At 60.5% G+C, this 57671-nt stretch carries 49 protein-coding genes (1 of these 49 running past the window's edge); 35 read left to right on the top strand and 14 right to left on the bottom strand.

All coding sequences use genetic code 11. The features are described from left to right. Together dapE and HX805_RS30675 are read right to left on the bottom strand one after the other, a co-directional pair. Positions 1-914, bottom strand: partial view of a succinyl-diaminopimelate desuccinylase gene (dapE, locus tag HX805_RS30680; protein WP_008430488.1) — the 5' portion only. It extends 238 nt beyond the left edge of the window; 914 of the gene's 1152 nt are visible here — the first part of the coding sequence; it begins with the start codon at positions 912-914; its stop codon lies off the left edge, out of view. A gap of 236 nt (positions 915-1150) precedes the next feature. After that, positions 1151-3742 carry a glycosyltransferase gene (locus HX805_RS30675; protein WP_003219347.1) on the bottom strand — a complete coding sequence of 864 codons (2592 nt, stop codon included), beginning with the start codon at positions 3740-3742 and terminating at the stop codon, positions 1151-1153. A gap of 219 nt (positions 3743-3961) precedes the next feature. Here HX805_RS30675 and tcdA point away from each other — a divergent pair, with 219 nt between their 5' ends. Continuing rightward, a complete protein-coding gene (gene tcdA, locus HX805_RS30670; RefSeq protein WP_003219345.1) occupies positions 3962-4771 on the top strand; it encodes a tRNA cyclic N6-threonylcarbamoyladenosine(37) synthase TcdA in 810 nt (269 codons plus the stop codon). 117 nt (positions 4772-4888) lie between these two features. Here the strand turns inward: tcdA and HX805_RS30665 are convergent, their stop codons facing one another. From HX805_RS30665 to HX805_RS30650, 4 genes are all read right to left on the bottom strand, one after another. Continuing rightward, positions 4889-5302, bottom strand: coding sequence for a SufE family protein (locus tag HX805_RS30665; RefSeq protein WP_003219344.1), 414 nt, complete (start codon positions 5300-5302; stop codon positions 4889-4891). Beyond that, a complete protein-coding gene (locus HX805_RS30660; protein ID WP_008432246.1) occupies positions 5299-6504 on the bottom strand; it encodes an aminotransferase class V-fold PLP-dependent enzyme in 1206 nt (401 codons plus the stop codon). Before HX805_RS30660 ends, HX805_RS30665 begins: the two co-directional genes overlap by 4 nt. Positions 6505-6573: 69 nt before the next feature. Next, entirely contained in the window at positions 6574-7608 is a 1035-nt protein-coding gene (gene dapD, locus HX805_RS30655) for a 2,3,4,5-tetrahydropyridine-2,6-dicarboxylate N-succinyltransferase (protein WP_003219342.1), read from the bottom strand. 33 nt (positions 7609-7641) lie between these two features. Then, a complete protein-coding gene (locus tag HX805_RS30650) occupies positions 7642-8004 on the bottom strand; it encodes an ArsC family reductase (RefSeq protein ID WP_003219341.1) in 363 nt (120 codons plus the stop codon). 213 nt (positions 8005-8217) lie between these two features. On the opposite strand from HX805_RS30650, the gene HX805_RS30645 reads away from it, so the two are divergent. Continuing rightward, positions 8218-9861 (top strand): Na+/H+ antiporter, encoded by a 1644-nt coding sequence (locus HX805_RS30645; protein ID WP_003219338.1) that lies wholly within the window; start codon positions 8218-8220, stop codon positions 9859-9861. A gap of 138 nt (positions 9862-9999) precedes the next feature. On the opposite strand, the gene dapC is transcribed toward HX805_RS30645, so the two are convergent. From dapC to map, 3 genes are all read right to left on the bottom strand, one after another. Beyond that, complete coding sequence (gene dapC, locus HX805_RS30640; protein WP_177055374.1) at positions 10000-11199, bottom strand: succinyldiaminopimelate transaminase; 1200 nt, start codon at positions 11197-11199, stop codon at positions 10000-10002. 46 nt (positions 11200-11245) lie between these two features. After that, complete coding sequence (locus tag HX805_RS30635) at positions 11246-13948, bottom strand: [protein-PII] uridylyltransferase (RefSeq protein WP_177117595.1); 2703 nt, start codon at positions 13946-13948, stop codon at positions 11246-11248. Positions 13949-14009: 61 nt separating this feature from the next. After that, the gene (gene map / locus HX805_RS30630) at positions 14010-14792 is read right to left on the bottom strand and encodes a type I methionyl aminopeptidase (RefSeq protein WP_003219332.1); all 783 of its coding nucleotides are present in this window, start codon (positions 14790-14792) and stop codon (positions 14010-14012) included. A 385-nt stretch (positions 14793-15177) separates the two neighbouring features. On the opposite strand from map, the gene rpsB reads away from it, so the two are divergent. The 23 genes from rpsB to ispD all read left to right on the top strand — a co-directional run bounded on the left by rpsB (position 15178) and on the right by ispD (position 41355). Beyond that, positions 15178-15915 carry a 30S ribosomal protein S2 gene (rpsB, locus tag HX805_RS30625; RefSeq protein WP_003219330.1) on the top strand — a complete coding sequence of 246 codons (738 nt, stop codon included), beginning with the start codon at positions 15178-15180 and terminating at the stop codon, positions 15913-15915. A gap of 192 nt (positions 15916-16107) precedes the next feature. Then, positions 16108-16971, top strand: a complete 864-nt coding sequence (gene tsf / locus HX805_RS30620) for a translation elongation factor Ts (RefSeq protein WP_008432237.1) — start codon at positions 16108-16110, stop codon at positions 16969-16971. A gap of 211 nt (positions 16972-17182) precedes the next feature. After that, positions 17183-17926: a UMP kinase gene (gene pyrH, locus HX805_RS30615; protein WP_003219327.1), complete on the top strand. Its 744-nt coding sequence runs from the start codon at positions 17183-17185 to the stop codon at positions 17924-17926. Further along, positions 17923-18480, top strand: a complete 558-nt coding sequence (gene frr, locus HX805_RS30610; RefSeq protein WP_003219325.1) for a ribosome recycling factor — start codon at positions 17923-17925, stop codon at positions 18478-18480. The genes pyrH and frr overlap by 4 nt, the downstream gene beginning before the upstream one ends. 17 nt (positions 18481-18497) lie before the next feature. Beyond that, a complete protein-coding gene (gene uppS / locus HX805_RS30605; protein WP_003219323.1) occupies positions 18498-19253 on the top strand; it encodes a polyprenyl diphosphate synthase in 756 nt (251 codons plus the stop codon). Further along, entirely contained in the window at positions 19253-20059 is an 807-nt protein-coding gene (locus tag HX805_RS30600; protein WP_008432232.1) for a phosphatidate cytidylyltransferase, read from the top strand. Before uppS ends, HX805_RS30600 begins: the two co-directional genes overlap by 1 nt. Beyond that, positions 20056-21246 carry a 1-deoxy-D-xylulose-5-phosphate reductoisomerase gene (gene ispC / locus HX805_RS30595; protein ID WP_177117594.1) on the top strand — a complete coding sequence of 397 codons (1191 nt, stop codon included), beginning with the start codon at positions 20056-20058 and terminating at the stop codon, positions 21244-21246. The genes HX805_RS30600 and ispC overlap by 4 nt, the downstream gene beginning before the upstream one ends. Before the next feature lie 53 nt (positions 21247-21299). After that, complete coding sequence (gene rseP, locus HX805_RS30590) at positions 21300-22652, top strand: sigma E protease regulator RseP (RefSeq protein ID WP_177008894.1); 1353 nt, start codon at positions 21300-21302, stop codon at positions 22650-22652. 74 nt (positions 22653-22726) lie between these two features. Further along, positions 22727-25114, top strand: a complete 2388-nt coding sequence (bamA, locus tag HX805_RS30585; RefSeq protein WP_008432225.1) for an outer membrane protein assembly factor BamA — start codon at positions 22727-22729, stop codon at positions 25112-25114. A 45-nt stretch (positions 25115-25159) separates the two neighbouring features. Next, positions 25160-25663: an OmpH family outer membrane protein gene (locus HX805_RS30580; RefSeq protein WP_003219314.1), complete on the top strand. Its 504-nt coding sequence runs from the start codon at positions 25160-25162 to the stop codon at positions 25661-25663. Between the two features lie 3 nt (positions 25664-25666). Next, the gene (lpxD, locus tag HX805_RS30575; protein WP_102368229.1) at positions 25667-26722 is read left to right on the top strand and encodes a UDP-3-O-(3-hydroxymyristoyl)glucosamine N-acyltransferase; all 1056 of its coding nucleotides are present in this window, start codon (positions 25667-25669) and stop codon (positions 26720-26722) included. A gap of 110 nt (positions 26723-26832) precedes the next feature. Continuing rightward, entirely contained in the window at positions 26833-27273 is a 441-nt protein-coding gene (fabZ, locus tag HX805_RS30570) for a 3-hydroxyacyl-ACP dehydratase FabZ (RefSeq protein ID WP_003219309.1), read from the top strand. Beyond that, positions 27270-28046, top strand: a complete 777-nt coding sequence (gene lpxA, locus HX805_RS30565; protein WP_003219308.1) for an acyl-ACP--UDP-N-acetylglucosamine O-acyltransferase — start codon at positions 27270-27272, stop codon at positions 28044-28046. Before fabZ ends, lpxA begins: the two co-directional genes overlap by 4 nt. A 2-nt stretch (positions 28047-28048) precedes the next feature. Then, a complete protein-coding gene (lpxB, locus tag HX805_RS30560) occupies positions 28049-29188 on the top strand; it encodes a lipid-A-disaccharide synthase (protein ID WP_218167462.1) in 1140 nt (379 codons plus the stop codon). Continuing rightward, positions 29185-29817, top strand: coding sequence for a ribonuclease HII (gene rnhB, locus HX805_RS30555; RefSeq protein ID WP_003219305.1), 633 nt, complete (start codon positions 29185-29187; stop codon positions 29815-29817). Before lpxB ends, rnhB begins: the two co-directional genes overlap by 4 nt. Positions 29818-29892: 75 nt before the next feature. Then, positions 29893-33414 carry a DNA polymerase III subunit alpha gene (gene dnaE / locus HX805_RS30550; RefSeq protein WP_177117593.1) on the top strand — a complete coding sequence of 1174 codons (3522 nt, stop codon included), beginning with the start codon at positions 29893-29895 and terminating at the stop codon, positions 33412-33414. A gap of 139 nt (positions 33415-33553) precedes the next feature. Continuing rightward, entirely contained in the window at positions 33554-34501 is a 948-nt protein-coding gene (locus HX805_RS30545; protein ID WP_003219302.1) for an acetyl-CoA carboxylase carboxyltransferase subunit alpha, read from the top strand. Between the two features lie 175 nt (positions 34502-34676). Further along, entirely contained in the window at positions 34677-35996 is a 1320-nt protein-coding gene (gene tilS / locus HX805_RS30540) for a tRNA lysidine(34) synthetase TilS (protein ID WP_177117592.1), read from the top strand. Between the two features lie 273 nt (positions 35997-36269). Then, on the top strand, positions 36270-37901 hold the full coding sequence (locus HX805_RS30535) for a CTP synthase (protein WP_003219298.1): 1632 nt from the start codon (positions 36270-36272) through the stop codon (positions 37899-37901). A gap of 5 nt (positions 37902-37906) precedes the next feature. Next, positions 37907-38752 (top strand): 3-deoxy-8-phosphooctulonate synthase, encoded by an 846-nt coding sequence (gene kdsA / locus HX805_RS30530; RefSeq protein WP_003219295.1) that lies wholly within the window; start codon positions 37907-37909, stop codon positions 38750-38752. Between the two features lie 156 nt (positions 38753-38908). Beyond that, positions 38909-40198, top strand: a complete 1290-nt coding sequence (eno, locus tag HX805_RS30525) for a phosphopyruvate hydratase (protein WP_003219294.1) — start codon at positions 38909-38911, stop codon at positions 40196-40198. Between the two features lie 171 nt (positions 40199-40369). After that, positions 40370-40648, top strand: a complete 279-nt coding sequence (gene ftsB, locus HX805_RS30520; RefSeq protein WP_003219292.1) for a cell division protein FtsB — start codon at positions 40370-40372, stop codon at positions 40646-40648. Further along, entirely contained in the window at positions 40645-41355 is a 711-nt protein-coding gene (gene ispD, locus HX805_RS30515) for a 2-C-methyl-D-erythritol 4-phosphate cytidylyltransferase (RefSeq protein WP_003219291.1), read from the top strand. The genes ftsB and ispD overlap by 4 nt, the downstream gene beginning before the upstream one ends. A gap of 3 nt (positions 41356-41358) precedes the next feature. Here the strand turns inward: ispD and HX805_RS30510 are convergent, their stop codons facing one another. Further along, positions 41359-44397 carry a dermonecrotic toxin domain-containing protein gene (locus HX805_RS30510; RefSeq protein WP_177117591.1) on the bottom strand — a complete coding sequence of 1013 codons (3039 nt, stop codon included), beginning with the start codon at positions 44395-44397 and terminating at the stop codon, positions 41359-41361. A 69-nt stretch (positions 44398-44466) separates the two neighbouring features. After that, positions 44467-45363 (bottom strand): LysR substrate-binding domain-containing protein, encoded by an 897-nt coding sequence (locus tag HX805_RS30505; protein ID WP_003219287.1) that lies wholly within the window; start codon positions 45361-45363, stop codon positions 44467-44469. Positions 45364-45472: 109 nt separating this feature from the next. Here HX805_RS30505 and HX805_RS30500 point away from each other — a divergent pair, with 109 nt between their 5' ends. The 8 genes from HX805_RS30500 (at position 45473) to rpoS (ending at position 52593) form a co-directional block, all read left to right on the top strand. Then, on the top strand, positions 45473-46585 hold the full coding sequence (locus HX805_RS30500; protein ID WP_003219285.1) for an S-(hydroxymethyl)glutathione dehydrogenase/class III alcohol dehydrogenase: 1113 nt from the start codon (positions 45473-45475) through the stop codon (positions 46583-46585). 8 nt (positions 46586-46593) lie between these two features. Further along, the gene (gene fghA, locus HX805_RS30495) at positions 46594-47439 is read left to right on the top strand and encodes an S-formylglutathione hydrolase (RefSeq protein ID WP_003219284.1); all 846 of its coding nucleotides are present in this window, start codon (positions 46594-46596) and stop codon (positions 47437-47439) included. 54 nt (positions 47440-47493) lie between these two features. Further along, positions 47494-47967: a 2-C-methyl-D-erythritol 2,4-cyclodiphosphate synthase gene (gene ispF, locus HX805_RS30490; RefSeq protein ID WP_003219282.1), complete on the top strand. Its 474-nt coding sequence runs from the start codon at positions 47494-47496 to the stop codon at positions 47965-47967. Further along, entirely contained in the window at positions 47964-49022 is a 1059-nt protein-coding gene (gene truD, locus HX805_RS30485; RefSeq protein WP_003219280.1) for a tRNA pseudouridine(13) synthase TruD, read from the top strand. The genes ispF and truD overlap by 4 nt, the downstream gene beginning before the upstream one ends. After that, positions 49010-49759, top strand: a complete 750-nt coding sequence (surE, locus tag HX805_RS30480) for a 5'/3'-nucleotidase SurE (protein ID WP_003219278.1) — start codon at positions 49010-49012, stop codon at positions 49757-49759. Before truD ends, surE begins: the two co-directional genes overlap by 13 nt. Positions 49760-49800: 41 nt before the next feature. Then, a complete protein-coding gene (locus HX805_RS30475; RefSeq protein ID WP_008432211.1) occupies positions 49801-50436 on the top strand; it encodes a protein-L-isoaspartate(D-aspartate) O-methyltransferase in 636 nt (211 codons plus the stop codon). Positions 50437-50646: 210 nt separating this feature from the next. Beyond that, positions 50647-51483 (top strand): peptidoglycan DD-metalloendopeptidase family protein, encoded by an 837-nt coding sequence (locus HX805_RS30470; RefSeq protein WP_032898924.1) that lies wholly within the window; start codon positions 50647-50649, stop codon positions 51481-51483. Between the two features lie 105 nt (positions 51484-51588). Beyond that, positions 51589-52593 carry an RNA polymerase sigma factor RpoS gene (gene rpoS / locus HX805_RS30465; RefSeq protein ID WP_003219274.1) on the top strand — a complete coding sequence of 335 codons (1005 nt, stop codon included), beginning with the start codon at positions 51589-51591 and terminating at the stop codon, positions 52591-52593. 205 nt (positions 52594-52798) lie between these two features. Here the strand turns inward: rpoS and HX805_RS30460 are convergent, their stop codons facing one another. Then, positions 52799-53008 (bottom strand): cold-shock protein, encoded by a 210-nt coding sequence (locus tag HX805_RS30460; protein WP_002554837.1) that lies wholly within the window; start codon positions 53006-53008, stop codon positions 52799-52801. Positions 53009-53386: 378 nt separating this feature from the next. Between HX805_RS30460 and dcd the strand changes: the two genes are divergently transcribed. After that, positions 53387-53953, top strand: coding sequence for a dCTP deaminase (gene dcd / locus HX805_RS30455; protein ID WP_003219273.1), 567 nt, complete (start codon positions 53387-53389; stop codon positions 53951-53953). Positions 53954-54060: 107 nt separating this feature from the next. After that, the gene (locus HX805_RS30450; RefSeq protein WP_003219272.1) at positions 54061-54264 is read left to right on the top strand and encodes a hypothetical protein; all 204 of its coding nucleotides are present in this window, start codon (positions 54061-54063) and stop codon (positions 54262-54264) included. A 31-nt stretch (positions 54265-54295) separates the two neighbouring features. Here the strand turns inward: HX805_RS30450 and pdeM are convergent, their stop codons facing one another. Continuing rightward, entirely contained in the window at positions 54296-54952 is a 657-nt protein-coding gene (gene pdeM, locus HX805_RS30445; protein ID WP_003219271.1) for a ligase-associated DNA damage response endonuclease PdeM, read from the bottom strand. Continuing rightward, positions 54952-57429: a ligase-associated DNA damage response DEXH box helicase gene (locus tag HX805_RS30440; protein ID WP_177117590.1), complete on the bottom strand. Its 2478-nt coding sequence runs from the start codon at positions 57427-57429 to the stop codon at positions 54952-54954. Before HX805_RS30440 ends, pdeM begins: the two co-directional genes overlap by 1 nt. Positions 57430-57671 lie beyond the last annotated feature (242 nt).

Genomic DNA, 57671 nt, shown 5'->3' with positions numbered 1-57671 from the left:
GGTTCGGTGAGGAACGGCAGGCCCGACAGCGCCCACTCCACATGCCAGTCCAGGCCATGCTTGTCGAGAATCGCCGCGACCCGCTGCTGCAGGCCTTCGACGGTGGACTCGGTGGAGAAGCGGAAGTTGAACACCGCCGTCAGGTCGCCCGGGATCACGTTGGTGGCGCCGGTGCCGGAGTTGAGGTTGGAAATCTGGAAGCTGGTAGGCGGGAAGAAGGTGTTGCCATCGTCCCAGTGCTCGGCGGCCAGTTCGGCCAGGGCCGGAGCCGCCAGGTGGATCGGGTTCTTCGCCAGGTGCGGGTAGGCCACATGGCCTTGCACGCCGCGCACGGTCAGGGTGGCGCCGAGGGAGCCGCGACGGCCGTTCTTGACCACGTCGCCCACCAGGGTGGTGCTCGACGGTTCGCCGACGATGCACCAGTCCAGGCGCTCCTTGCGGGCTGCCAGGCGTTCGATCACGGCCTTGGTGCCGTGGTGCGCCGGGCCTTCTTCGTCACTCGTGATCAGGAATGCGACCGAACCCTTGTGGTCCGGGTAGTCGGTCACAAATCGCTCGGAAGCGACCAGCATCGCCGCCAGGCTGCCTTTCATGTCGGCCGCGCCACGGCCGCAGAGCATGCCGTTTTCATCGATCAGCGCGTCGAACGGGTCGTTCTGCCAGGCCTTGACCGGGCCGGTCGGCACCACGTCGGTGTGGCCGGCGAAGCACAATACCGGGCCTTCGTGTTTGCCGTGGGTGGCCCAGAAGTTATCGACATCCTCGATGCGCATCGGCTCAAGCGCAAAACCGGCGTCGCCCAGGCGCTGCATCATCAGCTTCTGGCAATCGGCGTCGACCGGCGTCACCGACGGGCGGCGGATCAGGTCGATAGCGAGTTGGAGGGTCGGCGAAAGGTCGGCGTGGGCCGTCATGTAAAAACTCCAGAAGCATGTCAGGGCGCAAGGCTTATGTGGGAGGGGGCTTGTGTGGGAGCGGGCTTGCTCGCGAATACGGAGTGTCAGTCAACAATGTATGAACTGACCCGGCGCATTCGCGAGCAAGCCCGCTCCCACACAAAGCAATGGCCTGGGCCAAGTCTCACAAAATGGCCGTTATCTTATAGCAAAACGGCGGCCAGAGGCCGCCGTTTAGTGCATTGCGCAGGATTTTAAGCAGCGGCCACAGGCTCTTGCTTCGGTGCCGGTTTCGGCAGCGACGACAGGAACGCCATGATCAGCGCCGCCACATACGGCAGCGACTGCACCAGCAACATCACCACCCAGAAGCGCATGTCATTGCTCGGCAGGCCCTGCACCAGGTAAATCCCCAGTGCCGCACCCCACAACAGCAGCATGATGAACATCTCTTCCCGGGCTTCGGAGATCGCCACCCAGAAACCGTGGTTATCGGCGTTCTTCGGTGTACGGAAGAACGGAATGCTGGTGGTGAAGAACCCGTACAGCACCGCCTTGGCGATGGTGTGCGACAACGCCAGCCCGGCCAGTGCCGCGCAGAACGCATCTTTCAGGTTCACACCCACCGCACGACGGTAGAGGAAGATGATCTTGCCGACCTTGAACACGAACAACGCCAGTGGCGGGATCGCGAAAATCAGCAGCGGCGGGTCAACCCGCGTCGGCACGATAATCATCGCCGCCGACCACAACAAGGCGCCCACGGTGAAGAAGATGTTCATGCCGTCGGCCACCCACGGCAACCACCCCGCGAGGAAGTGGTAGCGCTGGCCACGGGTCAGCTCGGTGTCCTTGCCGCGCAAGAGGCTCGCAGTGTGGCGCTTGATGATCTGGATCGCGCCGTAGGCCCAGCGGAAACGCTGTTTCTTGAAGTCGATAAAGGTATCGGGCATCAGGCCCTTGCCGTAGCTGTCGTGGTAGTACGCCGCCGACAGGCCCTTCTCGAAGACCCGCAGGCCCAGCTCGGCATCCTCACAGATGCACCAGTCGGCCCAGCCCAGCTCTTCCAGCACCGAGCGACGGGTCATGGTCATGGTGCCGTGCTGGATGATCGCGTCACGGTCGTTGCGGGTGACCATGCCGATATGGAAGAAGCCTTTGTATTCCGCGTAGCAGAGCTTCTTGAAGGTGCTTTCGTTCTGGTCGCGATAATCCTGTGGCGACTGCACCACGGCGATTTTCGGGTCGGCGAAGTGCGGCACCATGTGCTTGAGCCAGTTTGGCGACACGCAGTAATCGGAGTCGATCACCGCGATCACTTCGGCATCCTTGGCGGTGTGCGGGATCAGGTAGTTCAGTGCGCCGCCCTTGAAACCGGCCAGGGGCGAGACGTGGAAGAACTTGAAGCGCGGGCCGAGGGTTTCGCAGTAGTCGCGCACCGGCTCCCACACGGCCGGGTCCTTGGTGTTGTTGTCGATGATCAGGACTTCGTAGTCCGGATAATCGAGGGCGGCCAGGGCGTCGAGGGTCTGTTTGACCATCTCCGGCGGCTCGTTGTAGCACGGCACGTGGATCGAGACTTTCGGGCGGTAGTCCGAATCCCCTTCAACCGGCAGGAATTCACGCCGGCGTTTGTGGGTCCAGACTGCTTCGGCCAGCTCATGGGCTTCGGTCAGCAACACGATAAATACGCCCAGGGCGCCGAGTGCCAGCAGGAAGCCCACCGTCAAGCTGAACCAGGTGCTGTATTGCTGGCTGTAGTCATAACCGATCCACACCAATACCGACCCGCACAGGAACGCGATAAAGGTCAGGAACGTACGGCCGCGCTGGCGCAGGGCCGAGCCGTCGATCATCAGCAGGGTCAGGGACAGCAGCGCAAGCACCACCGAGCCGATCGCCAGCACTCGCCATTGCGGAATCGCGACCACCGGGCCATCAAAGTTGAATTTCTGCTGGCGTGCGGCGTTGAACACGCCCCAATAGGCGCCTACAGAGCCTTCGTCGCTGGCTTTCCATGGCTGGTCAAACGCTTCGATCACGAAGTAGTTGTAGCCCTGGCGGTTCAGCGTGTTAACCAGCGTGCGCAGGTAAATCGCCTGGTCGGCGGGGGAGGCGTCAGCACCGCCACGCATCCGGCCGTTGCTCGGCCAGCCAACCTCCGACAGCAACAGCGGCTTTTTCGGGAAGGTCTTCTTCAGGTCCCGTGCGCGATCGAGGACGAACTGGCCGGCCTTGTCCACCGGGATATGTTCCCAGTACGGCAGGATGTGCGCGGCGATCAGGTCGACGTGCTTGGCCAGTTGCGGGTTGTGTTCCCAGATGTGCCATTGCTCGGAGGTGGTCACGGGCACCTTGACGGCGGCCCGTACCCGATCCAGCAGCACGATCAGCGCTTCCGGAGTGATTTCCTCACGGAACAGCGCCTCGTTGCCCACCACTACCCGCACTACGCTGCGGGAGCTGTTGGCGATTTCGATGGCGCGCTGGATCTCGCGCTCGTTGCGCTCGAGGTCCGGACTGATCCAGATCCCCAGGGTCACCCGCAGGCCGAATTCTTCCGCCAGCTTGGGGATATCCCCCAGGGTGCCGTCGACCGAGTAGGTACGGATGTTGTCCGTCAGCTTGCTCATGATCGCAAGGTCCTGACGCATTTGATCGTCGGTCGGATACTGGTCTTTCTGTGGGTACTGGCCTTGCTGGAACGGCGAGTACGAAAAACCGGAGATCTGCTCGGGCCAGTTAGGGGCATTGACCGGGCGGTTGATCAGCGCCCAGAAGCCGGTGAACAGCGCGGCAATTGCCAGCACCACCACCAGGTTGAGTCCAAATTTACGCGATGACATGGCTATTTCGGGTTCCAAAGGGTGTGGAACGAAAAGAGGTGTCGGCCTGCGCCGAACGGCGCGCATCCTACACTGGCCTTTCACCGACCGTACAGCAAGCCGGGAAAAACCGGACATTGGGCAGTGCAACTCGTCGTAAGTTCTCTTACTTGTAGCTTGTAGTTTAAAACTTGTCGCTGTGTAGCCCTATAATGCGCGCCGGTTTTTGGGGTAATGGTCATGAGTACAGAAGATCCACGGTTTGCCGGCGTCGCCCGCTTGTATGGCATTGAAGGCCTGGAGCGCCTGAAGGCGGCCCATGTGGCCATCGTCGGCGTGGGCGGGGTGGGTTCGTGGGCGGCGGAAGCCATCGCTCGCTGCGGCGTGGGCGAGATTTCGCTGTTTGACCTCGATGATGTATGCGTCAGCAACAGCAACCGCCAGCTGCATGCGCTGGACAGCACCGTGGGCAAGGCCAAGGTCGAGGTCATGGCCGAGCGCCTGAAAGGCATCAACCCGGATTGCACCGTGCACGCTGTGGCGGACTTCGTGACCCGCGAGACGATGGCCGAGTACATCACGCCCAATATCGATTGCGTGATCGACTGCATCGACAGTGTGAACGCCAAGGCCGCACTGATTGCCTGGTGCAAGCGGCGCAAGATCCAGATCATCACCACCGGCGGCGCGGGCGGGCAGATTGATCCGACGTTGATTCAGGTGTGTGACTTGAACCGTACGTTCAATGACCCGCTGGCGTCGAAGGTGCGCTCCACGTTGCGTCGTGACTATGGCTTCTCCCGCACTGTGACCCGCCACTACAGCGTGCCCTGCGTGTTCTCCACCGAACAGCTGCGTTACCCGAAGCCGGACGGCAGCATCTGTTTGCAGAAGAGTTTTGTCGGGGATGGCGTGAAGCTGGACTGTGCCGGCGGGTTTGGCGCGGTGATGATGGTGACTGCGACCTTCGGCATGGTGGCCGCGACCAAGGCGGTGGACAAGATAGTGGCCGGGGTGCGCCGGCCTGCTGACAGGGTCAAGGCCCCTTAGATCTCAGTCTGGAATGAAGATCAAAATGTGGGAGCGGGCTTGCTCGCGAAAGCGGTGTATCAGTCGACATCTCCGGTGACTGACACGCCGCCTTCGCGAGCAAGCCCGCTCCCACATTTAGTTTTGTATAAGGCTCAACTCCCGCATCCGCTGAAGTACGGCATTCAACCCATTGCTGCGCGACGGCGATAACTGCCGCGACAGGCCCAGTTGCTCAAACCAGCCGGGCAAGTCGACGGCTTGCAGTTCGGCGGCAGACACACCGTTGACCCGCGCCAGCAACAACGCCACCAGCCCGCGTATCAGCCGTGCATCGCTGCTGGCGGCAAACTGCCAATGCCCATCCTGCAAGCGCCCCACCAGCCACACCAGGCTTTCACAGCCCTGCACCAGGTTGACGTCTACCTTGTCTTCGTCCGGCAAGGCGGGCAGCCGCTCGCCCCATTGCATCAGCAGGCGGGCTCGTTGCTCCCAACTGCCGACTGCCTGGAACGCTTCCAGCGCGACAACGGCCTCAGTCGGCAAGCTCATCGCAACATATCCAGGGCTTGATCCAGCGCTTCAAAAAAGCGCTCCAGGTCATCGGAGTCGTTGTACAGCGCCAATGACACCCGAATCGCCCCCGACAATCCCATCTGCTTGAGCAGCGGCATCGCACAATGATGGCCGGCGCGCACCGCAATCCCTTGTTCGGTCAGCAAGTGGGCGAGGTCGGCGTTGTGCACGCCTTCCACCACGAAGCTGGCCAGGGCGACGTGCGGCGACCCCAGCAAGCGCACGCCATTGCGCGCTTGCAAGCCACGCAACAGGTAGTCGTGCAGGGCGGCTTCGTGAGCCGTCACCGCCTGCTGGTCCAGGGAACTCAGGTAATCCAGGGTTGCCCCCAGGCCGATCACGCTGGCGATCGGCGGAGTCCCGGCTTCGAAACCGAGGGGCGCCGGGCGGAAACTGGCGCTTTGATAATCAGCCTGCTGCACCATCTCGCCCCCAAACTGCCAGTGGCGCAGGTGATGCAGGGCTTCGGTGCGGCCATACAGCACGCCGACGCCGTCCGGCCCATAGAGTTTATGGCTGGAAAACACGTAGAAGTCGCAGCCCAGGGCCTGCATATCATGGCGACCATGCACGATGCCCTGGGCGCCATCGACCACCGTCAGTGCATCGTGGGCCTTGGCCAGCGCCAGCAGTTGCGGCAACGGCTGCCAGGCGCCAAGTACGTTGGACAGTTGGCTCACCGCCAGCAGGCGGGTGCGCGGGCCGATCAGTTGGGCGGCGGCTTGCAGGTCGATCAAGCCGCCAGCGTCAAGCGGCAGTACCACCAGCGCCAGCTCGCGACGCTTGGCCAGTTGCTGCCACGGCAGCAGGTTGGCGTGGTGCTCCAGGGCGCTGATGACAATCTCGTCGCCCGGGTTGAATAGGTGCTCAAGGCCATAAGCCAGGAGGTTCAGCGCCGATGTCGCGCCGTGGGTGAAGATGATTTGCCCCTCGTCACCGACGTTCAGCCACTGTGCCACCTTGCTGCGACTGTCCTCGAAAGCCTGGGTCGCGTGGGCGCCCGGCAAATGCTGGGCACGGTGCACATTGGCTGCGCCATTGGCGTAGTAATGGCTGATGGCGTCCAGCAGGGCTTGAGGTTTTTGCGTGGTGGCGGCGTTGTCCAGATAGGTCTGGTCTTGCCGTTGCAGGGTGGCGATGGCCGGAAAATCGGCGCGCCAGGGAGAGGGCACAAGCATGGTGATCAAGACTCGTATAAACGGCCCGCACCGGTCAGGCGCGGGCCGTTAGTGGCATCGAGTCGCTGCTTAGTTGTGAGCGTGCAGCGCTGCGTTCAGTTCGATGGCCGATTTGTGGGTTTTGCACTCCACGGCACCGGTCTCGGAGTTGCGGCGGAACAGCAGGTCCGGTTGGCCGGCCAGCTCGCGGGCCTTGACCACCTTGACCAGCTGGTTCTGCTCGTCCAGCAGCGCAACCTTGGTGCCGGCGGTCACGTACAGGCCCGACTCCACGGTGTTGCGGTCGCCCAACGGGATACCGATACCGGCGTTGGCGCCGATCAGGCAGCCTTCGCCGACCTTGATCACGATGTTGCCGCCACCCGACAGGGTGCCCATGGTGGAGCAACCGCCGCCCAGGTCCGAGCCCTTGCCGACGAACACGCCAGCCGACACGCGGCCTTCGATCATGCCCGGGCCTTCGGTACCGGCGTTGAAGTTGACGAAACCTTCGTGCATCACGGTGGTGCCTTCGCCTACGTAGGCGCCCAGGCGGATCCGCGCGGCATCAGCGATACGCACGCCGCTCGGCACCACGTAGTCGGTCATCTTCGGGAACTTGTCCACCGAGAACACTTCCAGCAGGTCGCCACGCAGGCGCGCTTCCAGTTGACGCTCGGCCAGCTCATTGATGTCGATTGCGCCCTGGCTGGTCCAGGCCACGTTCGGCAACTGCGGGAACACACCGGCCAGGCTCAGGCCGTGAGGCTTGACCAGGCGATGGGACAGCAGGTGCAGCTTGAGGTAGGCCTCAGGCGTGGAGGTCAGTGCGGCGTCTTCGGCCAGCAGGGTGGCGACCAGCGGCGTGTGGCTTTCAGCCAGGCGGCTCAACAGGGCGGCTTGGGCAGCGTCGACGCCCTTGAGCGCGTCAGCCAGTTGCAGGGCCTGGGTGACGGTGAAAGTGATCGCCTGGTTGCCTTCGGTGTAACCGAGGATCGGCGCGATGGCCGCGATGATTTCAGCCGATGGATTGAGCAGCGGTTGTGCGTAAAACACTTCCAGCCAAGCACCTTGGCGGTTCTGAGTGCCGACGCCGAAGCCCAGGCTGAACAGGGAATTGGACATGCTGTTACCTCTACAAAAATGGAGTGGGCTGGCCTACTTGAGGGCCGCCGAATAGCTATCTGGCTTGAAGCCAATCAGGGTTTTGTCACCGAGATCAAGCACCGGGCGCTTGATCATCGAGGGTTGCGCGAGCATCAATTCAATGGCTTTCGCTTGGTCGAGATCGGCTTTGCGTTCGTCTTCGAGTTTGCGAAAGGTGGTGCCCGCACGGTTCAAAACCACCTGCCAACCGTGCTCATTGCACCATTGGGTCAAGTGTTCGCGGTCGATACCGGCCGTCTTGTAGTCATGAAACTCATACTGGATAGCGTGCTCATCGAGCCAGGTGCGCGCCTTTTTCATGGTGTCGCAGGCTTTGATGCCGAAAAGGTGCAACGTTTTGCTTGAAGCGGTCAAGGAATTGCCCCCCTTTGGGCTCACGCAGATTAAAGGTCACGGATTATGCCATGGCCAGCGGCTTTCGGCGCCGCTCGTCACACTTACGTTTTGCTCGTGTGCGACTTTTGTGCAAAGGCCATCGCGCAGCATAGGCGGCTAATATGGCACTTCAACGGCGAGTTGTTGCCTGATGTGTGTTGTTGCAAGTTGATTGTCTGGGAATCCCGCGTTATGCAAACCGCCTACACCGTACTTATCCTGCTGATGCTGGTCAGCGTTTCGCGCCTTGTCGGGCGTGTGATCCCACTGCCGTTGCCACTGGTGCAGATCGCCGCCGGTGCGTTGCTGGCCTGGCCGACCCTGGGGCTGCATGTCGCCCTGGACCCTGAGTTGTTTCTTTTCCTGTTTCTGCCGCCGCTGCTGTTCTCTGATGGCTGGCGCATGCCCAAGCGTGAATTGTGGCGCCTGCGCGGGCCGATCCTGACGCTGGCGGTGGGGTTGGTGCTGTTTACGGTGGTGGGGGCCGGTTACTTCATTCACTGGTTGTTGCCGAGTATTCCCCTGCCGGTGGCCTTCGCCCTGGCGGCCGTGTTGTCGCCGACGGATGCCGTAGCGGTGTCGGCCATTTCCCAGAACCGCTTGCCGACGCCACTGATGCACATGCTCCAGGGCGAGGCGTTGATGAATGATGCCTCGGGCCTGGTGACCTTCAAGTTCGCCCTGGCGGCGGCGCTGACCGGCGTGTTCTCGCTGGCGGATGCGAGCCTCACCTTTGTGCTGGTGGCCGTGGGTGGGCTGGCGGTCGGTGTGGCGTTGAGCTGGCTGGTCGGCCGCCTGCGTGCCTGGATGATCGCCCGGGGCTGGGACGACCCGGCGACGCACGTGGTGTTCATGTTGTTGCTGCCATTCGCCGCCTACGTGCTGGCGGAACGCCTTGGCGCCTCGGGTATCCTGTCGGCGGTGGCTGCGGGCATGATGCAAAGCTGGCTCGACCTGCTGCCGCGCCAGACCAGCACCCGGTTGCTCAACCGCAGCGTCTGGTCGCTGCTGGAGTTTGCGTTCAACGGTTTGATCTTCCTGCTGCTGGGCCTGCAACTGCCGGACATCATCAAGGCCGTGGTCAGCCATGAGCCGACGCTGTGGCCGACCTTGTTGTATCGCTGCCTGGACGTGATCGCGATTTTCCTGGTGCTGGTGGTGTTGCGGTTTATCTGGGTGCAAAGCATCTGGCGACTGTCGGGTTTATTGCGCCGGATTCGTGGGAAAAGTGAGCTGACGCTGGTGCCCACCGCGCGGTCCTGCTGGTTGCTGACCGTCGGTGGCGTACGCGGTGCCGTGACCCTGGCGGGTGTGATGTCGGTACCGTTACTGCTTGCGCCGGGGCAGGATTTTCCCGAGCGCGACCTGCTGATCTTCATCGCCGCCGGTGTGATCCTGCTGTCGTTGGTCGCGGCCTGCATCGCTTTGCCGCTGCTGTTGCGCGGCATCGAGAAGAGCCCGGATGAGAAACGCCACAATGAAGTGCGCGAGGCCTGGAAGAAGACCGCCGTGGCTGCTATCCATGCCCTGGAAGCCGAAGAACCCGCTGAAGCTGCACCCCAGGATGCCGCCCAGGCAGCCTTGGCCACCGAGCTCAAGGCGCGGTTGATGTCGGAGTATCGTCATCAACTGGAAGTGTTCAACGATTCGGCCGAAGCCCAGGCGCTGGCGTTGCAGATGGATCAACTGGAGCGCAAGTTGCGGCTCAAGGCCCTGCGGGCGCAGCGTCTGGAACTGTATAGCCTGAGCCGTCACCATCAGATTGGTGATGATGTGCTACGGGAGGTGTTGGCGGATCTGGATATGAGCGAGGCGAATCTGGGTCATATCAAATAACACTGCGGTGCTTACTTGTGGCGAGGGAGCTTGCTCCCGCTGGGCTGCGTAGCGGCCCCAAAAAAGCGGGAGCGCTGCGCACTCCAGCGGGAGCAAGCTCCCTCGCCACAGCAAGCTCCCTCGCCACATTCAGCGCAGTTATTTATTGCGGGTAATAAAGTCGCGAATCCGCGTCGCCGCTTCCACGCACTCCGCCAGCGGCGCGACCAGCGCCAGGCGCACACGCCCGGCGCCCGGGTTGACCCCGTCCACTTCCCGCGACAGGTACGAGCCCGGTACCACGGTCACGTGTTCTTCCACGAACAAGTCCCGGCAGAACGCCGCATCGTCGCCCTTCACGTTCGGCCACAGGTAGAAGCCGCCGTCCGGGTTTTGCACGTCCAGCACCGGCTTCAGGATCGTCAGCACGGCATCGAACTTTTCCCGGTACAGATCACGGTTGGCCTGCACGTGGGCTTCGTCCTGCCAGGCAGCAATGCTCGCCAGTTGGGTTTGCACCGGCATCGCGCAACCGTGGTAGGTGCGGTACAGCAGGAAGCCCTTGAGGATATCGGCGTCGCCGGCCACAAAGCCCGAACGCAGGCCCGGCAGGTTGGAGCGCTTGGACAGGCTGTGGAACACCACGCAACGCTTGAAGTCCTGGCGGCCCAGTTCCACGCAAGCGCTGAGCAGGCCTGGCGGCGGGGTTTGTTCGTCGAAGTACAGCTCGCTGTAGCACTCGTCGGCGGCGATCACGAAGTCGTATTCGTCAGCCAGGGCGATCAGCTTTTTCAGGGTGGCGACGGGAATCAGTGCACCGGTGGGGTTGCCTGGCGAGCACAGGAACAGGATCTGGCAGCGTTTCCAGATGTCCGGCGATACGGCGTCGAAATCCGGGTTGAAGCCGTTTTCATCCAGGCACGGCAGGTAATGCGGCTTGGCCCCGGCGAGGAACGCAGCCCCTTCGTAGATCTGGTAGAACGGGTTCGGGCTGACCACCAGCGCGTCGTCGCCGCGGTTGACTACGGTCTGGGTGAAGGCGAACAGCGCTTCACGGGTGCCGTTCACCGGCAGGATGTTGCGCGCCGGGTCAAGCCAGCCCTTGGGCACGCTGAAACGGCGTTCACACCAGGCGCCAATGGCTTCGCGCAGGGCGGGAATGCCCAGGGTGGTGGGGTACACCGCCATCTGGTCCAGGTTGTTGGCCAGCGCCTCGGCGACAAACTGCGGGGATTTGTGCTTCGGCTCACCGATGGACAGGGCGATGGGGCGTTTGTCCGGGTTCGGCGTGACGCTGCCCAGCAGGACGCGCAATTTCTCGAACGGGTAGGGCTGCAGCTGGTTCAGGGCGTTGTTCATCGATAAATCTCGTTCAATTCATTGGAAGCTGAAAATGGGCGGTCGGTCAGATGCTCAAGCGTGACATCTCGACGCCGGTCTCCTGATTGACGCTCAACTGCTGGACGATGGCTTCCTGCAAGCGTCGGCACAGTTCAGGGTCGGAAAGCGGCTGGTTGTCGGCATCGGTAATGAAGAACACGTCTTCCACCCGCTCGCCCAGGGTCGCAATCTTGGCGTTCTGCAACGACAGGTCGAACTCCAGGAATATCGTGCCGATCCGTGCCAGCAGGCCCGGGCGGTCCGGCGCGCTGAGTTCCAGCACCGTCACCGGGCGCTGGGCGTCGTTGTGGATGGTCACCTCGGGGGCAAAAGCAAAGTGCTTGAGCTGGCGCGGTACCCGACGCTGGATGATGGTCGGGTAGTCGTCAGGATTGCGCAGCGCGTCGGTCAGGCCTTTGCGGATCTTTTTCACCCGCTCCGGGTTGTCGCCGATGGACTCGCCTTCCGTGTCGAGCACGATGTAGGTGTCGAGTGTGAACTGGCTGCTGGAGGTGATGACCCGGGCGTCGTGAATGTTCAGGTTGAGCTGGTCCATCGCCGCCACGGTCACGGCGAAGAAGTCGTGCTGGTCGGGCGCGTAGATGAAGATCTGGGTGCCACCCTCGAACTCGCGCTGGGTGGTTTCCTTGATCAGCACCAGTGGGCCGCCATCGGCCGGCTGCTGCAGGATCGCGTCGCTGTGCCAGGCCACGTCGCCGGCGGTGTGGCGCAGGAAGTAGTCGTCTCCCAGTTGCGACCAGAGTTGCTCGACGTCGTCCGGGTCATTGCCGCCACGCACCAGAATATCCAGGGCCGCGCTTTGGGTGCGGCGGATCTGTTCTTCGCGGTCCACCGGGTTCTCCAGGCCGCGACGCAGCGCGCGCTTGGTCTCGGTGTAGAGCTGGCGCAACAGGCTGGCGCGCCAGGAGTTCCACAGCGTCGGGTTGGTGGCGTTGATGTCGGACACGGTGAGCACGTACAGGTAGTCGAGGCGGGTTTCATCGCCGACGGCCTGGGCAAAATCGTGGATCACCTGTGGGTCGGACAAGTCCTTGCGCTGGGCGGTGGTGGACATCACCAGGTGGTTCTGCACCAGCCACACGATCAGGCGGCTGTCCCACAGCGGCAACTGGTGACGCTGGCAGAACGCTTCGGCGTCCACTGCGCCAATTTCCGAGTGATCACCGTGCCGGCCCTTGCCGATGTCGTGGTACAGGCCGGCGAGGTAGATCAATTCCGGCTTGGGCAGGCGCGCCATGAGCTTGCTGGCCAGCGGGAATTTCTCTGACACCTGGGTGTACTGCAACTTACGCAGGTGCTTGATCAGGTTCAGGGTGTGGGCGTCCACCGTGTAGATGTGGAACAGGTCGTGCTGCATCTGCCCGACGATAAAACCGAACTCCGGCAGGTAGCGCCCCAGGATCCCGTAGCGGTTCATGCGCCGCAGGTTGCGGTGGATGCCGATCTTGCACTTGAACAGTTCGATAAACAGGCTGGTATTGCGGATGTCGTGGCGGAAATCGTCGTCGATCAGGTGACGGTTTTCCCGCAGCAGGCGAATGGTGTCGGCGCGTACGCCCTTGATTTCCGGCTGCTGGGCCATCAACACGAAGATTTCCAGCATGGCGAACGGCGTGCGTTTGAACACGTTGTCGTTGCCTGCCTCGATATAGCCATCGTGGAGCTGGAAGCGCGCGTTGATCGGCTGCGGCGGTGCTTCGTCTTCCGGGGCCAGGATCACTTCTTCGAAGTGCTGGATGATCAGGTCGCTGAGCTGGGCAATGCTCATCACCACGCGGTAGTACTGCTGCATGAAACTTTCGATGCTGGTCTTCGCGTCTTCGCCTTCAAACCCCAGCAGGGTGGCGATGGAGCGCTGGTGGTCGAACAGCAGGCGGTCTTCGGAGCGCCCGGCCAGCATGTGCAGCGCGTAGCGCACTTTCCAGAGGAATTCCTGGGAGGAGGCCAGCAGGGCGTTTTCGCTCTCCACCAGGAAGCCTTCCCCGGCCAGGGCGCGCAGGTTCAGGGTGCCGTACTGGCGACGGGCGACCCACAAAATCGTCTGGATGTCCCGCAGCCCGCCCGGTGAGCCTTTGACGTTGGGTTCCAGGTTGTATTCGGTGTCGTTGTACTTGTGGTGCCGGGCTTTCTGCTCGGCACGCTTGGCCAGGAAGAAGTCCTTGCTCGGCCACATGTGCGCGGTGCTGGTGACTTCCAGCATGCGCTGGCGCAGGCGCTCGGGGCCGGCGATGGTGCGGCTTTCCATCAGGTTGGTGATCACCGTCAGGTCGGCGCGGGCTTCCTGGGCACACTCGTCCACCGAGCGTACGCTTTGGCCGACTTCCAGGCCGATGTCCCACAACAGCGTCAGAAAACGCTCGATGGAGTCGCGAAAGATCTCGTGATCGGCGCTGTCCAGCAAGATCAGCAGGTCGATGTCGGAGTAGGGGTGCAGTTCGCCACGGCCGTAGCCGCCGACCGCCACCAGGGCGATATCGGCGTCTTCACTCCAGCTGAACTGTTCCCAGGCCTTTTGCAGGATGTTGTCGACGAACCAGGCGCGGTCCTCGATCAGCCGGCGGATATCGCGGCCGGTACGAAAGCGCCCATCGAGCACCTCGCGGGCCTGACGAATGGCCTTCTTGAAGGCGGCGATGGGGCTGGCCTTCAGTGCCAGTTCCGCCTGGAACTGGCCACGGTCGAAGAGTTCGGGATCCACCTGGGGCATCGATCGGTTTTCCTTTCTATCTATGGGTCACAGCGTCGCTATTAGAAAACCGGTGCAAACATTACGCCGAAACGCGGGGAATCGTGTCGTCGGCACGCAGGGTGAAGATCTCGTAGCCGGTGTCGGTCACCAGCAGGGTGTGTTCCCACTGCGCCGAGAGCTTGCGGTCCTTGGTGATGGCGGTCCAGCCGTCGCCCAGCACCTTGGTGTCGGCCTTGCCCTGGTTGATCATCGGCTCGATGGTGAAGGTCATGCCTGCCTTGAGCTCCATGCCGGTGCCGGCGCGGCCGTAGTGCAGGATCTGTGGCTCTTCGTGGAACACCTTGCCGATGCCGTGGCCGCAGAACTCGCGCACCACCGAGAAGCCGTTCTTTTCAGCGTGCTTCTGGATGATTTCACCGATGTCACCCAGGCGGCAGCCAGGCTTGACGATCTCGATGGCCTTGTACATGCATTCCTGGGTGACTTGCGACAGGCGCTCGGCCCAGACTGGCACGGTGCCGACGTGGAACATGCGGCTGGTGTCGCCGTGGTAGCCGTCCTTGATGACGGTGACGTCGATGTTCAGGGTGTCGCCGTCCTTCAACGGCTTGTCGCCGGGAATCCCGTGGCACACCACGTGGTTGATCGAGGTGCAGATCGACTTGGGGAAACCCTTGTAGTTCAGCGGCGCAGGGATGGCCTTTTGCACGTCGACGATATAGTCGTGGCAAATGCGGTCCAGCGCTTCGGTGGTGACGCCGGGCTTGACGTGTTCGGCAATCATTTCCAGGACGTCGGCAGCCAGTTTGCCGGCAACACGCATGCCAGCGATATCTTCGGCGGTTTTGAGGGTGACGGTCATACAGGCTCTCTCTAGCGCGACGCGCTGAAATCAATACGGTTTACGGGTGTGCGACAAAAGGTTGCAGAATTCGCACAAGCCCAAAAAACGCGATTCTAGCAGACGCAAGGGTGAAACCATGAGCGTCTGGCGATCGCTTCTGTCTATAAGGATGGGGGCATTCTGGCTCTATTCAAAGGCTTAGGCAAAAGCGACTGACGGCAAATGTGATTGCGGGTTTCGTTTTTGCAAGCTCTGTGGTATAAAATGCGCCGCTTTCCGGGGATACCCCGCAAAGCTTAAATCCACACACGTGTCGACACGATGACCTGGGTGCCGGAGGCGAATGCCGCTGGTTGGTCATTGGGATACGTGGAGGCCAAACCCGACTTATTAAGGAACTATCATGTCCCAAGTCAACATGCGCGATATGCTGAAGGCCGGTGTGCACTTCGGTCACCAGACCCGTTACTGGAACCCGAAAATGGGTAAATACATTTTCGGCGCGCGTAACAAGATCCACATCATCAACCTTGAAAAAACCCTGCCAATGTTCAACGAAGCTCTGACTTTCGTAGAGCGCCTGGCCCAGGGCAAAAACAAGATTCTGTTCGTCGGCACCAAGCGTTCCGCTGGCAAGATCGTTGCTGAAGAAGCAGCACGTTGCGGTTCGCCGTACGTCGATCACCGCTGGTTGGGCGGCATGCTGACCAACTTCAAAACCATCCGTGCTTCCATCAAGCGTCTGCGTGACCTTGAAGTGCAAGCCGAAGACGGTACTTTCGCCAAGCTGACCAAGAAAGAGGCGCTGATGCGCACTCGCGACCTGGAAAAGCTCGATCGTTCCCTGGGTGGTATCAAGGACATGGGCGGTCTGCCTGACGCACTGTTCGTTATCGACGTTGATCACGAGCGCATCGCGATCACCGAAGCCAACAAGCTGGGCATCCCGGTTATCGGCGTAGTCGATACCAACAGCAGCCCGGAAGGCGTTGACTACATCATCCCAGGCAACGATGACGCAATCCGCGCTATCCAGCTGTACATGGGTTCGATGGCTGACGCTGTAATCCGTGGTCGCAACCACGTTGCTGGCGGTACCGAGCAGTTCGTTGAAGAAGCTCCGGTAGCTGCAGCTGAGTAACTGACGCCTTGGCGTTGACTCAGTAAGCAAAAAGGGGGCTTGGCCCCCTTTTTGCCACCTCGAAAACCATTTGTCGGCAGCGCAGCTACAACATTTGTAACGTGCAGCGGCCTACAAGGGTGGTTCGGGAAGAATTGATCGCCCGTTCAATCGGGTGGAATGGTTGAAAACCTATCCAAGAGGATTTTGAAAATGGCAGAGATTACTGCAGCGTTGGTTAAAGAACTGCGTGAGCGTACCGGCGAAGGCATGATGGATTGCAAAAAGGCCTTGACCAAGGCCGGCGGCGACATCGAAAAAGCCATTGATGACATGCGTGCTTCGGGCGCCATCAAGGCTGCCAAGAAAGCAGGCAACGTCGCTGCTGAAGGCGCCATCGCAATCAAGGAAGACGGCAAATCGGCCGTTATCCTGGAAGTTAACTCGCAGACCGACTTCCTGGCCCTGCAAGACGACTTCAAGAACTTCGTCGCTGCCAGCGTTGAAAAAGCATTCGCTGACAAGCTGACCGACGCCGCTCCGCTGATCGAAGCTCAAGAAGCTGATCGTCTGGTTCTGGTGGGTAAAGTGGGCGAGAACGTTAACATTCGTCGCCTGACCCGCGTTGAAGGTGACGTTGTGGGTGCTTACCTGCACGGCAACAAGATCGGTGTTGTGGTTGCCCTGAAAGGCGGCAACGTTGAACTGGCCAAAGACATCGCTATGCACGTAGCGGCCAGCAACCCTGAATTCCTGCTGCCATCGGAAGTTTCTGCTGAAGCCATCGAACGCGAGAAAGCCGTGTTCCTGCAGCTGAACGAAGAGAAAATCAAAGGCAAGCCTGAAAACATCGTTGAAAACATGGTCAAGGGCCGTATCAGCAAGTTCCTGGCTGAGGCTTCCCTGGTTGAGCAGGCGTTCGTCAAGAACCCTGAAATCAAGGTTGGCGAACTGGCCAAGAAAGCCGGTGCTGAAATCGTTTCCTTCACCTACTACAAAGTAGGCGACGGCATCGAGAAGCCGGTCGACAACTTCGCTGAAGAAGTTGCTGCCCAGCTGGCTGCCACCAAGAAGTAAGACAGTTTTTAACTGTCGCCCAAAAGAGGCTGCCCGCTTACGCGCGCAGCCTCTTTTCAAATGGGGTGATCGATTTTTATTGGTTTCCCTTTGGAACTGGCTTACAAAGCCGTGTTCCGATGGCGCTGTGACAGCGTCAAGCTAGAGTGAACGCAGGCCGTAAACGGCTTGCCAAGAATTTTCAAAAAATACGCCGCAGGAGAGATTCGCAATGGCTCAGCAGGGCAGTGGTCATCAGGCTCGCTATAAACGCATTCTACTCAAGCTTAGCGGCGAGGCCCTGATGGGCTCGGAAGAGTTTGGGATCGATCCCAAAGTACTCGATCGCATGGCGCTGGAAGTCGGCCAACTGGTCGGTATCGGTGTCCAGGTCGGTCTGGTGATCGGCGGCGGCAACCTGTTCCGTGGCGCGGCACTCAGCGCTGCCGGCATGGATCGGGTGACAGGCGACCACATGGGCATGCTGGCCACTGTGATGAACGCCCTGGCCATGCGTGATGCGCTGGAACGCGCCAATATCACCGCGATCGTGATGTCGGCTATTTCCATGGTTGGCGTAACGGATCACTATGATCGTCGCAAGGCCATGCGTCACCTGGATGCCAAGGAAGTCGTGATTTTTGCGGCCGGTACCGGCAACCCATTCTTTACCACCGATTCGGCAGCTTGCCTGCGTGGTATCGAGATCAACGCGGACGTGGTGCTCAAGGCCACCAAGGTTGACGGTGTCTACACTGCAGACCCATTCAAAGACCCGCATGCCGAGAAGTTCGATCATCTGACTTATGATGAAGTACTGGATCGCAAGCTGGGCGTGATGGACCTGACGGCAATTTGCTTGTGCCGCGACCACAAGATGCCGCTGCGCGTATTTAACATGAACAAGCCCGGCGCCCTGCTGAACATCGTACACGGCGGCGCGGAAGGGACTCTGATCGAGGAAATCGAACAATGATCAACGAAATCAAAAAAGACGCTCAAGAGCGCATGCAAAAATCCCTGGAATCCCTGAACCATGCGTTTGGCCAGATTCGTACCGGCAAGGCCCACCCAAGCATCCTGGGCAGCGTGATGGTGCCTTACTACGGCGCTGATACCTCGATCACCCAAGTGGCCAACATCACTGTAAAAGATTCGCGCACCCTGCAAGTCGTTGCTTTCGAGCGCAACATGCTCGGCGCCGTCGACAAGGCCATCCAGAGCGCCGGTTTGAACCTCAATCCGACCAACCTGGGCGAATTGCTGCTGATCTCCATGCCTGCCCTGACCGAAGAAACCCGCAAGGGCTTCACCAAGCAGGCGCGCAGTGCAGCGGAAGACGCACGTGTTGCCGTGCGCAACATCCGTCGTGATGCCTTGGGTGACCTGAAGAAGCTGGTCAAGGACAAGGAAATCAGCGAAGACGAAGAGCGCCGTGCCGTTGCTGATATCGACAAGCTGACTAAAGATGCCGAGGCCCAGATCACCAAGGCCACGGAAGATAAAGAAAAGGACCTGATGGCCGTATAAGGGGTCAGGACGCCTTCATGGAAAAGACCAAGCAGACTGTGCCCTCCGTGGTGCCGCGCCATGTCGCGATCATCATGGACGGGAATAATCGCTGGGCGAAGAAGCGCTTTATGCCGGGCGTTGCCGGGCATAAGGCGGGTGTCGACGCTGTACGAGCCGTGATCGAGGTGTGCGCCGAGGCCAAGGTCGAAGTATTGACCCTGTTCGCGTTCTCCAGTGAAAACTGGCAGCGCCCGGCCGAGGAGGTCAGTGCCTTGATGGACCTGTTCTTCAAGGCCCTGCGCCGCGAGGCCAAGCGCCTGAACGAGAACAACATCAGCCTGCGTATCATCGGTGACCGTTCGCGGTTTCATCCGGAGCTGCAGGCGGCCATGCGCGAAGCCGAGGCGATCACTGCCGGCAGCAACCGTTTTGTGCTGCAGATCGCAGCCAACTACGGCGGCCAGTGGGATATTGCCCAGGCCGCGCAGCGTCTGGCGCGGGAAGTGCAGGCCGGCCATCTGCGTCCGGAAGACATTACCCCCGAACTCTTGCAAACCTGCCTGGTGACCGGCGACCTGCCGTTGCCGGACCTGTGCATTCGTACCGGTGGCGACCATCGCATCAGCAACTTCCTGTTGTGGCAGTTGGCCTATACCGAACTGTACTTCTCCGACCTGTTCTGGCCGGACTTCAAACACGATGCCATGCGCAATGCGCTGGCCGATTTCGCTTCCCGTCAGCGTCGCTTCGGTAAAACGAGCGAGCAGATCGAAGCTGGAGCCCGGGTTTAATGCTTAAACAACGAATCATCACGGCGCTGATCCTGCTGCCTATTGCCCTGTGCGGGTTTTTCCTGCTTGAAGGTGCGAACTTCGCGCTGTTCATCGGCCTGGTTGTGACCCTGGGTGCCTGGGAATGGGCGCGCCTGGCGGGTTTCGCCGCGCAGTTGCCTCGTGTGGTGTATGCCGCTGTCGTGGCGTTGTTGATGTTCCTGATGTACATCCTGCCGGACGTGGCGCCCTGGGTGCTGGGTGCGGCGGTGTTGTGGTGGGCGTTGGCGACCTATCTGGTGCTGACCTATCCGGGCACCAGCAGTCATTGGTCCAGTGTCGCCTGCAAGCTGGTGATTGGCCTTTTGATTCTGTTGCCTGCCTGGCAAGGCCTGGTCTACATCAAGCACATGCAACTGGGTAACTGGCTGATCATGGCGGTGATGGTCCTGGTGTGGGGTGCCGATATCGGCGCCTATTTCTCCGGGCGTGCCTTCGGCAAGCGCAAGCTGGCGCCGGCGGTCAGCCCGGGCAAAAGCTGGGAAGGCGTGTATGGCGGCCTGGCGTTGACCCTGGTGATTACCGTGGTGGTCGGTGTGGTGCGTGGCTGGACCGTCAAGGAAATGCTACTGGGCCTGGTGGGCGCAGCCGTGGTGGTGTTCATCTCGGTGGTCGGTGACCTGACCGAAAGCATGTTCAAGCGCCAGGCCGGGATCAAGGACAGCAGTAACCTGCTGCCGGGTCACGGTGGCGTGCTGGACCGTATCGACAGCCTGACTGCCGCGATCCCGATCTTTGCCGTACTGCTGTGGATGGCTGCCTCGTGAGCCGCCTGCAACAGGTAACCGTGCTGGGCGCTACCGGCTCGGTGGGGCTAAGCACCCTGGATGTGATTGCCCGTCATCCCGAGCGTTATCAAGTATTCGCCTTGACCGGTTTCAGTCGCCTGAGTGAACTGCTGGCACTGTGTGTGCGGCACGCGCCGCAATACGCAGTAGTGCCCGAAGCGGCAGTTGCACGTGGTTTGCAGGATGACTTGCGCGCTGCGGGCCTGGCGACTCAGGTATTGGTGGGGGAGGAGGGGTTGTGCCAGGTTTCGGCAGACCCTGAGGTCGACACCGTGGTTGCGGCGATTGTCGGCGCTGCCGGCTTGCGCCCGACCCTGGCGGCCGTTGATGCGGGCAAGAAGATTCTGCTGGCCAACAAAGAAGCCCTGGTGATGTCCGGGGCACTCTTCATGCAGGCGGTGCGCAAGAGCGGCGCCGTGCTGTTGCCGCTCGACAGCGAGCACAACGCGATTTTCCAATGCATGCCTGGTGATTTCGCCCGCGGGTTGAGCCAGGTCGGCGTGCGCCGGATTCTGCTGACAGCCTCCGGTGGTCCGTTCCGGCAGACGCCGCTGGCCGATCTGGAGCATGTTTCTCCCGATCAGGCGTGCGCTCACCCGAACTGGTCCATGGGGCGCAAGATCTCGGTGGATTCAGCGAGCATGATGAACAAGGGCCTGGAGCTGATTGAGGCCTGCTGGTTGTTCGATGCCCGGCCGGACCAGGTCGAGGTGGTGATCCACCCGCAAAGTGTGATTCATTCCCTGGTGGACTATGTGGATGGCTCGGTATTGGCCCAACTGGGCAATCCGGACATGCGTACGCCGATCGCCAATGCCCTGGCATGGCCTGAGCGGATTGACTCGGGTGTTGCGCAGCTGGATCTGTTTGCCATTGCCCGTCTGGACTTCGAAGCGCCCGACGAGCAACGCTTCCCTTGCCTGCGTCTTGCGCGGCAAGCTGCGGAGGCGGGTAACAGTGCCCCGGCGATGCTGAATGCGGCCAATGAAGTGGCTGTGGCGGCGTTTCTGGACCGGCGCATCCGCTTTCCGCAGATCGCGGGTATCATCGAGGACGTTTTGAGCCTTGAGCCCGTCGTCCCGGTGAATGATCTGGGCGCGGTGTTCGAAGCGGATGCAAAGGCCCGGGCCTTGACCGAGCAGTGGTTGAGCCGCAATACGCGTTAGCCTCTGGGTGTGTTCAAGCCTTCAGGCACTGGATTGAAATGCGGAGAAATTAGATGAGTGCGCTCTACATGATTGTCGGCACCCTGGTTGCTCTGGGTGTGCTGGTTACCTTCCACGAGTTCGGCCATTTCTGGGTCGCGCGTCGTTGCGGCGTCAAGGTACTGCGCTTTTCCGTAGGCTTCGGCATGCCGTTGCTGCGCTGGCACGACCGTCGTGGCACCGAGTTCGTAATTGCGGCCATTCCATTGGGCGGCTACGTCAAGATGCTCGACGAGCGCGAAGGCGAAGTGCCGGCTGATCAGTTGGATCAATCCTTCAACCGCAAGACCGTTCGTCAGCGCATCGCCATCGTCGCGGCAGGCCCGATCGCGAATTTCCTGTTGGCGATGGTGTTCTTCTGGGTCCTGGCCATGTTGGGTAGCCAGCAGGTGCGTCCGGTGATCGGTGCCGTCGAGGCCGACAGCATGGCGGCGAAGGCCGGCCTGACTGCCGGGCAAGAAATTGTTGCAGTTGATGGCGAGCCAACCACCGGCTGGGGTGCCGTCAATTTGCAGTTGGTGCGTCGCCTGGGTGAAAGCGGCATCGTGAAACTGGTGGTGCGCGATCAGGATTCCACCACCGAAACCTCGCGCGAGCTGGCCCTGGATCACTGGCTGAAAGGCTCCGATGAGCCTGACCCGATCAAATCCCTGGGCATTCGCCCATGGCGTCCGGCCTTGCCGCCGGTGCTGGCAGAGCTGGATCCGAAGGGGCCAGCCCAGGCCGCGGGTCTGAAAACCGGCGATCGCCTGCTGGCCCTCGATGGCCAGGCGCTGGGTGACTGGCAGCAGGTGGTCGACCTGGTGCGTGTACGCCCTGATACCAAAATTGTGCTGAAAGTTGAGCGCGATGGTGCTCAAATCGACGTCCCTGTGACCCTGGCGGTTCGTGGGGAAGCCAAGGCAGCCGGGGGTTACCTGGGGGCCGGCGTCAAAGGTGTCGATTGGCCACCTTCGATGGTTCGAGAGGTCAGCTTCGGGCCGTTGGCGGCGATTGGCGAGGGTGCGAGACGCACCTGGACCATGAGTGTGCTGACCCTCGATTCCCTCAAGAAAATGTTGTTCGGCGAGCTCTCGGTAAAAAACTTGAGTGGACCGATAACCATTGCTAAAGTGGCGGGCGCTTCTGCCCAGTCGGGCGTTGTAGATTTCCTGAATTTCCTGGCTTATCTGAGTATTAGCCTTGGGGTTCTGAATTTGTTGCCCATTCCAGTATTGGATGGGGGGCATCTGTTGTTTTATCTGGTCGAGTGGGCGCGTGGTCGCCCCTTGTCGGATCGGGTGCAGGGTTGGGGGATACAGATCGGTATCAGTTTGGTGGTCGGGGTGATGTTATTAGCCTTGGTCAACGATCTGGGACGACTGTAACGCTTCGCTGAATTGCGAATCTGCCGCATTTTGCGGCAGTTTGTTTATTGCCAGTTGGAATAAGAAAGGACTTCATGAAACGTCTGCTGCTAACTGCGGTTCTCACCGTATTGATGATCGCCGAAGTTCACGCCGAGTCCTTCACCATCTCCGATATTCGCGTCAACGGCCTCCAGCGGGTTTCCGCGGGTAGCGTCTTTGGTGCCTTGCCGTTGAACGTCGGGGAACAGGCTGATGACCGTCGCCTGGTGGAATCCACTCGTGCGCTGTTCAAAACCGGGTTCTTTCAAGATATCCAACTGGGTCGCGAAGGTAACGTCCTCGTCATCACTGTCGTCGAGCGACCTTCTGTCGCCAGTATCGAGATCGAAGGCAACAAGGCGATCTCCACTGAAGACTTGATGAAAGGCCTCAAGCAATCCGGCCTTGCCGAAGGCGAGATCTTCCAGCGTGCCACCCTCGAAGGCGTGCGTAACGAACTGCAACGCCAGTACGTTGCCCAGGGTCGTTACTCGGCTACCGTCGAGACCGAAGTGGTGCCGCAACCGCGTAACCGCGTCGGCCTGAAGGTCAACATCAACGAAGGCACCGTGGCGGCCATCCAGCACATCAACGTGGTGGGTAACACCAAGTTTGCTGATGACGACCTGATCGACCTGTTCGAACTCAAGACCACCAACTGGCTGTCGTTCTTCAAGAACGATGACAAGTATGCCCGTGAAAAACTCTCCGGTGACCTGGAGCGCCTGCGTTCCTACTACCTGGACCGCGGCTATATCAACATGGATATCGCTTCGACCCAGGTGTCCATCACCCCGGACAAGAAGCACGTCTATATCACTGTCAACGTCAACGAAGGCGAGAAGTACAAGGTTCGTGACGTCAAGCTCAGCGGCGACTTGAAAGTGCCTGAAGACCAGGTCAAGTCCCTGTTGCTGGTGCAGAAGGACCAGGTGTTCTCGCGCAAGCTGATGACCACCACCTCCGAGCTGATCACCCGTCGCCTGGGTAACGAAGGCTATACCTTCGCCAACGTCAACGGCGTACCGACCCCGCACGACGAAGACCACACCGTGGACATCACCTTCGTTGTAGACCCGGGCAAGCGTGCCTACGTGAACCGCATCAACTTCCGTGGCAACACCAAGTCTGCCGACGAAGTGCTGCGCCGCGAAATGCGTCAGATGGAAGGTGGCTGGGCGTCGACTTACCTGATCGACCAGTCCAAGGTTCGCCTCGAGCGCCTGGGCTTCTTTAAGGAAGTCAACGTTGAAACCCCGGCTGTACCGGGTGTGGATGACCAGGTTGACGTGAACTACGCCGTAGAAGAGCAAGCCTCCGGTTCGATTACCGCCAGCGTCGGTTTTGCCCAGAGTGCCGGCCTGATCCTCGGTGGTTCGATCACCCAGAACAACTTCCTCGGTACCGGTAACAAGGTTTCCATCGGCCTGACCCGAAGCGAATACCAGAGCCGCTATAACTTCGGTTATGTCGACCCCTACTGGACTGCTGACGGCGTGAGCCTGGGCTACAACGCCTTCTATCGCACAACCGACTACAAAGACCTCGACGTTGACGTTGCAAGCTATGCAATCGACAGCTTCGGTGTTGGTGCCAACATTGGTTACCCGATCAGTGAGACCTCGCGTCTGACCTTCGGCCTGACCGCGCAGCAGGACAAGATCAAGACCGGTGTGTACACCGTGGATGAGATCTTCAACTTCGTGCGTAAAGAAGGCGACCAGTTCCTGAACTTCAAGGCTTCGGCCGGTTGGTCGGAATCGACCCTGAACAAAGGCGTACTCGCGACCCGCGGCCATTCCCAGAGCCTGACCCTGGAAGCCACCACGCCGGGCAGCGACCTGTCGTTCTTCAAACTCGACTACCGTGGCCAGTTGTTCCAGCCATTGAGCGAAAACTACACCATGCGCCTGCACACCGAGCTGGGTTATGGCGACGGTTACGGTTCGACCAGCGGCTTGCCGTTCTATGAGAACTACTATGCGGGTGGTTTCAACTCGGTACGTGGTTTCAAAGACAGCACCTTGGGTCCTCGTGGTACCCCAAGCCGTGGCGTGGGTGTGACCGGTAACCAGGGGACTGTGGCTGACTCGGACAACGACCCGCTGCCATTCGGTGGTAACGTGCTGATCCAGGGTGGTGCTGAGATTCTGTTCCCGCTGCCATTCGTTAAAGATCAACGTTCCCTGCGTACTTCGGTCTTCTGGGATGTGGGTAACGTATTCGACTCCAAGTGCGAACAGGTCACCAACCCGAATGGCTCGAAGTCCAACACGCAGTGCAACGACGTGAGCTTCAGCAACCTGGCAAGCTCTGTCGGTGTCGGTGTGACCTGGGTTACCGCGCTTGGCCCATTGAGCTTTGCTCTGGCCATGCCGGTCAAGAAACCGGATAACGCTGAAACCCAGATTTTCCAATTCTCCCTCGGCCAGACGTTCTAAGCGTCTGACCCAAGATAACGACAACGGATTCTGTAGGAGTGCATCGTGCGTAAGTTGACTCAATTGGTTCTCCTGGCGACTGTCCTGGTAGCGACCCCGGCCTTTGCCGAAATGAAAATTGCCGTTCTGAACTATCAGATGGCGCTGCTGGAATCCGATGCGGCCAAGAAATATGCCGTAGATGCCGAGAAGAAATTCGGTCCTCAACTGACCAAGCTCAAGACGCTGGAAAGCAGCGCCAAGGGCATCCAGGATCGTCTGGTAGCCGGTGGCGACAAGATGCAGCAAGGCGAGCGCGAGCGTCTGGAGCTTGAATTCAAGCAAAAGGCCCGTGACTACCAGTTCCAGTCCAAGGAGCTGAACGAAGCCAAGGCTGTTGCCGACCGCGAAATGCTCAAGCAGCTGAAGCCGAAACTCGACAGCGCTGTGGAAGAAGTCATCAAGAAAGGTGCCTTTGACCTGGTATTCGAACGCGGTGCGGTCATCGACGTTAAACCTCAGTACGACATCACCCGTCAGGTGATCGAGCGCATGAATCAGCTGAAGTAAGCCATGACTGCGACTATCAAGCTCGGCCAGTTGGCCGAGTTCCTGGGAGCCACCTTGCGTGGCTCCGCGGAGAAGGAAATCACTGGGCTAGCCACCTTGCAGGAGGCTGGCCCAGCTCAGTTGAGCTTCCTGGCAAACCCCCAATACCGTAAATACCTGGGCGAAAGCCGCGCCGCAGCCGTGCTGCTGAAGGCCGCTGACGCCGAAGGTTTTGCCGGGGACGCGCTGGTTGTTGCCGATCCGTACCTGGCGTATGCCCGGGTGTCGCACCTGTTCGATCCGAAACCCAAGGCCCCCGCCGGTATCCATCCGACGGCGGTGATCGCCGATGACGCTCAGGTTGACCCTGCCGCGAGCATCGGTGCTTTTGTGGTGATTGAAAGCGGTGCACGCATCGGGGCGGGTGTAACGCTGGGTGCCCAGTGTTTTATCGGCGCGCGCAGCGAGATTGGTGCCGGTGGCTGGCTGGCTCCGCGTGTAACCCTGTACCACGACGTGCGTATCGGTGAGCGTGTGGTGATTCAGTCCGGTGCCGTGATTGGCGGCGAGGGCTTCGGCTTCGCCAACTCGAAGGGTGTCTGGCACAAGATTGCCCAAGTGGGCGGCGTGTTGATTGGCGATGACGTTGAAATTGGCGTCAACACTGCCGTTGACCGCGGGGCCCTGGCCGATACCGTCATTGGTAACGGCGTGAAACTGGATAACCAGATTCAGATCGCCCACAACGTGCAGATTGGCGATCACACCGCCATGGCCGCCTGCGTGGGGATCTCCGGCAGCACCAGGATCGGCAAGCATTGCATGCTCGCCGGGGGTGTTGGCCTGGTGGGCCATATCGAAGTGTGCGACAACGTATTCATCACCGGCATGACCATGGTGACCCATTCGATTACCGAGCCTGGGTCCTATTCATCCGGTACGGCCATGCAGCCTGCGGCCGAATGGCGCAAGAGCGCGGCGCGTCTGAGGCAGCTCGACGATATCGCTCGGCGCCTGAAACATCTGGAAAAGCGTGTTGGGGACGTGACCCCTGGCGGTAATGCTTCATCAGATGGCTGATACCATTTCCATATCAAGTGTGCACAGCCGCTAGACTGCCTCCTTGATTTGCTAGAGGGGCGTGCCTTAGTCCGCACGCTCCCAATCTTTATTACAGGCTTCCCCCCGAAATGATGGACATCAACGAGATTCGCGAATACCTGCCTCACCGTTACCCGTTCCTGCTGGTGGACCGGGTCACGGACCTCAATGTTGAGGAAAAGCGCATTCGTGCCTACAAGAATGTCAGCATCAACGAACCGTTCTTCAACGGTCACTTCCCTGCGCATCCCATCATGCCAGGCGTATTGATCATCGAAGCGATGGCCCAGGCTGCCGGTATCCTTGGTTTCAAAATGCTCGACCTGAAGCCTGCCGATGGCACGCTCTACTATTTCGTGGGCTCTGACAAACTGCGCTTCCGCAACCCGGTAACTCCGGGTGACCAGTTGATTCTTGAAGCCAAGTTCATCAGCTGCAAGCGCCAGATCTGGAAGTTCGAATGCCAGGCCTCGGTCGACGGCAAGCCGGTGTGCTCGGCTGAAATCATCTGTGCGGAACGCAAACTATGAGTTTGATTGACCCTCGCGCAATCATCGATCCGACGGCCGTACTGGCCGCCGACGTTGAGGTCGGCCCTTGGTCGATCGTCGGCGCAGGTGTGGAAATCGGCGAGGGGACAGTCATCGGGCCGCATGTGATCCTCAAAGGCCCGACGAGGATTGGCAAACACAATCGTATCTATCAGTTCTCATCGATAGGCGAAGACACCCCGGACATGAAGTACAAGGGTGAAGAAACACGTCTGGTAATCGGTGATCACAACATCATCCGTGAAGGCGTGACCATTCACCGCGGTACTGTCCAGGACCGTGCCGAGACTACCCTGGGTGACCACAACCTGGTGATGGCTTATGCGCATATCGGTCATGACAGCGTAATCGGCAACCATTGCATCCTGGTCAACAACACTGCGTTGGCCGGCCATGTGCACGTTGACGATTGGGCGATCCTGTCCGGCTTTACCCTGGTGCATCAGTACTGCCATATCGGCGCCCACAGCTTTTCCGGCATGGGTACCGCCATCGGCAAGGACGTTCCGGCGTTCGTCACCGTATTCGGCAACCCGGCCGAGGCCCGCAGCATGAACTTCGAAGGCATGCGCCGTCGGGGCTTCAGCGAAGACGCGATCCACGCCCTGCGCCGCGCCTACAAGGTGGTTTACCGCCAGGGGCTGACGGTCGACCAGGCCTTGATCGAACTGACGGAGCCAGCCGCATTGTTTCCGGAAGTCGCGATATTCCGTGACTCTATCCAGTCGTCGACTCGCGGCATCACCCGCTGATCATGGCCAGGCTGCGTATAGCGTTGGTGGCCGGAGAAGCTTCCGGCGATATTCTCGGTGCAGGCCTGATGCGGGCCCTCAAGCTCCAGCATCCGGCGGTTGAATTCATCGGTGTCGGCGGTCCGTTGATGCAGGCTGAAGGCCTGACGTCCTACTTCCCTATGGAACGCTTGTCGGTCATGGGGCTGGTGGAGGTGCTGGGCCGTTTGCGCGAGCTGCTGGCCCGTCGCAAAAAGCTGATCCAGACCCTGATCGAAGAAAAGCCCGACGTCTTTATCGGAATCGACGCGCCGGACTTCACCCTCAATATCGAACTCAAATTGCGTCAGGCCGGGATCAAGACCGTGCATTACGTCAGCCCGTCCGTGTGGGCGTGGCGGCAAAAGCGCGTGCTCAAGATTCGCGAAGGCTGCGACCTGATGCTGACCCTGCTGCCCTTCGAGGCCAGGTTCTACGAAGAGAAGGGCGTGCCGGTGCGGTTTGTAGGGCACACCCTGGCCGATACCATTCCTCTGCAGGCCGACCGTGCTGCCGCGCGTGCCGAACTGGGTTTGCCCGAAGGTCCGCTGGTGGCCTTGATGCCGGGGAGCCGTGGCGGCGAAGTCGGTCGTCTCGGCGCGCTGTTTTTTGATGCAGCCGAACGCCTGCAGGCGCTGAAGCCGGGTGTGCGCTTCGTATTGCCATGCGCCAGTCCTCAGCGCCGTGCACAAATTGAAGAATTGCTTGTAGGGCGCAACTTGCCGTTGACCCTGCTCGACGGGGGCTCGCACCTGGCACTGGCGGCGTGCGATGCGGTGCTGATCGCCTCCGGCACCGCGACCCTTGAGGCCTTGCTCTACAAGCGCCCAATGGTCGTTGCCTATCGCCTGGCGCCGCTGACCTACTGGATTCTCAAGCGTATGGTCAAAAGCCCCTACATCTCCCTGCCGAATTTGCTGGCCCAACGTCTGTTGGTGCCCGAGTTGTTGCAGGACGATGCGACGCCTGAAGCCCTGGCGCAAACCCTTTTCCCGTTGATCGACGGTGGCGAAGAGCAGACCCGTGGTTTCGACGAAATTCACCGCACCTTGCGCCGTGATGCGTCGAACCAGGCGGCGGATGCCGTGCTGACGTTGATCGGTCATAAGCAGGAAACCCTATGAAGACGCAAATGGGCCTGGATTTCAGCCTGGTCGCCGATGCCCTTGACCTGGTTGCCGGTGTTGACGAAGTCGGACGCGGCCCGCTGTGCGGCGCAGTCGTCACCGCCGCGGTGATTCTCGATCCAAACCGTCCGATCCTTGGCCTCAACGATTCGAAGAAACTCACCGAAGCCCGTCGCGAAAAACTCTACGACGAGATCTGCGAGAAAGCCCTGAGTTGGCACATCGCCCGCGCTGAAGTCGAAGAGATCGACAAACTGAACATCCTGCACGCCACCATGCTGGCCATGCAGCGCGCCATTGAAGGCCTGCATATCACGCCAAAAATGGCGATGATCGACGGCAACCGCTGCCCGAAGCTGACGATGCCCGCAGAAGCGGTGGTCAAGGGTGATAGCAAAGTGCCGGCGATTGCCGCTGCATCGATCCTGGCCAAGGTCAGCCGTGACCGTGAAATGGCGGCTTTCGAATTGATCTATCCCGGCTACGGCATCGGCGGGCACAAAGGCTATCCAACGCCCGTTCATCTGGAAGCTTTGGCTCGCCTGGGCCCGACCCCGATCCACCGCCGCTCGTTTGCCCCGGTTCGCCAGGCTTTCGAGGCTCGGGAAAGCCTGATCGAGGTTTAGCAGCAAGGCTGATGTTTTTGCCAAGGCCCGGTACAATCCGGGCCTTGTTGTCTCCACGTTTTGTACAGGATCACTATGCCGGCTTCATTCGTTCACCTGCGCCTGCACACTGAATACTCCCTGGTCGACGGCCTGGTACGGATCAAACCCCTGGTCAAAACCCTGGTGGGCATGAACATGCCTGCCGTGGCGGTGACCGACCAGAACAACATGTGTTCCCTGGTCAAGTTCTACAAGGCCGCCATGGGCGCCGGCATCAAGCCGATCTGCGGTGCCGACCTGTGGCTGTCGAACAAGGACCCGGATAACCCACTGAGCCGCATCAGCCTGTTGGCGATGAACGGCGTGGGTTATCGCAACCTCACCGAACTGATTTCCCGTGGCTTTATCGATGGCCAGCGCAATGGCTCGATCATCATCGAGCGCGAGTGGGTGGCCGAAGCCAGCGAAGGGCTGATCATGCTCTCGGCGGCCAAAGAGGGTGAAATCGGTATCGCGCTGTTGGGCGGCAATCCTCATGAGGCTGAAGTGCTCGCCCGTGAGTGGATGGAGGTGTTCCCCAACCGTTTCTACCTGGAAATCCAGCGCACCAACCGCCCCAACGATGAAGAGCAGTTGCACGCCGCTGTGGCCCTGGCTGAAAAGCTTGGCGCGCCGCTGGTGGCGACCAACGATGTGCGCTTTATCAAGAAGGAAGACTTCGAGGCCCACGAAACCCGCGTATGCATCGGCGAAGGCCGGGCGCTGGACGATCCGCGCCGCTCGAAAAACTACAGCGAAGAGCAGTACCTCAAAAGCGCCGATGAAATGGCCGAGCTGTTCAGTGACCTGCCCGAGGCCCTGGAAAACTCCGTCGAAATTGCCAAGCGCTGCAATATTGAAGTGAAGCTGGGCAAGCACTTCCTGCCCAACTTCCCGATTCCCGATGGCATGACCATCGACGAGTATTTCCGCAAGGTCTCGTTCGACGGTTTGGAGGAACGCCTGAGCGTCCTGCTGCCCAAGGACACCACTGAAGATTATGAAGCCAAGCGCCAGGTCTACGTCGACCGGCTGAATTTCGAGCTGGATATCATTATCCAGATGGGGTTCCCCGGTTACTTCCTGATCGTAATGGACTTTATCCAGTGGGCCAAAAGCAACGGCGTGCCAGTGGGCCCAGGCCGTGGATCGGGTGCCGGGTCGCTGGTGGCCTATGTGCAGAAGATCACCGACCTCGACCCGCTGGAATACGACCTGCTGTTCGAACGTTTCCTTAACCCGGAACGGGTATCGATGCCCGACTTCGACGTCGACTTCTGCATGGATGGTCGCGACCGGGTTATTGAGTACGTGGCCGAGAAATACGGGCGCAACGCAGTAAGCCAGATCATCACCTTCGGTTCCATGGCGGCGAAAGCGGTAATTCGCGACGTGGCCCGGGTGCAGGGCAAGTCCTACGGCCTGGCTGACCGCCTGTCGAAGATGATTCCGTTTGAAGTCGGCATGACCCTGGAAAAAGCCTACGAGCAGGAAGAAATCCTGCGGGACTTCATCAAGGTCGATGAAGAAGCGGCCGAAATCTGGGACATGGCGCGCAAGCTCGAAGGCGTGGTGCGTAACGTCGGTAAACACGCCGGTGGTGTAGTAATCGCGCCTACCAAGCTGACCGACTTTTCGCCGATCTATTGCGACGAAGAAGGCGACGGCCTGGTAACCCAGTTCGACAAGGACGACGTGGAGGCGGCCGGCCTGGTGAAGTTCGACTTCCTCGGCCTGCGTACCCTGACGATCATCGACTGGGCGCTGAAGACCATCAACCGCGACCGCGCCAAGGTCAATGAGCCACCGCTGGATATCGCGTTTATCCCGCTGGATGACAAGCCGACCTACAGCCTGCTGCAAAAAGCCGAAACCACGGCCGTGTTCCAGCTTGAATCCCGCGGCATGAAAGAGCTGATCAAAAAGCTCAAGCCCGACTGCCTGGAAGACTTGATCGCACTGGTGGCCCTGTTCCGTCCGGGCCCCTTGCAATCGGGCATGGTGGATGACTTCATCAACCGTAAGCACGGGCGTGCCGAGCTGGCTTACCCGCACTCCGACTACCAGTACGAAGGTCTCAAGCCGGTACTGGCACCGACCTACGGCATCATCCTGTATCAAGAACAGGTGATGCAGATTGCCCAGGTCATGGCCGGCTATACCCTCGGCGGCGCGGACATGCTGCGTCGAGCCATGGGTAAGAAAAAGCCCGAGGAAATGGCCAAGCAGCGCGGTGGCTTCATTGAAGGTTGCGCCACCAACAACATCGATGCCGACCTGGCCGGTAACATCTTCGACCTGGTGGAAAAATTCGCCGGTTACGGCTTCAACAAATCCCACTCTGCCGCCTATGGCCTGGTGTCTTACCAGACTGCGTGGCTGAAGGCTCACTACCCGGCGCCGTTCATGGCGGCGGTACTGTCTGCGGATATGCACAACACCGACAAGGTCGTGACCTTGATCGAGGAAGTGCGCACCATGAAGCTGCGCCTCGACGCGCCGGACGTGAACACTTCCGAGTTCAAGTTCACGGTGAACGACGAAGGCCGCATCATCTATGGCCTCGGCGCGATCAAGGGCGTGGGCGAAGGCCCGGTGGAGGCGATTACCGAAGCGCGTCAGGACGGGCCGTTCAAGGACCTGTTCGATTTCTGCGCCCGGGTCGACCTCAAGCGCATCAACAAACGTACTCTGGATGGCTTGATCCGCAGCGGCGCCCTGGATCGCCTGGGCCCGTACTTCCATGATGAGCCGAAGGCGTACCAGGCCAATATCGACCGCAACCGCGCGGTATTGCTGACCGCCATGGAAGAAGCGATCAAGGCCGCCGAGCAGACCGCACGCACCCACGACAGCGGCCACGCCGACCTGTTTGGGGGGCTGTTCGTCGAAGAAGATGCCGACGTCTACGCCAACCATCGCAAGGCCAAGGACCTGACCCTCAAGGAGCGCCTCAAGGGTGAGAAAGACACCCTGGGCCTGTACCTCACCGGTCACCCGATTGACGAATATGAAGGTGAAATCCGGCGTTTCGCCCGCCAGCGCATCATCGACCTGAAGCCGGCGCGGGATACCCAGACCGTCGCAGGCATGATCATCGCGCTGCGGGTGATGAAGAATAAAAAAGGCGACAAGATGGGTTTCATCACCCTAGACGACCGCTCGGGCCGGATCGAAGCCTCGCTGTTTGCCGATGCCTTCCATTCCGCCCAGTCGCTGTTGCAGACCGACGCGATGGTGGTGGTGGAAGGGGAGGTCAGCAACGACGACTTCTCCGGCGGCCTGCGCCTGCGGATCAAGCGCGTGATGAGCATGGAAGATGCACGCACCAACCTGGCCGAAAGCCTGCGCCTGAAGGTCAGGACCGATGCGCTCAAGGGCGATCAGCTACGCTGGTTGGGTGACTTGCTTAAACGCCACCGTGGCGCCTGCCCGGTGACCATGGAGTACACCGGCAACGACGCTAAGGCGATGTTGCAGTTTGGTGAGACGTGGCGAATTGACCCCGCCGATGGCTTGATTCAAGCATTGCGTGACCAGTTCGGGCGTGACAACGTCTTCCTCCAATACCGTTGACGGTCAGGCAGTACGAAGATCGCCTGATCTCGACCGAACATTTAATCTCGACCTAACCGCGCCTCTCCCTTAAGGTAGGGCGCGAATAGACAACCGGCTGGCCAGGCACTCCTTGGCCGTCGACCCAAGACGGACGCTTATGAACCCGAATTTTCTTGATTTCGAACAGCCGATCGCTGACCTGCAAGCCAAGATCGAAGAGCTGCGCCTGGTCGGCAATGACAATTCGCTGAATATCGGCGATGAAATCGCTCGCCTGCAAGACAAGAGCAGCACGCTTACCGAAGACATCTTCGGCAAGCTGACCAGCTGGCAGATCGCGCGCCTGGCCCGCCACCCGCGCCGTCCGTACACCCTGGACTACATCGACCATATCTTTACCGAGTTCGATGAGCTGCACGGCGACCGTCACTTCTCCGACGACGCCGCCATCGTGGGCGGTATCGCTCGCCTGGACGACCAGCCAGTGATGGTCATCGGTCACCAGAAAGGCCGTGAAGTGCGCGAGAAAGTCCGCCGCAACTTCGGCATGCCGCGCCCTGAAGGCTACCGCAAGGCTTGCCGCCTGATGGAAATGGCCGAGCGCTTCAAGATGCCGATCCTGACCTTCATCGACACTCCGGGCGCCTACCCGGGTATCGACGCTGAAGAGCGCAACCAGAGCGAAGCGATTGCCTGGAACCTGCGGGTGATGGCGCGCCTGAAGACGCCAATCATCGCTACCGTGATCGGCGAAGGCGGTTCCGGCGGCGCATTGGCGATTGGCGTCTGCGACCAGCTGAACATGCTGCAATATTCCACCTACGCGGTGATCTCGCCGGAAGGTTGCGCCTCGATCCTGTGGAAAACCGCCGAGAAGGCACCGGATGCCGCGGAAGCCATGGGCATCACTGCCGATCGCCTGAAAGGCCTGGGTATCGTGGATAAAGTGATCGCCGAGCCATTGGGCGGCGCCCACCGTGACCCGGCTGCCGCTGCCGCGACCATTCGTGCCGAACTCAGCTCGCAGCTGGCGATGCTCAAGAAGTTCGACAACGAGGCGCTGCTGGCCCGTCGTTACGAGCGACTGATGAGCTACGGTCTCTAAGCCGACGCGTTACTAAATGTGGGAGCTGGCTTGTGTGGGAGCGGGCTTGCTCGCGAAGGCGGTGATTCAGTCAAGATAGTTGGCGACTGACACACTGCATTCGCGAGCAAGCCCGCTCCCACATTTGCCTTGTGTATGCTGGTTACCGCATTCCAGTTTGATGGCGTACTTTGCTATGAAGCCCACCTTAACCGCCAAGCTCCTGCAAATCCTCGCCCCCTGGCGCAACGCCCCGGCCTGGCACATCGCCTTCTCCGGCGGCCTCGACTCCACCGTCCTGCTGCACCTCCTGGCCACGCTGGCCAAAATCGACAAGCTCCCGCCACTCAGCGCTATCCATGTTCATCATGGGCTGCAAGCTGCGGCGGATGCGTGGCCGGCCCATTGCCAGTTCGTGTGCGACGCCTTGTGCGTGCCTCTGCGGGTGATCCGCGTGCAAGTGCAACAAGGTGCAAGCTTGGAGCGCGCGGCCCGTGACGCGCGGTATCAGGCGTTTGCCGAGCTCACCGGGGCAGGGGAGTTGCTGGTCACGGGCCAGCACCGTGACGATCAGGCAGAAACCTTACTGTTTCGGCTGTTGCGTGGGGCTGGCGTGCGTGGCCTGGCGGCAATGCCCGCGCAGCGCCCTTTGGCAGATGGCTATCTGGTGCGACCCTTGCTGGATGTGTCTCGCGCCGAGCTTGAAGCCTACGCCCGTGAACATCAATTGACCTGGATCGAAGACCCGTCGAACGCTGATCCGCGTTTCTCCCGCAATTACCTGCGCCACCATGTTTTCCCGCAGTTGACCGAACGTTGGCCCCAGGCCGTCAGCACCATGGCCCGCAGCGCTGAACACTTGAGCGAAGCCCAGGGCTTGCTCGACGAACTGGCGCAGATGGACCTGCTGGCCGCCAGCCAGCACCCGGTGTTTCCCTGGCTGGCATTGCCTTCGCTGACCCTTGAACCGCTTGCCGCGCTCTCCGAGGCCCGCCAGCGCAACGCACTTAGGCACTGGCTGACACCGCTGACACGCTTGCCCGACAGTGACCACTGGACCGGCTGGGCGACCTTGCGCGACGCCAAACACGATGCACAGCCACTGTGGCGCCTGGCCGACGGTCAATTGCACCGTTGTGGTGGGCTTATCTGGTGGTTACCTGCCAGTTGGTCGGAATTTTCTGACGCATCGGTGAGCTGGCCGCACCCGCAAAACCCACTACAGTTACCCGGTAACGGCCAAGTGCGCTTCAGCGGCAGTGCACCCGAAGGCCCCCTGAGCATCCGTTATCGCCAGGGCGGTGAAATCATGGAATTGCCAGGCCGGGGCCGGCGCGACCTGAAGCGCTTGCTTAACGAAAGTGCGGTACCAGGCTTCATCCGTGGCAGATTGCCGCTGCTGTATCAGGGCCAGAAATTGCTGGCTGTGGCCAACCTGCCGGGGCTTGCGGCGGGTGGCGGTACCGGCTGGCAATTACATTGGATGCCACCAACCTGCGATCAAGGTTTGAGCTGATAGAGCCTTTCCGGTAGACTACGCTCCCTTCTTGATACAACTTCTGTGGATTCGCCTGAATCGCAGCAGTTGCCGATTACCAAGCAGTCTTTGCTGGGCGATTCCAAAAAATGTGTAGCGATCAACGTACCGGTGTTTCATTGCTGGTCTGTCACAACGCGGCGGTTTTTTTGAAAGGTGCACTGTGATTAATGCAGGTGATCGGGGGCTTCGGCCTTCCTTCGCTTTCCCCGGCGGCTCGGACCGCTTTAACGCAGACTTCTAGGGTTTTTCATGACGCGCTACATATTCGTCACGGGCGGTGTTGTTTCTTCATTGGGGAAAGGCATTGCCTCCGCTTCATTGGCGGCCATCCTGGAGGCGCGGGGACTTAAGGTCACCATGCTCAAGCTGGACCCGTACATCAACGTTGACCCGGGCACCATGAGCCCGTTCCAGCACGGTGAAGTGTTCGTCACCCACGACGGCGCCGAGACCGACCTGGACCTGGGCCACTACGAGCGGTTCATCCGCACGACCATGACCCAGAACAACAACTTCACCACCGGCCGTGTCTACGAGCACGTGCTGCGCAAGGAGCGCCGTGGTGACTACCTGGGTGCAACCATCCAGGTGATCCCGCACATCACCGACGAAATCAAGCGCCGCATCATCAAGGGTGCAGGCGATGCCGACGTGGCGATGGTCGAGATCGGTGGCACCGTGGGTGACATCGAATCCCAACCGTTCCTCGAAGCCATCCGCCAGTTGCGTTTCGAAGTCGGCGCCAAGCGCGCGATGCTGATGCACCTGACGCTGGTGCCGTACATCGCCACCGCCGGCGAAACCAAAACCAAGCCTACCCAGCACTCGGTCAAGGAACTGCGTTCCATCGGCCTGCAGCCGGACGTGCTGGTGTGCCGCTCCGACCACGCGATCGACATCGCGTCCCGTCGCAAGATCGCCCAGTTCACCAACGTTGAAGAACGTGCGGTAATCGCCCTGGAAGACGCCGACACCATCTACAAGATCCCGGGCATCCTGCATTCCCAGGGCCTGGATGATTTTGTCGTCGAGCGCTTCGGCCTGCAGTGTGGCGGCGCCGATCTGTCCGAGTGGGAAGCCGTGGTCGACGCCAAGCTCAACCCTGAGCATGAAGTCACCATCGCCATGGTCGGCAAGTACATGGAGCTGCTGGACGCCTACAAGTCGCTGATCGAGGCGATGAGCCACGCGGGCATCAGCAACCGTACCAAGGTCAACCTGCGCTACATCGACTCCGAAGACATCGAGAACCAGGGCACCGCGTTGCTGGAAGGCGTTGACGCCATCCTGGTTCCGGGCGGCTTCGGTCTGCGTGGCGTGGAAGGCAAGATCACTGCCGTCCAGTACGCTCGTGAGAACAAGGTGCCGTACCTGGGTATCTGCCTGGGCATGCAAGTGGCGGTCATCGAGTTCGCTCGTAACGTGATGGGCTGGAAAGACGCCAACTCCACCGAGTTCGATCGCACCAGCGGCCATCCGGTCGTGGGCCTGATCACCGAGTGGGAAGATGCCACCGGCGCCGTCGAAACCCGTACCGAAGCCTCCGACCTGGGCGGCACCATGCGCCTCGGCGCGCAGGATTGCCTGCTGGAGCCGGGGTCCCTGGTTCACGATTGCTACGGCAAGGACGTGATTGTCGAGCGTCACCGTCACCGCTACGAAGTGAACAACAACCTGCTGCCGAAAATCATGGAAGCCGGCCTGAAAATCTCCGGTCGTTCCGGTGATGGCGCGCTGGTTGAAGTGGTTGAAGCACCGGATCATCCATGGTTCGTGGCTTGCCAGTTCCACCCGGAGTTCACCTCGACCCCGCGCGACGGTCACCCGTTGTTCAGCGGCTTCGTTAAAGCAGCACTGACGCAACATCAGAAGAAGGCGTAAACCTGATGGCCCAGAAGATCATTCGCGTAGGCGACATCGAGATTGCCAACGACAAGCCCATGGTGCTGTTCGGCGGCATGAACGTGCTGGAAAGCCGCGACATGGCGATGCAGGTCTGTGAAGAGTACGTGAAGGTGACCGAGAAACTCGGTATCCCCTACGTATTCAAGGCCAGCTTCGACAAGGCCAACCGTTCGTCCGTGACCTCCTACCGCGGCCCGGGCCTTGAAGAAGGCATGCGGATCTTCCAGGACATCAAGCAAGCCTTCGGCGTGCCGATCATCACCGACGTCCACGAGCCTGAGCAGGCTGCCGTGGTTGCCGAGGTGTGCGACATCATCCAGTTGCCGGCCTTCCTGTCGCGCCAGACCGACCTCGTGGTCGCGATGGCCAAGACCGGCGCTGTGATCAATATCAAGAAAGCCCAGTTCCTCGCGCCTCAGGAAATGAAACATATCCTGAACAAGTGCGTGGAAGCGGGTAACGACCAGTTGATCCTCTGCGAGCGTGGTTCGAGCTTCGGCTACAACAACCTCGTGGTGGACATGCTCGGTTTCGGCATCATGAAACAGTTCGAATACCCAGTGTTCTTCGATGTGACCCACGCGCTGCAAATGCCCGGTGGTCGCGCCGATTCCGCTGGCGGGCGCCGTGCCCAGGTACTGGACCTGGCCAAGGCCGGCATCAGCCAGTCCCTGGCAGGTTTGTTCCTGGAAGCCCACCCGGACCCGGACAACGCCAAGTGCGACGGCCCATGCGCCCTGCGCCTGGACAAGCTGGAGCCATTCCTGGCCCAGTTGAAGCAGTTGGACGACCTGGTCAAGAGTTTTCCGACGGTAGAGACCGCGTAAGCGCCATTTCTCCGGTAGACTTTCCCTCGCTTTACGCTCAGGCCCGCAGGCCTGAGCCTTGTCGCCTGCAAGCCTGCCCGTTGTTCCACCCTTGCGGTCGGTCAAAAGATTTCCTTCAGCTGCGTCGTTTTCGTCAACTTTGGAGTGTTTACAACAATGGCAAAAATCGTCGACATCAAAGGTCGTGAAGTTCTCGACTCCCGTGGCAACCCTACCGTCGAAGCCGACGTGCTTCTCGATAACGGCATCATCGGCAGCGCCTGCGCGCCGTCCGGTGCTTCCACAGGTTCCCGCGAAGCACTGGAACTGCGTGATGGCGACAAGAGCCGTTACCTGGGCAAGGGTGTACTCAAGGCGGTGGCCAACATCAATGGCCCGATCCGCGACCTGCTGCTGGGCAAGGATCCACTTGACCAGAAAGCCCTCGATCACGCGATGATCAAGCTCGACGGTACCGAAAACAAAGGCAGCCTGGGCGCCAACGCCATCCTCGCCGTGTCCCTGGCCGCTGCCAAGGCCGCTGCACAGGACCAGGACCTGCCGCTGTACGCCCACATCGCCAACCTGAACGGCACTCCGGGTGTCTACTCGATGCCGGTTCCGATGATGAACATCATCAACGGTGGCGAGCACGCTGATAACAACGTCGACATCCAGGAATTCATGGTGCAGCCGGTTGGCGCCAAGACCTTCTCCGAAGGCCTGCGCATGGGCACCGAGATTTTTCATCACCTCAAGGCTGTGCTGAAGGCCCGTGGCCTGAGCACTGCAGTGGGTGACGAAGGTGGTTTCGCGCCGAACCTGGCGTCCAACGAAGACGCACTGAAAGTGATCTCCGAAGCCGTGGCCAACGCTGGCTACAAGCTGGGCACCGACGTGACCCTGGCCCTGGACTGCGCGGCCAGCGAATTCTACGAAGACGGCAAGTACAACCTGTCCGGCGAAGGCCACGTCTTCACCTCGGAAGGTTTTGCTGACTACCTCAAGGGCCTGACCGAGCGCTACCCGATCATCTCGATCGAAGACGGCCTGGACGAGTCCGACTGGGCTGGCTGGAAAGTGTTGACCGACAAGATCGGCGAGAAGATCCAGCTGGTGGGCGACGACCTGTTCGTGACCAACACCAAGATCCTGAAAGAAGGCATCGACAAAAAGATCGCCAACTCGATCCTGATCAAGTTCAACCAGATCGGCACCCTGACCGAAACCCTGGAAGCCATCCAGATGGCCAAGGCTGCGGGCTACACCGCCGTGATCTCCCACCGCTCCGGCGAAACCGAAGACTCGACCATTGCCGACCTGGCCGTGGGCACTTCGGCTGGGCAGATCAAGACCGGTTCCCTGTGCCGTTCCGATCGCGTTTCCAAGTACAACCAATTGCTGCGTATCGAAGAGCAACTGGGCGGCAAAGCCAAGTACAACGGTCGCAGCGAGTTTCGCGGCTGATTGTTAAATGGTAAAAGGTCAGCGGATTACGTCGGAAAAATCACGGCAGCGTGAATTTCGGCGCTAATCTCATGACTAACAAGCACAAGCCTGGTTATTCCAGGCTTCGTGCTATCAGTTGCTGCAAAAATTTTGCATGGCTGTCTTTTTTCACTGGATACCCGATATTCGATGCGCAGTCCCAATTGGTTGTTCCTCGTCTTGCTCTTGCTGCTGGCTGGCCTGCAGTACCGCCTTTGGGTGGGGAATGGCAGCTTGGCGCAGGTCACCGAACTGACCCAGCAAATTGCCGCACAGCACGCCGAAAACGAGGTGTTGCTGGAGCGCAATCGCGTGCTCGATGCCGAAGTACTTGAATTGAAAAAAGGCATGGAGACCGTTGAAGAGCGGGCTCGCCATGAGTTGGGCATGGTCAAGGAGGGCGAAACCCTCTACCAGTTGGCCCAATGAGCATTTCGTCACCGGCCTTCTGGGCCGTGATTCCTGCCGCGGGCGTGGGTGCCCGTATGGCCGCGGACCGTCCCAAGCAGTACTTGCAATTGGGTGGGCGCACTATTCTCGAACACAGCCTTGGCTGTTTCCTCGATCATCCGGGCCTCAAGGGGCTGGTGGTCAGCGTTGCGATGGATGACCCTTACTGGCCGACCCTGGCTTGCGCCACCGACCCACGCATTGTGCGCGTTGACGGCGGCGAAGAGCGCTCGGGTTCGGTCCTCAATGCCTTGCTTTACCTGCACGGCCAGGGCGCGAGCGATGACGATTGGGTGCTGGTGCATGACGCCGCCCGGCCGAACCTCAGCCGCGATGACCTGGACAAGTTGCTCTTTGAACTGGCCGACGACAGCGTGGGCGGGCTGCTGGCCGTGCCGGCGCGGGACACCCTCAAGCGCGCCGACAAGCACGGGCGCGTGTTGGAAACGGTTGATCGCACGCCGATCTGGCAGGCCTACACCCCGCAGATGTTCCACCTTGGCGCGCTGCACCGGGCCTTGGCCGACAGCCTGGTCTCGGACGTGGTCATCACCGACGAAGCCTCGGCCATGGAATGGGCCGGGCATGCGCCTCGCCTGATCGAAGGCCGTTCCGACAACCTCAAGGTCACGCGCCCGGAAGACCTTGAATGGCTGCGCCAGCGTCGGACTTTCCAGTCTTCCTGACGGTCACACCGTCATCTGTTCAACCCCGGCCGGGGTCTTGAACTCATCCACCAGTGCCTGAATGCTGTCGAACGGTTTGCCGTCCACGGCCCAACCGGGCGCGCTGATGGCGTATCGGCCGCCCTGTTGATCGATCCTGAAATGGCGTACGTCGCCTCGCCGTGAACGGTAGTGAAGGTGTGCCGGTGTCGTGACGGTGGCCGGGGTCAGCATGAACTGGCCTGGCTTGGTCAGCAGCGTCTGTGGCGTCCTGGCCTGGGGCTGGGAGGGGGCGGGCGCCGGTTGCGCCGGGCGTTGCAAGCTGGCGCGGTCCACCCGCAGGACCAGGTTGGCCTTGACCGTTCCCTCACCCTTGCCGATGCCCAGGCTGGCGGTGCGTCCCGTGTCCACTTCGACGCCGAGGTGCCCGCCAGCCGCTGCATCCTCGATCCGCAGGCCGATGCTGCCGGTGAGTTCGGCGATTCCCGGAATCCCTTTGTAGGTATTGGTATGGCTGTCGCCCACCAGTGCGACCCATTTGCCCGGGCGCAGCTTGGTGGTCTGGATCCATTGAATCACCTCGGTGGCGTAGAAGTTCATCATGCGCTGGCGCAAGTTGTCGGCGGTGTCGGGCAGGTCGCGCAGCATGTAGCTGACAGTGCAGTCGATCGGCTGGATTTTGATCCCGGCGTCACGGGCTGCGGTGACGATGTTGACGAACGAGTAGTGCCGGTCGCGCAACGGCGGGTAGATGTTGTTGAGGAAGCCCTTGAGTTCCTCGGGCATCACCGCGCTTCGGGTACGGTAGAACGCCTTGAGCAAGGGCATGTGTACATCCGTCAGCAGATGCTCGAAATAGAGGCGTTTGACCCCCTCGCTGGCCAACAGCGGCATGTTGTTGATCAGGAACGCCTTGCTCGACAGGGCTCCATGGCTTTCGCCGATCACCAGGCCGTCGCTGGCGTGCAGCAGTTTTTGAATGATGGTCGGCTGCGATTCATTCAGGCTGAGCCTTGGAAGCACCGGCCGCATCGGTGAAAACGACAAGTTGGCAAAGAATATCGTGGCATCTTCAGACAGCTTGGTTCTTTTCTCGAAAAACAACTTGCGGGTGTCTTTCACCGGCTGGGCACCGCTGCCCACGGGTTCAAGGTTTTCCGAAAACGAACTGGTGTCGGTGAGCATCTCCGAAACGGTCTCGCGTGCGGGGGGTGGCATCTCGTAGGCACTGTAGAACGTCGAGTGTTGCGGGCCGCCGAACAGCGTGTAGACCCTTTGCCAGGCATTGCGAAATGCGCCTCCGCCGGCCAGCCCGGCCGTGCGCCATTTCAGGTCGGCGCTCTGGATGGCATACAGGCCGGTGGATTGCAGCGTGTTTGGCGCGTTGGGAGCCATTACGAACAGTTCGAAGAAGCCTGATTCATTGGGGGTCTTGTAGGTCAGGTACAGGTCGCCGTGAATCCGGATGGTCTGCAGGCCGCCGGGAGTCATCCGTGGGTTCAGGGTGCGCGTCTCGGTGTTGGCCGCCATGGAGGTTTCGTTGATGGCGCTGACGCTGATCCGGCCCGCATCCTGGCGTACTGCCGGGCCCAGGGTGGGGCGCAGGCTTTCGAGGCCCTTGAGCCCCTTGGACACGCCATGGGCGACCACCGGCAGCGCGTTAAGGGCGCCGAATACAATGCGCTCCTTCGCGTGGGGTTTGCCGCGCAGCAGGTCGTCGGCACCCACCACCATTTCAGTCGCGCCGGAGGTCAGGAAGCAAAATTCCGCCAGTAGCGCGTTGCCCATGGCCAGTGCCACGGGAACCGCCAGAATGCAGGCTTTTTCCAGGGCATCCAGGGTGTCGGCCTTGAGCGTATCCAGGGGCGAAATAAAGCTTCGCGCCGCTACTTTTGCAAGGCGTACCCTGATCTGCCGGGCGATGAACTCAAACGGGTTACTGCCCAGTGCCGGATACATCGGGTTATTGATGTACTGCTCGGGATCCCAGTAGTTATCGGCCCGCAGGCTGTTGAACAAACCCGGGGAGGTTGCCGGCTTCGGAAACACCGCCATCCCCACCAGTGCCTCCTCCACGCCGCTGTAGATCAGGCCGGAGTCGATGGCGTCCTCGTCGAAGTGTTGGGTCAGCGCCTTGCGTTGAGTGGCGTCCCTTGCCGTTTCCACCAGCCAACTGCGCATGTCTGCCGGGTTATTGAACCCATGGAAGGGCGAGGAGTTGCCCGGGATATAGAGCAGGGTCACCTGGCTTTGGTTATCGGTGATGGTCAGGATGTCGGTGGATTCGCTGTTGTGAACGCGCAATAGCCGCAGGGACAGGTTTGGGTCGAGGCGATAGGGCTCCTGGAAATCCTCCAGGGTGAGGTTGTCGTGGTTCTTGTCGATGCCGATTCCCGCCGCCCGTGCCGCCAGCTGTCTCTCTGCCACGGTCAGGGTGAACTCATGGAACTGTTCCAGATAGGCTTTGGTGAACGCGATGCGCATCAGGGTGTTGTAGTTTTCCCGGTGGTTGTTCCAGAACTTGCCGATCGCCTCGTCGTAGGTTTGTTCGAAATGGCTTGAGTTAACGATGTGCCTGAAGGTTTTTGGTGAAATCTCCAGCTGCGTGCTCGGGTCGTAAACCTGGGGCTGGCTTTGCAGATACAGCGCCTCATAACGCCTTGGTGGGATCCAGCCCGAGACGATGAACTCTTCGTTGAACATTGCCGGAATCCGGTTATCCATCAAGCGCGGCAGCTCGCTGACAATATTGAAATAAGGTGCAGTGGTGGAAAACCCGGTGGTATTGAGCATGCCGCCCGAGGGCTGGGGCGCATTGCAGACCATGGCCTCGGTCAGCGACATCGACTGGATCACCACGGCGGTGAAGGCCGCATTGGGGTTGTCGGTGTTGTATTCGAGGGTGGCGAGGAGGGTGGTATCCGGGTCGAACTCGACCTGGCTGAGGGGCTGTACCCGCTCGCGGATCAACTGGGCGGCGATTTGCGAAGGTACGGGGAAATCCGCCAGGACCTTGCGAACGAAATGACTGATGCGCTGGAGTTGCGGGCCGTTGGTTATCATGGGGGTGCCTGGTTACGCAGTAAAAAAGGCTATTTACCGGCACTCAGGCGCTGCATGGGCGGTAGCTGTCTATCGCAGGTAGACGGGATGGTTGCCCAGGCCCTCCTTGAGAAAGTCCACCAGTTTTCGCACCTTGGGCGAAAGGTGGCGTTGTTGTGGGTACAGCGCCCAAACCGCGGTGTTGGGCGGTTGATGGGCTTCGAGTAACGACACCAGTGCGCCGCTGTGCAAATGCTCCAGCACGTAATAGTCCGGCAACTGGCAAAGACCGACACCTTGCAGGGCCGCATCCAGCACCGCTTGCCCGCTGTTGCAGCGCCAGTTTCCCTGTACCCGCTGGGAAAATTCGCGCCCGTCCTGGGCCAGTTGCCAAATATCCGAGCTGCCGATCAGGCAGTTATGCCGGCTTAACTCCGACAAGCTATGTGGCCGCCCGTACCTGGCCAGGTAGGACGGTGACGCGCACAGGTACATACGCCGCGGCGCGAGGCGGCTGGCAACCATGCGCGAATCCGCCAGGCGCCCGAGGCGAATCGCCAGGTCCAGGCCCTCGTGCACCAGGTCCAGCTGGCGGTTGGTCAATTCCACGTCCACGCGCAATTGCGGATAAAGCGCCATGAACCGCGTCACCAGCGGCACGATAAAACGCTCGCCGTAAGCCACTGCGCAGGTCATGCGCAACATTCCCTTGGGCTCGCTGGCCAGGTCGCCCACCGCGCGCAAGGCTTCTTCGCGACCGTCCTGCAATCGCTGGCAATGTTGCAGGAAGGTCTGGCCGGCTTCGGTCAGTGTCACCTTGCGCGTGCTGCGATACAGCAAGCGTGTTTGCAGGCGCTCTTCCAGTCGCGCGACCTGGCGGCTGATATGGGACGACGACACGCCCAGGCGCTCGGCGGCCGCGGTGAATTGGCTGCATTCGGCCACGGCGACGAACTCGTCGATGCCCTCCCAGCGGTTTTCCAGCATGCTGATTGTCCCTGTGCGGCAATAATGTTTTGCTTTTGTCTGGATTATTAATCAGATGAGCATGTTTTACACTGCCGGCCTTACGTTTTTAACCCGATGGAGAAACCGGATGATCAAGTCCCGCGCGGCCGTAGCCTTCGAAGCCAAGAAACCCCTCGAGATCGTTGAAGTGGATGTGGCCATGCCCAAGGCGGGCGAGGTGCTGTTGCGGGTGGTGGCGTCCGGTGTGTGCCATACCGATGCCTACACCCTGTCGGGCGCGGACCCGGAAGGCATTTTCCCGTCGATCCTCGGCCACGAAGGCGGCGCCGTGGTTGAAGCCATCGGCGAAGGCGTGACCTCGGTGGCGGTGGGCGACCACGTGATCCCGCTGTACACCCCGGAATGCGGCAAGTGCAAATTCTGCCTGTCGGGCAAGACCAACCTCTGCCAGGCGATTCGCGCCACCCAGGGCAAAGGCCTGATGCCCGACGGTACTTCGCGCTTTTCCTACAAGGGCCAGCCGATTTTCCACTACATGGGCACTTCGACCTTCTCCGAATACACCGTGCTGCCGGAAATCTCCGTGGCCAAGATTCCCAAAGAAGCGCCGCTGGAAAAAGTCTGCCTGCTGGGCTGTGGCGTCACCACCGGTATCGGTGCAGTGATCAACACCGCCAAGGTCAAGCCGGGCGACACCGTGGCCATCTTCGGCCTGGGCGGCATCGGCCTGTCGGCGGTGATCGGCGCGGTGAAAGCCAAGGCCGGCCGCATCATTGCCATCGACATCAACCCGGCCAAGTTTGAAATCGCCAGGCAGCTGGGTGCCACCGACTGCATCAACCCGAAAGACTACGACCGCCCGATCCAGGACGTGATCGTCGATTTGACCGACGGCGGCGTCGACTTTTCCTTCGAGTGCATCGGCAATGTCCAACTGATGCGTGCGGCCCTTGAGTGCTGCCACAAAGGTTGGGGCGAGTCGGTGATCATCGGCGTGGCCGGCGCCGGCCAGGAAATTGCTACCCGTCCGTTCCAGCTGGTCACCGGCCGCGTCTGGCGCGGTTCGGCGTTCGGCGGCGTGCGCGGTCGCAGCGAGTTGCCAAGCTATGTGGAAATGGCCCAGACCGGTGAAATCCCGCTGGATACGTTCATCACCCACACCATGGGCCTGGAAGATATCAACAAGGCGTTTGACCTGATGCATGAAGGCAAGAGCATCCGCACCGTCATTCACTTCTGAGGTCGGCCATGAGTCTGGAAAACCTGTCGTGCCAGAAAAGCTTCGGCGGCTGGCATAAACGCTACAAGCATCATTCCGACGTGCTGGGTTGCGACATGACCTTCGCCGTGTACCTGCCGCCGCAAGCGGAGCAGGGCGGCAAATTGCCGGTGCTGTACTGGCTATCGGGGCTGACCTGCACCGATGAGAACTTCATGCAGAAGGCCGGCGCGCAACGCATGGCAGCCGAGCTGGGGTTGATCATTGTTGCGCCGGACACCAGCCCGCGCGGCCCCGGTGTGCCGGGTGATCCGGACAACGCCTGGGACTTTGGCCTGGGCGCCGGTTTCTACCTGAACGCCACCCAGGAGCCCTGGGCCCAGCACTATCGGATGCATGACTACGTGGTGCAGGAGTTGCCTGCATTGGTCGAGGCGCATTTCCCGGCGTCGGCCAAACGCGGGATCAGCGGCCACTCCATGGGCGGCCACGGCGCGCTGGTGTGTGCCTTGCGCAACCCGGGGCGTTATCAGTCGGTGTCGGCGTTCTCGCCGATCAACAACCCGATGGATTGCCCGTGGGGCCAGAAGGCATTCTCCCGCTACCTCGGCGAAGAGCGCTCGAAATGGCGCGAATGGGATGCCTGCGTGTTGATCAGCGAAGCCTCGGAAAAGCTGCCATTGCTGGTGGACCAGGGCGACCGCGACGATTTCCTCGCGGTGCAGCTCAAGCCTGAAGCGTTGCAACAAGCGGCCAGGGCGGCGAACCATCCGCTGGAGCTGCGCCTGCAACCGGGCTATGACCACAGCTACTTCTTTATCGCCAGCTTCATCGAAGACCATTTACGCCATCACGCGCGCGCTTTGCTCGGTTAATGTGAGGCAAAAGTAGGTAGAATCACGCCCTGAATTAAATCGGGGCGTTTTTTTATGCGTATTGGCCACGGCTATGATGTGCACCGTTTCGCCGAAGGCGATTTCATCACCCTGGGCGGCGTGCGGATCGCGCACCACCACGGGTTGCTGGCTCATTCCGACGGCGACGTGGTGCTGCATGCCTTGAGCGATGCCTTGCTCGGCGCAGCCGCGTTGGGCGACATCGGCAAGCACTTTCCGGACACCGACCCGACCTTCAAGGGCGCGGACAGCCGTGTGCTGTTGCGTCACGTGGTCGGCTTGATCCATGCCAAGGGCTGGAAGGTTGGCAACGTCGACAACACCATCGTCGCCCAGGCGCCCAAGATGGCCCCGCATATCGAAACGATGCGCGCGCTGATTGCCGCGGATCTTCAAGTTGAGTTGGATCAAGTGAACGTAAAAGCCACCACCACCGAAAAGCTCGGGTTTACCGGTCGCGAAGAGGGCATTGCCGTGCACTCCGTTGCCTTGTTGCTGCGCGCATGAATGATCTGCAACTGCTGGGCCCGCGTGCCTATGGCGAGGCCTTGGGCAGCGCTGTTCTGAAGGCCACCGCTGAAGACTTCCAGGTGGATGAAGTGCTGGATATCCCGCTGACCGGCGAGGGTGAACACCTGTGGTTGTGGGTGGAAAAGCGCGGCCTGAATACCGAAGAGGCGGCGCGGCGGATTGCCAAGGCGGCGGGCGTGCCGTTGCGTACCGTCAGCTACGCCGGGCTCAAGGACCGCCAGGCGCTGACCCGCCAGTGGTTCAGCGTGCAGTTGCCGGGCAAGGCGGACCCGGACCTGAGCGCGGCTGAAAACGACACTCTGAAGATCCTCAAGACCGGCCGTCACAAGCGCAAGCTGCAGCGCGGCGCGCATTCGGCCAACGGCTTTACCTTGCGCCTGACCCAGTTTGCCGGGGATGCGGCGGCCATCGACGCCCGCCTGCAACTGATCGCCCGGCAAGGCATTCCCAACTATTTCGGCGCCCAGCGTTTCGGCCATAACGGCGGCAACGTCGTCGATGCCCGTGACTGGGCGGCGCGCAAGGCCTTGCCGGAGCAGCGCAATGTGCGTTCGCGCCTGCTCTCGACGGCCCGCAGCTTCCTGTTCAATAAAGTGCTGGCGGCGCGGGTGGCCGACGGTTCCTGGCAGCGCGCCCAGGTCGGTGACTTGCTGGCGTTTACCGACAGCCGCAGCTTTTTCCCGGCGGGGGAGGCTGAATGCAGCGACCCGCGCCTGGCAATCCTCGACCTGCATCCCACCGGCCCGCAGTGGGGCGAAGGTGATTCGCCGGCGGCGGGGGCAACCTTTGCGCTGGAACAGGCGATTGCCGACGGTGAAGCCGAACTGCGGGATTGGCTGGTGAATGCCGGCATGAGCCAGGAACGTCGCATTCTTCGACTGCCCATTGGCGGGTTGACGTGGCATTATCCCGAACCTGACATTCTGCAATTGGAATTCGTCCTGCCGGCTGGATGCTTCGCCACTGTCTTGGTGCGCGAGCTTGTAGATCTGGTGCCGGTGGGGCAGACGGACAGCCCATGCGTATTCTGATATCTAACGACGACGGGGTCACTGCACCCGGCCTTGCCGCGCTTCATGCTGCGCTGGCGGATTACGCCGAGTGCGTGGTGGTTGCCCCGGACCAGGACAAAAGCGGCGCCAGCAGCTCGCTGACGCTCGACCGTCCGTTGCATACACAGACGTTGCCCAACGGCTTTATCAGCGTGAATGGCACGCCGACCGACTGCGTGCACCTGGCGATCAACAGCCTGCTGGACCGCGAGCCGGACCTGGTGGTTTCCGGGATCAACCTGGGCGCCAACCTGGGTGACGACGTGCTGTATTCCGGTACGGTGGCGGCAGCCCTTGAAGGGCGCTTCCTCGGTCGGACCTCGTTCGCTTTTTCGTTTGCGTCCCGTCAACTGGACAACCTGGCGACTGCGGCGTATTTCGCCCGCAAGCTGGTGGAGGCCCATGACACCCTGGTCCTGCCGCCGCGCACGGTGCTCAACGTCAATATTCCCAATCTGCCCCTGGACCACATTCGCGGTATCCAGCTGACCCGCCTCGGCCACCGTGCCCGTGCGGCAGCGCCGCTGAAGGTGGTCGACCCGCGTGGCAGGGAAGGGTACTGGATTGCCGCTGCCGGCGATGCCGAGGACGGTGGCGAGGGCACGGACTTTCATGCGGTGATGCAAGGTTATGTCTCGATTACCCCGTTGCAACTCGATCGCACCTTCAGTGATGCCTTCAGTAGCCTCGATGGCTGGCTGGAGGGGCTGCGCTGATGGCTCGTGAACAAGACGACCTGCTGCGCCGGGGCATCGGGATGACCTCCCAGCGCACCCGCGAGCGATTGATCCAGCGCCTGTATGAAGAAGGGCTGTCCAATGCCCAGGTGCTGGAAGTCATCCGGCGCACCCCGCGGCATCTGTTTGTCGATGAAGCCCTGGCGCACCGCGCCTATGAAGACACAGCCTTGCCCATCGGCCACAACCAGACCATCTCCCAGCCCTATATGGTGGCGCGGATGAGTGAGTTGCTGCTGGCGGCGGGCCCGCTGGACAAGGTGCTGGAAATCGGCACCGGCTCCGGCTACCAGACGGCCGTGTTGTCGCAGCTGGTGGAGCGGGTGTTTTCCGTGGAGCGCATCAAGGTGTTGCAAGACCGGGCCAAGGAACGCCTGGTGGAGTTGAACCTGCGCAACGTGGTGTTCCGTTGGGGTGATGGCTGGGAAGGCTGGCCGGCACTGGCGCCATACAACGGCATTATCGTCACCGCGGTGGCGACCGACGTGCCCCAGGCCTTGCTCGATCAACTGGCTCCCGGCGGGCGCCTGGTGATTCCGGTGGGCGCCGGCGAAGTGCAACAATTAATGTTGATCATTCGCGAGGAAGAGGGCTTTTCCCGGCATGTGCTCGGCGCCGTGCGTTTTGTCCCGCTGCTCAACGGTCCGCTGGCCTGATCAATTATTCCTGCGTACTGAATTCTATTGCCGGGTATGTGTCTTACAGCGGGGTCTGTTGAGTCCACATGATCAGCCGTAGGAGCTAAACATGATGAAATTTTCTTTAGAATCGTGTTTCCAGTAAAAACCCAACGGCCAGTTATACTTGCGTCATATTTCAAGCCTGATACAGGCGTTCATAGTCAGCCACCACAAAGGGAGCGGCGGGTGAGTCTCACGGTCATTGCACAGCGTATGAGTCAAACAAGCTTTCAGCGACTGGTGATTGGCCTTGTCTTGAGTTCCTTGCTGGCGGCTTGTTCAAGCACGCCATCCGGTGGTGCGCGGGTGGTCGACCGCAATAACGCGGTACCGCAGAAACCTACCGTTACCACAGGCCAATACGTCGTGCGCAAGGGCGATACGATGTTCTCGATCGCCTTTCGTTATGGCTGGGATTACAAGGCGCTCGCCGCCCGTAACAACATCCCTGTGCCGTACACGATACATCCAGGTCAGACCATTCGTTTCGATGGACGAACCGGTTCAACACCGACCGCGGTTGTCACAAACACGGCTTCTTCGCCGTCGTCTTCGAGCAAGACCACCATCATCACCCGGCCTGCAGGCACCGCCGCGCCTAGCGTTGCGAGCAAGCCGGCACCTGCGCCGATGCCGCCGGCGGGGCCCGCACCGACCGGCTGGGGATGGCCCTCAAATGGCATCCTTATTGGAAAATTCTCTTCAAACGGTAGTTTGAATAAAGGCATTGATATCGCCGGGGATTTGGGACAGCCTGTTTTAGCTGCGTCTGATGGGACAGTGGTGTACGCCGGGAGTGGTTTACGGGGCTACGGCGAGCTGGTCATCATCAAACACAGCGATACCTACGTCAGTGCCTACGGTCACAACCGCAGGCTGTTGGTTCGGGAGGGGCAGCAGGTCAAAGTCGGACAGACAATTGCCGAAATGGGGTCAACTGGTACAGACCGGGTGAAACTGCACTTTGAGATTCGCCGCCAAGGGAAGCCTGTTGATCCGCTGCAATTCCTTCCCCGTCGTTGATGTGTTGCACAGCCTGTTCCTCACGTAGTAGGAACAGGCTCCAGCGTTGCCAAGGATAAAGGCGTCGCTTGAGCTTGAGGTCGAACTCACCAAAGGACTATAACAATGGCTCTCAGTAAAGAAGCGCCGGAGTTTGACATCGACGATGAGGTTCTCCTTATGGAGACTGTCATCGATACGGAATCGATGTCGAATGAGGGACCTGCTGTACCTTCAGTTCGCACCAAATCCAAGAACTCCACCGCGTTAAAGCAACACAAGTACATTGATTACACACGGGCGCTCGACGCGACTCAGTTGTACCTCAATGAAATCGGCTTTTCCCCTCTGCTCACTCCCGAAGAAGAAGTCCATTTTGCGCGCTTGTCGCAAAAGGGCGATCCGGCTGGGCGCAAGCGCATGATTGAGAGCAACCTGCGACTGGTGGTGAAAATCGCCCGACGCTACGTCAATCGTGGGCTGTCCCTGTTGGACTTGATCGAGGAAGGCAATCTCGGCCTGATCCGGGCGGTGGAAAAGTTCGACCCTGAGCGGGGCTTCCGCTTTTCGACCTACGCCACCTGGTGGATTCGTCAGACCATCGAACGGGCGATCATGAATCAGACCCGTACGATCCGGTTGCCGATCCATGTGGTCAAGGAGCTCAACGTCTACCTGCGGGCGGCGCGTGAGCTGACACAGAAACTCGATCATGAACCTTCGCCTGAAGAAATCGCCAACCTGCTGGAAAAACCGGTGGGAGAGGTCAAGCGCATGCTCGGTCTCAATGAGCGAGTGTCTTCCGTCGATGTCTCGCTGGGTCCGGATTCGGATAAAACCCTGCTGGACACCCTGACCGATGATCGTCCTACGGACCCATGTGAGTTGCTGCAGGACGACGATCTGTCGCAAAGCATCGACCAGTGGCTTTCGGAGCTGACGGACAAACAGCGTGAGGTGGTGATTCGCCGCTTCGGGCTGCGCGGCCACGAAAGCAGCACCCTGGAAGATGTTGGCCTGGAGATTGGCTTGACCCGTGAGCGGGTGCGGCAGATCCAGGTCGAGGGCCTCAAGCGCTTGCGCGAGATCCTCGAGAAGAATGGCTTGTCGAGTGAGTCGTTGTTTCAATAAGCGACGCAGGATGAAATGTGGGAGCGGGCTTGCTCGCGAATACGGTGTTTCAGTCAGCCTATCTGGCGACTGATTCACCGCTTTCGCGAGCAAGCCCGCTCCCACATTTTTTTGTTCATGGAATTACATCGTGTGATTGGCAAATCCCGAGCACAAAAAAAGCCCCGCTTTTGAGGGCGGGGCTTTTCGACTAAATCAGTACAAGTTAGATAACTTGAACTTCTTCAGCTTGCATGCCTTTCTGACCGCGGGTAGCGATGAAAGAAACCTGTTGGCCTTCTTTCAGGCTTTTGAAGCCGTCGGATTGGATAGCTTTGAAGTGAACGAACAGGTCGTCACCGGATTGTGGAGTGATGAAGCCGAAGCCTTTTTCATCGTTGAACCACTTAACGGTACCAGTTTGGCGATTAGACATGGTGTATCTCCTTGGACAAAGTTAACTGCGACTCAGGAAAAGCCCTGGCCGAGACTGAGTGCAAAGAGCAGGAAAAATTCTTGGAGATGGTTGGATCGAAATTCAACATATCGTGTAGAGATTCTCAGTGACACAAGCAGCACAGTGGCGCCACCTTAACCCTTTTTCCGGAACGTGCCAATGGTATTTCCGAAGGTTTCTCTATTTTCGTGACTGGCGGCACCCTGATACCGCACCAACACCCCACAATTGAAGGTGCGCCCCGCCCAGCAGGGGCTGCGCGGCGCCAAGAAAAACAGCCGCCCCTTTGAACCACGGGGCCAGCCCCGGTAAGATGCCCAACAGAATTTTTTCACCTCGCTATTCAGGACACCCGCCATGAGCATCAAATCGGACAAGTGGATTCGCCGCATGGCGCAAGAGCACGGCATGATCGAGCCCTTCGTGGAGCGCCAGATGCGTGGCGAAGGCGCTGAGCGGCTGATCTCGTTCGGGGTTTCCAGCTACGGCTACGACGTACGCTGCGCCGATGAGTTCAAGGTGTTCACCAACATCAACTCGGCAACCGTCGATCCGAAAAACTTCGACGAAAAAAGCTTCGTCGACGTCAAGAGCGACGTCTGCATCATCCCGCCAAACTCCTTTGCCCTGGCGCGCACCGTCGAATTCTTCCGTATTCCGCGTAATGTCCTGACTATCTGCCTGGGCAAAAGCACCTACGCGCGCTGCGGCATCATCGTCAACGTGACGCCGCTGGAGCCGGAATGGGAAGGGCACGTCACTCTGGAGTTCTCCAACACCACCACCTTGCCGGCAAAAATCTACGCCAACGAAGGCGTGGCGCAGATGCTGTTCTTCGAATCCGACGAAGAGTGCGAAGTGTCCTATAAGGACCGTGGCGGCAAGTATCAGGGCCAGCGCGGCGTCACTCTCCCACGCACTTGATCGAATCGTCTTACAGGCTTAGGGAATTTGTCAGCGGGCATGCACTCTATTGGGTGTACTGCCCCGACGCGTGCACAACGCGCCGGGCCACGCTTGAGGAGTCCCCTATGAAGCTCGATCCGCGAATCAGCGCCGAACTCGCCCGGCTTGAACCCAACCAGATTGGTGTGATGGCCTGGTCCTTGATGGCCGATCCCGCCGCAGGCGGCATTCCCGGCCAGCCAGGTCCCGATGATCCCTGGCCCAACCAGCCTGAAGAGCCTGGCGAACCCACTCTCCCTGACGAACCGCCTCCCGCCCCTGTGGCCTGATTTCCTGCACGTGTCGCCAATGGTCAGTTGCTCAACGCACTGGCCATACTTCCTGGTCTCCGATCACGAAGATCCGGCTGCCTTCTTCCTGCGTCACTGAATAGCCCCCGGTAAAAGCGCCGAACGCCGGTAGCAGGCTGACTTGGTTGCCGATCAGGAAGCACGGCAGGCGCAAGCTTTGCCGGCCCTTGCCCCGCAGGCGATACACCGGATGCACATGCCCGGCCAGCACATGATGGCTGGCATGGGCGTCGGGCTCGTGCTGCAAGGCAAACGGGCCCATCAGCAAGGGTTCGGTCACCACCTCAATATTCAGATCGCCAGGCGGGTCGCCAGCGCGTTTGTCGTGGTTGCCGCGAATCAGCGTGAGCGCCACGCCTGCATGACGCTCACGCCAGGCTCTCAGGGCGTTCAGGGTGCCGCTGGCGTGAGAGCCGGGCCCGTGGAGAAAGTCGCCGAGAAAGATCACCTGCGCGCCGGGGAAAGCCGCCAACAACCGGTCCAGGCGCTGCAGGTTGGCCGTCGTCGTGCCCTGTGGCACTGGCTGGCCCAGGCTGCGATAGGCCGACGCCTTGCCAAAATGCGCGTCGGCGATCAGCAGGCACTTTCTCGCAGGCCAGTACACCGCCTTGTCCGCCAGCAACCACAGCGCTTCTTCCGCCAGATGTATCGGATAATGAGCGGGCATCAGGGCTTCCCGTTATCGGCGACTTTTTCCAGATCCTTGACCATCCGCGCAATCCGCTCCGAGAGTTTTTCCGAGCTCAGGCTTTCCCGAAAACGTTCCACCAGCAGCGGAAAGGCCAACGGCGTAGGCCGTTTGATGCGATGCAGGTCCAGCTTCAACCCAGACAGGTGGCGCAAGGTCTCTTCCAGGCGACGAATATCCAGCTCATCCCGCAGGACTTCTTCCCCGGCCTGGGTCAGCAGCAGGTTCTGCGGGTCATATTGCTTGAATACCTCAAAGAACAAACCGCTGGAAGCCTGGACCTGACGCGTACTTTTCGGCGCGCCCGGATAGCCTGCGAACACCAGCCCGGCGATCCGCGCGATCTCGCGAAAACGTCGCAGGGCCAGCTCACCGGCATTCAGGCTGGCTACCACGTCATCCAGCAGATGATCCGCGCTCAGCAGTTCGCCGCCCAATAACTCAGGCCAATCCACTTCTGTGGCACTCAGCAGTTCCAGCCCATAGTCATTGACCGCAATCGAGAACGTCACCGCCTGCCGCCGGCTGACGCGCCAGGCCAGCAGGCTCGCCAGCCCCAGATGCACCTGGCGCCCGGCAAACGGATACAGGAACAGATGCCAGCCTTCCCGGGACTTGAGGGCCTCGGCCAGCAAGTGATCGCGGGTCGGCAGTCCGGACCAGCGCAGTTGGGTTTCCAGCAAGGGTTGCACCGCTTGCATCTCCGGGCCGAGATAGTGACCGTGGGCAGCCGCATCAAAGCGCTCGACCACCGCCTGGGCCAGCTCGTTGGAAAGAGGCATGCGCCCGCCGTTCCAGCGTGGCACGGCAGCCTTTTTCGCGGTGCTGCGCTTCACATAAGCAGTCATGTTTTCCACCCGTACCAACTCCAGCAAGCGGCCGGCGAACAGGAAACCATCCCCTGGCTTAAGTCGTGCAATAAAGCCTTCCTCGACACTGCCCAGGGTCTTGCCACCGCCGCCTTTGCTCCAGAATTTCAGCTGGATGCTGGCATCGCTGACGATCGTACCCACGCTCATGCGATGGCGCCGCGCCAGGCGTGCGTCGGGGACGCGCCAGATGCCGTGTTCGTCCGGCTCGACGCGGCGGTAATCCGGGTAGGCCGTCAGTGACAGGCCACCATGGCGCACGAAACCCAGGGCCCAGGCCCAATCTGCTGCGCTCAGGTCACGATAGGCCCACGCGGTGCGCACCTCCGCCAGCAGCTCATCCGGCACAAAGCCGCCGCCCAGCGCCATGCTCACCAGATGCTGCACCAGCACATCCAACGGCTTGTGAGGCGACTGGCGCGCTTCTATGCGCCGTTCAGCGATGGCGTCCTGCGCGGCAGCGGCTTCCATCATTTCCAGGCTGTGGGTTGGCACCAGCGTGACCCGCGACGGCCGGCCCGGTGCGTGGCCGGAGCGCCCTGCGCGCTGCATCAGCCGGGCTACGCCCTTGGCGGAGCCAATCTGCAGTACCCGTTCCACCGGCAGGAAATCTACCCCCAGGTCCAGGCTCGACGTACACACCACGGCCTTCAGTTGCCCCTCCTTCAGGGCTCGCTCCACCCAGTCCCGGGTTTCCCGGGACAGCGAGCCGTGGTGCAGGGCAATCACTCCGGCCCAGTCGGGGCGCGCGTCGAGCAGGGCCTGGTACCAGATTTCCGATTGTGCCCGTGTGTTGGTAAACACCAGGCAACTGCTGCTGGCATCGACTTCGGCCACCACTTGCGGGAGCATTTTCAGGCCGATATGGCCGGCCCACGGAAAGCGCTCGATAACCGGTGGCAACAGGGTGTCTACTCGCAACTGTTTGGTGGTTTGGCCTTGGACGTTGATCCCGCCGCCTTGTGGGATCAACACCTCCAACGCGTGGGCCTGATTACCCAGGGTTGCGGAAATGCCCCACACAATCAGCTCGGGGTGCCATTGCCGCAGGCGGGCGAGGGCCAGTTGCAATTGCACGCCGCGTTTGTTGCCGATCAGTTCGTGCCATTCGTCCACTACCACCATGCGCAGGTGCGACAGGCTGGGCTGGCTGTCGGCGCGGGCGAGCATCAGCGTGAGGCTTTCCGGGGTGGTGATCAGGGTGGTGGGCAGACGGCGGGTTTGGCGGGCGCGTTCGCTGCTGCTGGTGTCGCCGGTGCGCAGGCCGACGGTCCAGGGGATTTTCAGTGACTCGAGCGGGGCCTCAAGGGCGCGGGCGGTGTCGGCGGCCAGGGCGCGCATTGGGGTGATCCACAGGACGGCCAGCGGTTCGGCGGGGGCTTTGCGTTTGCGGGGTGTGGTTTCGGTGATGGCGAAGCGGTTGAGGGCGGCGAACCACAGGGCGTAGGTTTTCCCGGCGCCGGTGCTGGCGTGGAGCAGCCCCGACTGGCCTTCCTTGACTGCGTGCCATACGTCTTTTTGGAAGGCGAACGGTTTCCAGCCCTTGGCGGTGAACCAGTCTTTGGCGAAGTTGGGGGATTTGGCCATGCTTGGGGCTCTGGGGGGGTAATTCAGAGACCTTTGGGGTGGGGGAAAGGTTTAACTGCGATTTTTTTTGGGGGGGTGTATATCCGTTATTTAGGTAACGGCCGCCTATGGTTCCGCTCTTACAGCGGGTCACTTTTGGCAAACGCCCCAAAAGTAACCAAAAGGTCTTTGCCCCACCACTCGGTGCCTCGCTTAGGCTCGGCATGCCCGCACTCCGGCCCGGTTCCGCGGGCCGCCGCGAC

The organism is Pseudomonas sp. G5001 (genome assembly GCF_013385475.1).
Lineage (GTDB): Bacteria > Pseudomonadota > Gammaproteobacteria > Pseudomonadales > Pseudomonadaceae > Aquipseudomonas.
The sequence above is the reverse complement of the archived record's forward strand: the minus strand, read 5'-3'. Positions and strand labels throughout refer to the sequence as shown.

Coding starts and splice junctions, on each gene's coding strand:
- HX805_RS30545 (WP_003219302.1), top strand. CDS start 33,554: ATGAACCCGAATTTTCTTGATTTCGAACAGCCGATCGCTGACCTGCAA.
- rpsB (WP_003219330.1), top strand. CDS start 15,178: ATGTCCCAAGTCAACATGCGCGATATGCTGAAGGCCGGTGTGCACTTC.
- lpxD (WP_102368229.1), top strand. CDS start 25,667: ATGACTGCGACTATCAAGCTCGGCCAGTTGGCCGAGTTCCTGGGAGCC.
- frr (WP_003219325.1), top strand. CDS start 17,923: ATGATCAACGAAATCAAAAAAGACGCTCAAGAGCGCATGCAAAAATCC.
- bamA (WP_008432225.1), top strand. CDS start 22,727: ATGAAACGTCTGCTGCTAACTGCGGTTCTCACCGTATTGATGATCGCC.
- HX805_RS30510 (WP_177117591.1), bottom strand. CDS start 44,397: ATGATAACCAACGGCCCGCAACTCCAGCGCATCAGTCATTTCGTTCGC.
- pdeM (WP_003219271.1), bottom strand. CDS start 54,952: ATGCCCGCTCATTATCCGATACATCTGGCGGAAGAAGCGCTGTGGTTG.
- rnhB (WP_003219305.1), top strand. CDS start 29,185: ATGAAGACGCAAATGGGCCTGGATTTCAGCCTGGTCGCCGATGCCCTT.
- tsf (WP_008432237.1), top strand. CDS start 16,108: ATGGCAGAGATTACTGCAGCGTTGGTTAAAGAACTGCGTGAGCGTACC.
- ispD (WP_003219291.1), top strand. CDS start 40,645: ATGAGCATTTCGTCACCGGCCTTCTGGGCCGTGATTCCTGCCGCGGGC.
- HX805_RS30645 (WP_003219338.1), top strand. CDS start 8,218: ATGCAAACCGCCTACACCGTACTTATCCTGCTGATGCTGGTCAGCGTT.
- HX805_RS30500 (WP_003219285.1), top strand. CDS start 45,473: ATGATCAAGTCCCGCGCGGCCGTAGCCTTCGAAGCCAAGAAACCCCTC.
- dapD (WP_003219342.1), bottom strand. CDS start 7,608: ATGTCCAATTCCCTGTTCAGCCTGGGCTTCGGCGTCGGCACTCAGAAC.
- fabZ (WP_003219309.1), top strand. CDS start 26,833: ATGATGGACATCAACGAGATTCGCGAATACCTGCCTCACCGTTACCCG.
- HX805_RS30450 (WP_003219272.1), top strand. CDS start 54,061: ATGAAGCTCGATCCGCGAATCAGCGCCGAACTCGCCCGGCTTGAACCC.
- dnaE (WP_177117593.1), top strand. CDS start 29,893: ATGCCGGCTTCATTCGTTCACCTGCGCCTGCACACTGAATACTCCCTG.
- surE (WP_003219278.1), top strand. CDS start 49,010: ATGCGTATTCTGATATCTAACGACGACGGGGTCACTGCACCCGGCCTT.
- pyrH (WP_003219327.1), top strand. CDS start 17,183: ATGGCTCAGCAGGGCAGTGGTCATCAGGCTCGCTATAAACGCATTCTA.
- truD (WP_003219280.1), top strand. CDS start 47,964: ATGAATGATCTGCAACTGCTGGGCCCGCGTGCCTATGGCGAGGCCTTG.
- dcd (WP_003219273.1), top strand. CDS start 53,387: ATGAGCATCAAATCGGACAAGTGGATTCGCCGCATGGCGCAAGAGCAC.
- dapC (WP_177055374.1), bottom strand. CDS start 11,199: ATGAACAACGCCCTGAACCAGCTGCAGCCCTACCCGTTCGAGAAATTG.
- map (WP_003219332.1), bottom strand. CDS start 14,792: ATGACCGTCACCCTCAAAACCGCCGAAGATATCGCTGGCATGCGTGTT.
- ftsB (WP_003219292.1), top strand. CDS start 40,370: ATGCGCAGTCCCAATTGGTTGTTCCTCGTCTTGCTCTTGCTGCTGGCT.
- fghA (WP_003219284.1), top strand. CDS start 46,594: ATGAGTCTGGAAAACCTGTCGTGCCAGAAAAGCTTCGGCGGCTGGCAT.
- HX805_RS30535 (WP_003219298.1), top strand. CDS start 36,270: ATGACGCGCTACATATTCGTCACGGGCGGTGTTGTTTCTTCATTGGGG.
- HX805_RS30440 (WP_177117590.1), bottom strand. CDS start 57,429: ATGGCCAAATCCCCCAACTTCGCCAAAGACTGGTTCACCGCCAAGGGC.
- HX805_RS30600 (WP_008432232.1), top strand. CDS start 19,253: ATGCTTAAACAACGAATCATCACGGCGCTGATCCTGCTGCCTATTGCC.
- rseP (WP_177008894.1), top strand. CDS start 21,300: ATGAGTGCGCTCTACATGATTGTCGGCACCCTGGTTGCTCTGGGTGTG.
- tilS (WP_177117592.1), top strand. CDS start 34,677: ATGAAGCCCACCTTAACCGCCAAGCTCCTGCAAATCCTCGCCCCCTGG.
- kdsA (WP_003219295.1), top strand. CDS start 37,907: ATGGCCCAGAAGATCATTCGCGTAGGCGACATCGAGATTGCCAACGAC.
- HX805_RS30675 (WP_003219347.1), bottom strand. CDS start 3,742: ATGTCATCGCGTAAATTTGGACTCAACCTGGTGGTGGTGCTGGCAATT.
- lpxA (WP_003219308.1), top strand. CDS start 27,270: ATGAGTTTGATTGACCCTCGCGCAATCATCGATCCGACGGCCGTACTG.
- tcdA (WP_003219345.1), top strand. CDS start 3,962: ATGAGTACAGAAGATCCACGGTTTGCCGGCGTCGCCCGCTTGTATGGC.
- uppS (WP_003219323.1), top strand. CDS start 18,498: ATGGAAAAGACCAAGCAGACTGTGCCCTCCGTGGTGCCGCGCCATGTC.
- HX805_RS30460 (WP_002554837.1), bottom strand. CDS start 53,008: ATGTCTAATCGCCAAACTGGTACCGTTAAGTGGTTCAACGATGAAAAA.
- lpxB (WP_218167462.1), top strand. CDS start 28,049: ATGGCCAGGCTGCGTATAGCGTTGGTGGCCGGAGAAGCTTCCGGCGAT.
- eno (WP_003219294.1), top strand. CDS start 38,909: ATGGCAAAAATCGTCGACATCAAAGGTCGTGAAGTTCTCGACTCCCGT.
- ispF (WP_003219282.1), top strand. CDS start 47,494: ATGCGTATTGGCCACGGCTATGATGTGCACCGTTTCGCCGAAGGCGAT.
- HX805_RS30635 (WP_177117595.1), bottom strand. CDS start 13,948: ATGCCCCAGGTGGATCCCGAACTCTTCGACCGTGGCCAGTTCCAGGCG.
- HX805_RS30505 (WP_003219287.1), bottom strand. CDS start 45,363: ATGCTGGAAAACCGCTGGGAGGGCATCGACGAGTTCGTCGCCGTGGCC.
- HX805_RS30665 (WP_003219344.1), bottom strand. CDS start 5,302: ATGAGCTTGCCGACTGAGGCCGTTGTCGCGCTGGAAGCGTTCCAGGCA.
- HX805_RS30475 (WP_008432211.1), top strand. CDS start 49,801: ATGACCTCCCAGCGCACCCGCGAGCGATTGATCCAGCGCCTGTATGAA.
- HX805_RS30660 (WP_008432246.1), bottom strand. CDS start 6,504: ATGCTTGTGCCCTCTCCCTGGCGCGCCGATTTTCCGGCCATCGCCACC.
- rpoS (WP_003219274.1), top strand. CDS start 51,589: ATGGCTCTCAGTAAAGAAGCGCCGGAGTTTGACATCGACGATGAGGTT.